Source organism: Variovorax atrisoli (assembly GCF_014195185.1).
Taxonomy (GTDB): Bacteria; Pseudomonadota; Gammaproteobacteria; order Burkholderiales; family Burkholderiaceae_C; genus Variovorax; species Variovorax atrisoli.
This window is the reverse complement of the sequence record NZ_JACIBG010000003.1, coordinates 55,327-111,220: the sequence shown is the minus strand read 5'-3', so window position 1 is coordinate 111,220 and position 55,894 is coordinate 55,327. Positions and strand designations below refer to the sequence as shown.

Below are 55,894 nucleotides of genomic sequence, written 5' to 3'. Positions count from 1 at the left end.
CGTCGGAGCCCTTGAGCTCGCGCTTGAGCTCGAGGTCGAGCTCGCTGCCTTCGGCCACGAAATGGCCGCGGACGTAATAGCCTTTTTTGGGTTTGCGGGACATGGGATGGATTCTGGGCCGCGCCGTGCGGCGTTGCAACGCGCGGCGGGAATCTGCTGAAAACGGGAAATGGGGGGCGCAAGTATCATAGCCACCACATGACGACATCCTCCTCGCGCGCCGATTCCGGCTTCGCCTACAGCCGTTCCTTCTTCGAAAACCTGGTCGACACCGCATTGGCGCACGCCAAGAAGCTCGGTGCCACCGACGCCGGGGCCGAGGCCTCCGAGGGCTGCGGCCTGAGCGTCTCGGTGCGCAAGGGCGAGCTCGAGAACGTCGAGCGCAACCGCGACAAGTCGCTGGGCGTCACCGTCTACGTGGGCCACCGCCGCGGCAACGCCAGCACCTCCGACTTCTCCGAGGCGGCCATCGCCCAGACTGTCCAGGCAGCCTACGACATCGCCCGTTTCACGGCCGAAGACCCCGTCAGCGGCCTGCCGGACGAGGAGGACATCGCCAAGGAACACCCCGAGCTCGACCTGTTCCACCCCTGGGACGTGACCAGCGAGCAGGCCGCGAAGCTGGCCCTGGAATGCGAAGAGGCGGCGTTGTCGACCGACAAGCGCATCACCAACAGCGAGGGCGCGGGCGTCTCGGCCCAGCAGAGCCACTTCTTCAGCGCCCACACGCACGGCTTCCGCGGCGGCTATGCCAGCTCGCGACACTCCATCTCGGTGGCGCCGATCGCCGGCAAGGGCGACGACATGCAGCGCGACGCCTGGTACAGCTCCATGCGCTCGGCCGATGAACTGGCCAGTCCGCAGGCCGTGGGCCGCTACGCCGCCGAGCGGGCGCTCAGCCGCCTGAAGGCGCGCAAGATCAAGACCGTCGAATGCCCGGTGCTGTTCGAGTCGCCGCTGGCCGTGGGCCTGCTGGGCTCGCTGGTGCAGGCCGTGAGCGGCGGTTCGCTCTACCGCAAGAGCAGCTTCCTGCTCGATTCGCTGGGCAAGCCCGTGCTGCCCGCGCACGTCGACGTGGCCGAAGACCCGCACCTGCTTCGCGGCAAGGGCAGCGCCCCCTTCGACGACGAGGGCGTGACCACCCGGGCGCGCAAGGTGGTCGACGCCGGCCGCCTCGAAGGCTATTTCCTCTCGACCTACTCGGCGCGCAAGCTGGGCATGAAGACCACCGGCAACGCCGGCGGCTCGCACAACCTGACCCTGAGCTCGCGCCTGACCAAGCACACCGACGACCTCGACGCCATGCTCGCGAAGCTGGGCACCGGCCTCTTCGTGATCGAGCTGATGGGGCAGGGCGTGAACTACGTGACCGGCGACTATTCGCGCGGCGCCAGCGGCTTCTGGGTCGAGAAGGGCAGGATCGCCTTCCCGGTGCAGGAGATCACCATCGCCGGCAACCTCAAGGACATGCTGCTGGGTATTGAAGCCATCGGGGCCGATGCCTACACTTTCGGCGCCAAGACCACGGGATCGGTCCTGGTGAACCGCATGAAGGTCGCCGGCGCCTGAAGGCTGCGCCGCACGGCCTGCGCGCGAAGGCTGGTCGAACATGAGGCACAACACGGCGCGAAAACCCGAACTCGAGCACGAACTGATGCGCGACCCGCGGCTGGGCTTCGAGCCGGCGGGCGGCAGTTCGGTACGGTGCCTGCAGCACGGCGTGCCGTGGCCCTTCGACTGCTGGCACTACCACGACGAATACGAGCTGCAGTGCATCAACCGCAGCAGCGGCGACGCCTTCGTCGGCGATCACATCGGCCGCTTCGAGCCCGGCTACGTCGCGCTCGTGGGAGCGCGGCTGCCCCACACATGGATCTCGCACGACGTGCCGCCGGAGGGCATCGCCGAGCGCAGCATGGTCATCCACTTCCGCGACGAGCCGCTGCGCAAGGGCGCTGACCTCTTCCCCGAGCTCGAGGCGGTGCTGCCGATGCTCGACCGGGCGAAGCTGGGCATCGAGTTCTTCGGCATCGGCGACCTCGTGCGTGATCGCTTCCAGCGGGTGCAGCAGCAGGAGGGCATGGCGCGGCTCTCGGCCTTCATCGGGTTGCTGCACGAACTGGCCCGCTGGCCGGACTGGCGCCAGATTTCGAGCACCGCCGACCCGGCCGGGGAAGACCCGAGCGCCAACACCCGCATGCGCCGCGTGCTCGACTACCTCGACCGGCACCTGACCGAGGAGCTCTCGCTGCCGGCCGTGTGCGCCGTGGCCAACATGGCCGAAAGCAGCTTCTCGCGCTGGTTCCACCGGCACATGGGCGCCACCTTCACCGACTTCGTCACGCGGCTGCGCGTGGCCAAGGCCTGCGAGATGCTGCAGGTGTCCGACCGGCTGGTGAGCGACATCTGCTACGAGGTGGGCTTCGCGAACCTCGCCAACTTCAACCGCCGCTTCCTGCAGCTCAAGAGCATGACGCCCTCGGCCTACCGCCAGCAGGCGCAGGACCGCTTCGGGCTGCGCACCGCGCGCAACACGCCGCTCGCCACCACCGACTGAGCCGTTCCGGCCTCAGGCAGCCGTGTCCCGCGGCGTCAGGTGCCGGGTCAGCGCCCAGAACAGCAGTGCCGTGCCGCTGACGAGTGCCCCGGCCAGGCAGACGCCGTTCCAGCCCGCATGGGCGTACACCATGGTCGAAGCCATCGATCCCGTGGCGGAGCCGATCGAATAGAAGATCATGTACCCGGCCGTCAGCCGGCTCTGCGCCTCGGGCCGCACGCGGTAGATCAGGCTCTGGTTGGCCACGTGCACCGACTGCAGCCCGAAGTCGATGACGATCACGCCCGCCACCATCGCCCAGATCGACCACGGCAGCATCGCGATGAGCCCCCACGACAGCAGCATCGCGCTCAGGCCGATGAAGGTGGTGTGCTGCGCGCGGCCACGATCCGCCTGCCGGCCGGCACGCGCGGCGCCCAGGGCTCCGGCCGCGCCCGCGAGGCCGAAGAGCCCCACCTGCGTGTGCGACAGCGAGAAGGGCGGTGCGGTCAGGGGCAGCACCATCGGCGTCAGCATCATGGTGATGGACATGAAGATCAGCATTGCGAGCACGGCCCGGATGCGCAGCACCGGCTCCTGCGCGAAAAGGGCGAAGACCGAGCGGATCAGCTGCGGGTACGCAATGCCCGGCACGGGCCGCGTGCTGGCCGGCAGCGCCGTCCACAGCAGGCCGGCGACCACCAGCGTGGCCGCCGACGATGCCAGGTAGACCGAGCGCCAGCCGAAGAGATCCGACAGCGTGCCCGACACCGCCCGTGCCAGCAGGATGCCGAGGATGATGCCGCTGGTGACGGTGCCCACCACGCGGCCGCGCTCGCCCGGCGCGGCCAGGCTCGCGGCGTAGGCGACCAGCACCTGCGTCACGACCGCCAGCACGCCCATGACGGCCATCGCCGGCAGCAGCACCGCAGCGCTCGGCGCCAGTGCCACGGCCAGCAGCGCGGCCACAGACAGCAGCGACTGCCCGACGATGAGCCTGCGCCGGTCGACGAGGTCGCCCAGCGGAACCACCAGCATCAGCCCCAGCCCGTAGCCGATCTGCGTGATGGTGATGACCACGCCGACCGTGGCGGGCCGGATGCCGAAGGTGTGGGCCAGCGTATCCAGCAGCGGCTGGGCGTAGTAGACGTTGGCTACCGCCAGGCCGCAGGCGACGGCGAACAGGAGCGCCAGCGCGTTCGATATCGACGGCGTGGGGCACGGGCGTGCCTTTGCCGCATCGGCGTTCAGTTCCACGGCGGCTCTCCTCAGGCGCTCGGCGCGATGACGTGGAAGCGATGCGCGAGCCGCTCGATCGACTCCCGGTACATGAAGGACGAGGCCGGAGCGCCGTGCAGCAGGGGCAGGCTGGGCAGTGCCGGGTCGCCTGCCTCGCGATGGAAGATCTTCAGGCGGTCGATGGCGAGGGTGCGGTAGTGGGGCATGGGGTGCGGCGGGATGCCGATTCTGGTTTCAAAAAAAGACCGAATTGATTCTATCGATCTGGTTTTATCTTGCAACCGACGTGGCGTGGCCGGCACCTTGTACGAATCTGCCTCCGGCAAAACCCCAGGCAGGCTGGTCATCAAAATACCAGTGCCCCGGCTCGCGTGTACGCGGCGCCGCGACGCCGCTGCCTACGCTTCGTCCCACCTGTTTGCGCCGTGATTCCCCGGCGATCCCCGACAGGCTCATAGGAGACAAAGCGATGGCTGTTCAAGAAAACCGGTGCCGGCTGAAGCGCTGCGCGATGCTGCTGGCGGCGCTGGCCGCATGGGCCGGCGCGGCCCAGGCCCAGCAGGTCTGCAAGGAGGATCTGCGCGTCCTGTCCCAGCCCCGCGACGGGCTGACCCTGCTCGAGAAGTACAAGGACGAGTTCAAGGCCCTCGGCGGCGCCTCGTTCAACATCGACAACCTCAACGAGAACGACCGCCGCACCAAGACCCGCGCGGACGCCTCCACGGTGGGCAAGTACCACGTGTACTACGTCGACGAGGCCAACGTGCCGCTGTTCGCCCAGTCGAAGTGGATCGTGCCGCTGGCCAAGTACTACCCCGCCGAGTACGACTACGCCGACTTCGACCCCGGCCGCCAGAAGGTCGCCACCTTCGACGGCCAGGTCTGGTTCGCGCCGCTCACCGGCGGCGGCGACCTGCTGGTCTACCGCAAGGACCTGCTCGAGAAGGCCGGCATCAAGCCGCCGACCACGCTCGACGAGTTCGTCGCCGCGGCGAAGAAGCTCAACGACCCGGCCAATGGCGTCTACGGCGTGGCGTTGCGCGGCCAGCGCGGCTCGGGCGCCAACGTGTGGCGCTGGATGCCGTTCTTCCGCGGCTACGGCGGCCAGTGGTTCGACGGCGACAAGCCCGTGTTCGATTCCGCCGCCGCGGTGAAGGCGACGCAGACCTATCTCGACCTGTTCAAGTACTCGGCCCCCGGCACAAAGACCGGCGGCTGGGACGAGTCCACCGGCGCCTTCCTTGCCGGCAAGGTGGCGATGCTGGTCGAATCGACCCCGCTGGCCGGCAACGCGCTCGACCCGAAGATGTCGACCGTGATCGGCAAGGTTGCCTACCTGCCGCCGCCCGCGCCTCTGACCGGCGGCGGCTACGGCCACGGCCTGGCCATCGGCGCCAAGGCCAACAAGACCGAGGAGGCGAAGAAGTGCGCCGGCCTGTTCATCGCATGGGCCACCTCGAAGCAGCAGGAGCAGCGCCGCCTCGCGGAAGGCCAGTTCGGCGAACTCAACCGCACCAGCGTGCTGTCGAGTCCCGAGTTCGCCAAGCGCTACGGCGCCGACCTCGGCAAGGCGCTCGCCGACGCCGGCAAGGTCACGGCCGTGAACTTCTGGCAGGACCCGGCCTGGCCCGACCTCGGTGACCGCTGGGGGATCATCCTCGAGGAGCTGATCACCGGATCGCGCACCGACATCAAGGCCGGCCTCGACGAACTCGACGGCTACGCGAAGCAACTGGTCGCGCGGCGCAAGAAGTAATGACGCTCAGGGAGAAGAGAAAGAAGACGACGAGACTCCCTCTCGTCTTCATCGGGCCCGGCCTGCTGGTGCTTGCAGTGCTGGCGCTGGTGCCCACCCTTTTCGCCATCGGCATCTCGCTGCAGGACCGCGAGCTGGGCCAGGCCGACACGGCCTGGGTCTGGCTGTCGAACTACGTCCAGCTCTTTTCCGACCGGCGCTTCCTCAACTCGGTGCGCGTGTCGCTGGTGTGGGAGGTGCTGACGGTCAGCGCCACCATGGGCCTCGCGGTGCTGCTGGGCGTGCTGATGTTCCAGTGCACCACCGCGCGCTGGCGCAATGTGCTGTCGATGCTGTTCATCGTGCCGGTGCTGCTGCCGCGCGTGTCGGCCGCCTTCGTGTGGAAGTTCGCCTTCCATCCGCTCTTCGGCCTGCTGACCTGGCCGTACAAGGCGATCACGGGCGAGCCGCTCGACCTGCTGGCCAGCCCGGTCACAGCGCTGCTCACCGTGGCCTTCGTCGACGTGTGGCAGTGGGGCCTGTTCTTCGCCGTCATCGTGCTCAAGCTGCTCGAGACCCTGCCGCCGCAGCCCTTCGAGGCCGCGCGCATGGACCACGCGAAGACCTGGGAGGTCTACGCCTACGTGGCGCTGCCCATGCTCAAGGCGCCGCTGGTCAGCCTGTGCTTCGTGAAGATGGTGGAGTCGCTGCGCGCCTTCGACCTCATCTACGTGATGACGCGCGGCGGACCCGGCATCTCGACCGAGACGCTGGACATGTATGCCTTCTCGCAGGGCTTCATCGAGTCGGGCCGCATCTCGTATGCATCGAGCATGGCGGTGCTGATGATGGTCGCCTCGACCGTGGCCTTCACCTACATCTGGAAATGGACGCGGCCCAAATGAGCGCTTCCCCGAAGAAGAACAGGCTCTCCATCGGCACGCTGCTCGCGCGGCTGGTGCTGATCGCGGCCGGGCTGTCGGCGCTGGTGCCGGTGCTGTGGACCTTTCTCAACTCGTTCAAGAACCGGGTCGACATCGTCTCGGCGGTGCCCAGGTTCTTCTTTACGCCCACGCTGGAGAACTACGTCTATGTGCTCAGCCGCGAGGCTGTGGCGCAGGGGCTCGTCAACTCCGTCGTGGTGGTGGGCTCGGCGGTGATCGCCGGCGCGGTGCTCGGGCTGCCCGCGGCCTATGCGCTCGCGCGCTATCCGCTGCGCCGGGCCGACGACATCCAGTTCTTCGTGCTCTCGATGCGCTTCCTGCCGCCGGTGGCAGTGGCCATTCCGCTGATGGTGATCTGGCTGCAGCTGGAGCTGTACGACACGCGCATCGCGCTGATCGTCACCTACACGCTGCTCACGCTGTCCACCGTGATCTGGCTCGCGATTCCTGCCTTCAAGGCGGTGCCCAGGGAAGTGGAGGAGGCCGGCCGCGTCGACGGCTACGGCCCTTACGCAATCTTCTTCAGGGTGTCGCTGCCGATCGCCGCGCGCTCGCTGATCGGTGCCATCGCCTTCGGCTTCGTGCTGGTGTGGAACGAGTTCCTCATCGCGCTGATGCTCACCACCTCGGACGCCAAGACGCTGCCCATCGTGGCCTCGGAGCTGAGCCAGCTCGGGCGCGACGTGCCCTGGGGCATCCTGAACGCGTCCGTCATCCTGCTGTCGCTGCCGCCGCTGCTCATGGTCGGCGTGCTCAGCGGCTTCCTCAACGCCGCGTTCAAGCGCAGGCGCGACGCGGCGTGAGCCCCAAGGCGATCCCTCTTTCCCGGAACAACGAAATGTCCGCAATCAGCTGCCACAAGATCATCAAGCGCTACGGCGACACGCAGGTCGTCCACCAGTTCGACCTCGACGTGTCCGACAACGAGTTCGTCGTGTTCCTCGGCCCCTCGGGCTGCGGCAAGTCGACCATCCTGCGCATGCTCGCAGGCCTGGAGGACATCTCCGACGGCGACCTCATGATCGGCGGCCAGCGCGTGAACGACCTGCCGCCGCAGGATCGCGGCATCGCCATGGTGTTCCAGAACTACGCGCTCTATCCGCACATGAGCGTGCGCGACAACATCGCATTCGGCCTCAAGCGGCTGAAGGTGCCCAAGGCCGAGATCGACGCACGCATCAAGGAGGTGTCGGACACGCTGGGGCTGGAACGCTACCTGCAGCGCAAGCCCGCCGAGCTGTCGGGCGGGCAGCAGCAGCGCGTGGCGATCGCGCGGGCGATGATCAAGACGCCGAAGGTGTTCCTCTTCGACGAGCCGCTGTCGAACCTCGACGCCAAGTTGCGCAACCACATGCGCATCGAGATCGCCCGACTGCACCAGGCGCTGAAGACCACCACCGTGTACGTGACCCACGACCAGCACGAAGCGATGACGCTGGCCGACCGCATCGTGCTGCTGCGCGACGGACGCATCGAACAGGTCGGTTCGCCGCGCGAGATCTTCGAGCGGCCGCGCTCGGCCTTCGTGGCCGGCTTCATCGGCACGCCGCCGATGAATCTGGTGGAGATGAGCGTGCGCGAAGCCGGCGGCCATTTCGAACTGACGGGCCGCGAGGGCACGGTGCGGGTGGACCCGCGGCGCTTCGCGCTGGAAGGCCGCGAGCGCGTGACGCTGGGCATCCGGCCGGCGCAACTGCAGGTCGATACGCAGGACGGGCGCGATGGCGGCTTCGTCGGCGAAGTGCAGCTCATCGAATATCTCGGCAACGAGGTGCTGGTGAGCTTCGGCCGGGGCGGCGGCGAGGTCGCCGCGCTCATGCCTGCCGCGCAACGCCCCGGTCTGCGCGAGTGCGTGCGCTTCGTGGCCGACCCGGCGCAGGTGCACCTGTTCGACATCGATTCGGGCGCCTCGCTGCTGCGCGCCGAAGCCTCGTTGCATTGACGACACATCGACCGCACAACGACAACACTTCTGCAAGGACTCGAAGACATGAAAGCACTGGTTCTGGAAAAGGCGCACGAGCTCAGGCTGCGCGAGCTCGACATTCCGCTTCACGTGGGGCCGCGCGACGTGAAGATCCGCATGCACACCGTGGGCGTGTGCGGCAGCGACGTTCACTACTACCAGCACGGCGGCATCGGCCCGTACGTGGTGCAGGAGCCGATGGTGCTGGGCCACGAGGCATCGGGCACGGTGGTGGAGGTGGGCGCGGAGGTCACGCACCTCAAGCCCGGCGACCGCGTGTGCATGGAGCCCGGCATTCCCGCAGCCGATTCGCGTGCCACGCTCGAAGGCATCTACAACCTGGACCCGGCCGTGCGCTTCTGGGCCACGCCGCCCATCCACGGCTGCCTCACGCCCTTCGTGGTGCACCCGGCGGCCTTCACCTTCCGCCTGCCCGACAACGTGAGCTTCGGCGAGGGCGCGATCGTCGAGCCGCTGTCGATCGGCCTTCAGGCCGCGAAGAAGGCTGCGCTGAAGCCCGGCGACGTGGCGGTGGTCGTCGGCGCCGGCACCATCGGCGCGATGACGGCGCTGGCTGCGCTCGCGGGCGGCGCGGCGCGCGTGATCCTCGCGGACCTCGTGCCCGAGAAGCTGGCGCTCTTCGACGGCAACCCTGCGGTGACGACCGTCGACGTACGCGGCACCAACCTGGTCGAGGCCGTGAAGTCGCTGACCGAGGGCTGGGGTGCCAACGTGGTCTTCGAGGCCAGCGGCAGCGCGCGCGCCTTCGAGGGCATCGTCGACCTGCTGTGCCCCGGCGGCTGCCTCGTGCTGGTGGGCATGCCCGGTGGCAAGGTGCCGATGGACATCGTCGCGATCCAGTCGAAGGAGGTGCGCATCGAGTCGGTGTTCCGCTACGCCAACATCTTCCCGCGCGCGCTGGCGCTGATCGCCTCGGGCCAGGTCGACGTGAAGCCCTTCATCTCGCGCACCTTCGCCTTCGCCGACGGCGTGCGGGCCTTCGAGGAAGCGGCTGCGGCCCGTGCGGGCGACGTGAAGATCCAGATCGAGTTTCCGCAGGGCGCCGAAGCCTGACGCATTCCTGAAGCTCCGTTTCGGCAGCCGCCTGAGCAAGGGGAAATGCCGGGGGGCGCGGCGCGCATGCGCGGCTACAGTGGCCGGGTTTTGCCACCCGGAGTCCGCGAGCCGATGCCCCTGGAGTTTCGCAACGTAGTCCTCACAGGCGCCTGCGGCGGCCTGGGCCAGGCGCTTGCACGCGAGCTGATCGAAGGCGGCGCGCAGGTCGCGCTGGCGGGGCTCGATGCCGGAAAGCTCGAGGCGCTTGCCGCGCTGGCGCCCGGGCGCTGCGCGGTCTATACCCCCGACGTGTCGAATGGGCCGCAGATGCAGGCGTTGGCCGCCGACTGGATGGCCAGGGCCGGCGTACCCGACCTGGTGGTCGCCAATGCCGGTGTCGCGGGCGGCTACGACACCGCGCAGGCCGACGACCTGGCCGTGTTCCGCCGCATGCTCGAAATCAACCTGCTGGGCGCGGCCACCACTTTCCAGCCCTTCGTGAGCGCGATGCGTGCGCAGCGCCGCGGCGCGCTGGTCGGCATAGCCAGCATCGCGGGCTGGCGTGGCATGCCGGGCAACGGCGCCTACTGCGCGAGCAAGGCCGGGCTGATCTGCTACCTCGAAAGCCTGCGCGCAGAGCTTCGCGAGACGGGGCTCACGGTTCACACGGTGAGCCCCGGCTACATCCGCACCGCGCTCACCGCCGGCAACCGCTTCGCGATGCCGGGGCTGCTCGAAGCCGACGATGCCGCGCACCGGTTGCTGGCGGCCGTGGCCGCGGGGCGCGAGAAGATCGTGCTGCCGCGCCGCATCGGCTGGCTCTCGAAGACGCTCGACCTCCTGCCGGAGAAGCTGCATGACCGCCTGCTGCGCGGCCAGCCGCGCAAGCCGCGCGTGGGCGAGGCGGGCGCCACGGCCATCCCCGGTCTTTCTTCCAGTCTTTCCTCCGATCTCCCCAAGGAGCCTCCGACCCGATGACGACGCCGAACGACGCCGTACCCACCCACGAACAGATCGCGCTCATCGGCGCGGGCCCCTCCGGCCTCGCCGGCGCGCGCAACCTGCAGAAGCACGGCGTGCCGTTCCAGGGCTTCGAGGCGCATGGCGACGTGGGCGGGCTTTGGGACATCTCCAACCCGCGCTCCACCGTCTACCACTCGGCGCACCTGATCTCGAGCAAACGCACCACCGAGTTCACCGAGTTCCCGATGGCCGACAGCGTGGCCGATTACCCGAGCCACCGCGAACTGCGCCGCTACTTCAGCGACTTCGCCGACAAGTTCGGCCTGCGCGAACACTTCCGCTTCAACACGCGCGTGCTGCGCGTCGAGCCCGTGAGCGATGCTCCCGGCACGCGCTGGCTCGTCACCACCGAGGACGGCGAGGGCACGATCGAGACGGCCGAATACAGGGGCGTGGTCATCGCCAACGGCACGCTCGCCGAGCCCAAGCGGCCGAGCTTCGACGGCAACTTCGACGGCGAACTGCTGCACACCAGCGACTACAAGCACCCGGAGCTCTTCAAGGACAAGCGCGTGCTGATCGTCGGCGCCGGCAATTCGGGCTGCGACATCGCGGTCGATGCGGTGCATTACGCGAGGAGCGTCGACATCTCGGTGCGGCGCGGCTACTACTTCGTGCCCAAGTACGTCTTCGGCAAGCCGGCCGATACGCTGGGCGGCAAGCGGCCGCTGCCGCCATGGCTCAAGCAGCGCATCGACTCGACGGTGCTCAAGTGGTTCACCGGCGATCCGGTGCGCTTCGGCTTCCCGAAGCCCGACTACCGGATGTACGAGTCGCACCCCGTCGTGAACTCGCTGGTGCTGCACCACGTGGGCCACGGCGACATCGGCGTGCGCGCCGACGTCGCGCGGCTCGATGCGCATACGGTGCATTTCAGGGACGGCAGCGCGCGCGAGTACGACCTGATCCTCGCGGCGACCGGCTACGCGCTGCACTACCCCTTCATCGACCGCCAACTGCTGAACTGGCAGGGCATGGCGCCGCGGCTGTACCTCAACATCTTCTCGCCGCGCTTCGAGAACATCGCGGTGCTCGGGATGATCGAGGCCAGCGGCATCGGCTGGCAGGGCCGCTACGAGCAGGCCGAGCTGGTGGCGCGCTACTTCCGCGCGCAGGGCAGCGGTTCGCCCAGGGCGGCTGCGCTACGAGTCGCCGCGCAGGGGCCGGCACCCGACCTGTCGGGCGGCTTCAAGTACCTGCAGCTGGAACGCATGGCGTACTACGTGCACAAGGACACCTACCGCGCGGCCGTGCGCAATGCCGCCGCGGCGCTGGCAGACCCTGCCTGAAGACGAAGAAAGAAGGAGGCCCCGCGCATGCTGCCCGTCGACGAGATACGCCTGCACTTCAACCCCGCCTCGCTGGTGTTGCTGAACGTGGTGCTGGGCTTCCTGATGTTCGGCATCGCGCTGGACACGCGCATCGAGGACTTCAGGCGCGTGGCGCGCATGCCCGGCGCGATGGCCGTGGGCATCGGCGCGCAGTTCATCGTGCTGCCGGCGGTGACCTACGCGCTCACGCTGATCCTCAAGCCCGGTCCGAGCATCGCGCTGGGCATGATCCTCGTCGCCTGCTGCCCGCCCGGAAACATCTCGCAGATCCTCACGCACCGCGCAGGCGGGAACGTGGCGCTGTCGGTGTCGATGACGGCGATCTCGAACGCGATCTCCATCGTGGTGATGCCGCTGAACTTCGCGTTCTGGGGCGGCCTGCATCCGACGGCCTCGGCGCTGCTGAAGACCATCGCACTCGATCCGCTGGACATGCTGGGGCACATCGTGGCGATCATCGGCATTCCCTTCGTGCTGGGCGTGGCCTGCGCGCACCGGTTTCCGGCGCTCACGGCGCGCATCAAGAAGCCGGTGGGCGTGCTGAGCTTCGTCGCGCTGATCGTGTTCATCGTCGGCGCCATCGCGGGCAACTGGCGCTTCTTCCTCGACTACGTGGGACTGGTGCTGATGGCGGTGGTGATCCACGACGCGCTGGCCTTCGGCACCGGCTACCTGTGCGCGCGGCTCTCGGGGCTGGGCGACTACGACCGGCGGGCGGTGTCCATCGAGGTGGGCATCCGCAATTCGGGGCTCGGGCTGGTGCTGATCTTCAGTTTCTTCGGCGGACTCGGCGGCATGGCCGTGGTGGCGGGCGTGTGGGGCTTCTGGGACATCATCGCCGGCCTCGCGCTGGCGAGCTGGTGGGGGCGCAAGCCCGCGCAGCCATGAGCGGCGAAGGATTCGTTGCGCGCCGCGTGCTGGTGACGGGGGCCGATGGCTTCCTGGGGCGAAGCCTGCTCGCCGCGCTGGCGGAGCAGGGCAGGCTGGAGGCGCTGGTCGCGGTCGACGTGCGCGAAGTTCCGCCGGACCGGCGGCTCATGGGCGTGACCTACCGGCAGCTTGACGTGCGCGACTCGCGCATTGCCGAAGCCATCGCCGACCATGCCATCGACACCGTGGTGCATCTCGCATCCATCGTCACGCCGGGCAAGGACTCGAACCGCGCCTTCGAGCATTCGGTGGACGTGGGCGGCACGCGCAACGTGCTCGAAGCCTGCGTGGCGAACGGCGTGCGGCACATGGTGGTGTCGTCCAGCGGCGCGGCCTACGGCTACCACGCCGACAACCCGGCGTGGATCACCGAGTCGCAGCCGTTGCGCGGCAACGTGGTGTTCGCCTACGCCGACCACAAGCGGCAGGTGGAGGAGATGCTCGCCGACTACCGCGAGCGGCATCCGTCGCTGGCGCAGACGGTGCTGCGCATCGGCACCATCCTGGGCGAGCGGGTGGACAACCAGATCACTGCGCTGTTCGAGAAGAAGCGGCTCATCGCGATCCGCGGCAGCGCGAGCCCCTTCGTGTTCGTGTGGGACGAGGACGTGACGGGCGCCATCGCCCATGCCCTCGGCGGCGCGCCGTCCGGTTGCTACAACCTCGCGGGCGATGGGGCTTTGACCATCCACGAGATCGCCTTGCGGCTCGGCAAGCGTGCGGTCGACTGGCCGGCCGGCGTTCTGAAGGCGGCGCTGGCGGCGGGCTCGGCGCTGGGCGTCAGCCGCTACGGGCCGGAGCAGCTCGACTTCCTGCGCTACCGGCCGGTGCTGCTCAACACCGCGCTGAAGGAGCGCTTCGGCTATGTGCCGCTAAAGACCAGCAGCGAGGCCTTCGATGCGTTCGTGGCGGCGCGGGCGCGGCTGGGGCGGCCGGTCACTGCTTCGTCCTGATCTCGCCGGGCGGCGGCGCGACCAGGTAATCGAGCATGCGACGAGCGTTGAGCGGCAGGTCTTCCGACGAGCGCACGCAGGCCATCAGCGTGCGCTCGGCCCATGCGTCGGCCAACGAGGCGCGTGCGATCTTCATCGAGCGGGCGCACCGCTCGGCGGCGGTCTGCGGAACGATGCCGACGCCGATGCCGTACTCGACCATGCGGCAGACCGCCTCGAAGTTGCGCACGCGCACGCGGTAGGCCAGGTGCTTGCCCAGGGCGCGCACGTGCTGCGTGATCAGCTGCTGCAGCGCGCTGTCGGCGGGCAGGCCGACGAATTCGCTGTCGACGACTTCGGCGAGCCGCAGGCGCCGGCGCGAGGCCAGCGCATGGCCGCGCGGCATGACGAGCACGAGGTCGTCGCGGCGGAAGGGGTGGCATTCGAGGCCCTCGCTGTCTATGGCGTCGGAGACGATGCCGATGTCGCACAGGCCGGCGCGCAGGGCTTCCACCGTGTCGGGGCTGGGCCGCTCTTCCAGATCGACCGAGATGCGCGGATGCTCCGCGAGGAAGCGGCTCAGCACCTCGGGCAGGTGCTCGGTCAGCGCCGAGGTGCCGCACATGAAGCGGACGTGGCCCTTGAGGCCCTGGCCGTACTCGCCGAGCTCGCCGCGCAGGCGCTCCATCTGCTGCAGCACGACGCGCGCATGGTGCAGCAGCGTGCGGCCGGCCTCGGTGGGGCGCACGCCCTGCGCATGGCGGGTGAGCAGGGGGCTGCCGAGGGCGTCTTCCATGCCGCGCACGCGCTGGCTGGCGGAGGCCAGCGTCATGTGCGAACGCCCCGCGCCGGCAGTGAGGCTGCCGGCCTCGACGACGTGGATGAAGAGCCGCAGGTCGGTGAGGTCGAATCGCATGATCCGGCGGAGTGTGCACCAGGAGCCTCAGCCGCAGACTGAGGCCCGCTTCGCGAATGCCGCATTTGCGGCGGCGGGCTTCATTGGCAGAGTCGGCGTTCGATGACGCATCCGATCGACGCAACCGCTTTCTGGGCCGCCGCCACGGCCGTGTACCTGCTCGCCGGGGTGATCAAGGGCGTGGTCGGCCTCGGGCTGCCAACGGTGTCGATGGCGCTGCTCGCGCTGTGGATGACGCCGGCCCAGGCGGCTGCGCTGTTGATCGTGCCCTCGCTGGCCACCAACATCTGGCAGACCGGGCCCCGCGCGACCTTCATGCCGGTGCTGCGCCGCATCGGCAGCATGCAGGTGGGCGTGGTGATCGGCACGCTGGCCGGGGCGCTGTGGCTGGGCGTGCCGGCCGGCGCCTGGGCCTCGTTCGCGCTCGGCGTGGCGTTGATCGTCTATGCGCTGTGGGGGCTGACCGGGCGGCAGCTGCATGTGAGCGATGCGCAGGCGCGCTGGGTGGGGCCGCTGGTGGGCATGAGCACCGGGCTGGTGACGGCCGTGACAGGCGTGTTCGCGGTGCCGGCGGTGCCTTACCTGCAGGCGCTGGGCTTCCAGCGCGATTCGCTGATCCAGGCGATGGGGATCTCGTTCACCACCTCGACGGTGGTGCTGGCCATCGGGCTGGCCATCGGGCTGGCCGTGAACGGGGGGTATCCGGTGTCGGCGATCGGAGGTTCGGTCGCCATGCTGGCGCCGGCCATCGGCGGCATGGTGCTCGGCACCTGGCTGCGCAAGCGGCTGTCGGTGGAGGTGTTCCGGCGCTGCTTTCTCGTCGGGCTGGCGCTGCTTGGCCTCTACATGGCCGTGCGGGCGGCCGGGGCGTGACGACGGCGCCTCAGGCCGCCAGCAGCAGGGCCGAACGCACGCGCTCGATGGTCTGGCGGTAGGGCAGTGCGAAGTCGTCGATCGGATCGCCGGCTCCGAGCCAGCTGAAGAGGAAAACCAGTCCTTCTTCCTCGGGGCTGCCCGTGGCCGTGTGCGTGAAGCTCTCGGGCAGGGGGCTCTCGGCGCGCATCAGGAACAGGTGCCACAGCTGCGGGTGGCGGTGCGTGTTGCCTTCGATGCCGGCTTCGCATTCGCGGTCCAGCGTGCCCAGCGACTGCAGCTCGCCGGCGTAGTCGATGCCCGATTCCTCGAGCAGCTCGCGGCGCACCGCCGCTTCGGGCGACTCGCCGGGCTCGATGGTGCCCTTGGGCAGCTGCATGTTGCCGTCCTCGGGATGGCGGAACACCAGCAACCGGCCCCGTGCGTCGACCAGGCAGGCACAGGCCTTGGGAATGGCGACGCTTGGGCTGCCGGCGTTCATGCTCAGGCGCCCGTCAGTGCGGCCTTGACCGCTGCGCTGACCTGGCCCATGTCGGCCTTGCCGGCCAGGCGGGTCTTGACCACGCCCATGACCTTGCCCATGTCGCCCGGGCCCTTGGCGCCCAGCTCTGCCACGATGGCCTTCACCTCGGCGGCGACCTCGTCGGCGCCCATGCGCTGGGGCAGGTAGACCTCCAGCACCTTGATCTCGGCGGCTTCCTTGTCGGCGAGGTCGGTGCGGCCGCCGGTGGTGAAGGCGGCGATCGAGTCCTTGCGCTGCTTGACCATCTTGTCGACGATGGCCACGACCATGGCGTCGTCGAGCTCCACGCGTTCGTCGACTTCCTTCTGCTTCATCGCGGCCAGCAGCAGGCGGATGGTGGCCAGGCGCTCGGAGTCCTTGGCGCGCATCGCCGTCTTCATGTCTTCGTTGATCTGTGCTTTGAGAGTCATTCGGCAACCTTTCGGAAAAAACAAAGCCGCGGCAGGTTTCCCTGGCGCGGCTGAGGCAACGAGGCGACCGGGCCGACTTTCGTCTGGGGCCCGCCGCCCGGGTGTCGCTTAGTACAGCTTCTTGGGCAGCTGCATGCTGCGCACGCGCTTGTAGTGGCGCTTGACCGCGGCTGCCTTCTTGCGCTTGCGCTCGGCGGTCGGCTTTTCGTAGAACTCGCGGGCACGCAGGTCGGTCAGCAGGCCGAGCTTTTCGATGGTGCGCTTGAAACGGCGCAGGGCGACGTCGAAGGGCTCGTTTTCTTTAACGCGGATGGTGGTCATTGATGAATCGTTGAAATGGATTTGGCCTGGGGAAGATCGGGCCCCGGGCCGGGGTTCCTCAACTGAAAATTTTTGCGGCCGTTGAGGTAAGGCCAAAAGTTAGCCCGAGAGTATAGCACGCCCCCAGGCTTCGCGCACTTCGTGTCGCTTCGCCAACCCCCCTCGCCGGGGGGCGGCACCTGAAGCCCGGCAGAGCCGGTTCTTCGGTGCCCTGGAACAAGGGCCTGTCATTGCCTCAGAGGGCTTGGGCGCATGCATGCGCGCTGGCCCAGGCCCACTGGAAGTTGTATCCGCCCAGCCAGCCGGTCACGTCGACCACTTCACCGATGAAGTACAGGCCCGGCTGCTTCGATTCCATGGTCTGGGAGGACAGGTCGCGGGTGTCGACGCCGCCGGCCGTGACTTCGGCTTTTTTGTAACCCTCGGTGCCGCTGGGGACGATCTGCCAGCGCGAGATGCGCTCCGACAGGGCCGCCAGGGCTTTGTCGGCGGCCTCGTTGACCGGGCGCTGCAGGGCTGGGTCCTGCCCGACCCAGGCGTCCGCCAGCCGGGAGGGGACCAGCGCGGCCAGTTCGTTGGCGATGCGTTTCTTCGATCGCAGCTTGGCTTCGCCCAGTGCCTCGGCCACGTTCACGCCCGGGGCGAAGTCGAGCGTCAGCGGGGCGCCGGGCTTCCAGTAGCTCGAGATCTGCAGCACTGCCGGACCCGAAAGGCCCCGGTGGGTGAAGAGCAGGTCTTCGAGGAAGGCCATCTTTTCCTTCTTGGCGCCGGTCTCGATGCGCACCGGCAGCGCCAGCCCGGCGAGTTCGGCGTAGGGCGCCCACGCCTCGCCGCCGAAGGTCAGGGGCACCAGCGCAGGCCGCGGAGCGACCATCCGCAGGCCGAACTGCTCGGCGATGCGGTAGCCGAAATCGCTGGCGCCGATCTGCGGGATCGACAGGCCGCCGGTGGCGACCACGATCTTCTGCGTCTCGATGGCGCCTCGGCTGCTCTCGATTCGATAGCTGCCTGCGTTGCTACCGTCTGCATTGCCGGCGGAAAACCTGATCTCGCCGATGCTGCACGGCTGCCAGCGCTCGACGCCGCCGGCCTGGCATTCGGCCAGCAGCATGTCGACGATCTGCTGCGAGGAGCCGTCGCAGAAGAGCTGCCCCTTGTGCTTTTCGTGGAAGGCGATGCCGTGCTTCTGCACCAGCTCGATGAACTGCTGCGGCGCATAGCGCGACAGCGCCGAGCGGCAGAAGTTCGGGTTGTCGCTGATGAAGTGCCGCTGCGGCGCGCGCACGTCGAGGTCGCGGTTGGTGAAGTTGGCGCGGCCGCCGCCCGAGATGCGGATCTTCTCGCCCACCTTCTCGCTGTGGTCCACCACCAGCACCTTCAGCCCGCGCTGGCCCGCCACGCCGGCGCAGAAGAGCCCGGCGGCGCCGGCGCCGATCACGACGGCGTCGAACTTCGCCGCGCTCAAGGTCCGTCGGCCGCCAGGATCGGCGGCGGGTTGTATTTGAGGTGGCCGACGTAGCGCAGCGGCTGCGTGGCGGCGATGGAGGGCACGTCGCCCTCGCGCATGTGCAGCAGGTCGGCCGGGCTCACCCAGCGCGGGTCGGCGTTGGTGATCGGCATGCCTGCCTGGCGGTAGGCCTCCAGAACGAACTGCGAGCAGAAGAACTGGTCGTCGCGGCTCGCGCCCAGCTGCACCATGGCCATGCCGCTCATGCAGTAGTGGCTCACGGCTGAGGGCACCAGCGGCAGCTCGCACAGGCGCCGGTTCAGCACGAAGGGCGCGTTCAGCAGCACGCCCACGGTGTTGTAGCTGGTGCCGACCTGCGACAGGGCCCATTCGCGCATGCGCGCAGCGCTCGCGTCGTCCACGCCGGGCACCCGGAAGGCCACGACCATCTGTTCCTCGTCGACCACCTCCGAAAGCGGCCGTGCGCGCACGCCGGTTCCCACGGCCTCGGCGATCTGGCCGTCGCCCAGGTACAGCACGGCGTGGCTCACCGGCGAGAAGGTGCCCAGCCGGATGCCGAAGGAATTCACCGTGGCGATGGAGGTAAGCAGGATGTCTCCCGGCGCCAGCGCGTCGGCGGCGATGAGTTCGCCGCCGTTGCCCGGCGCGATGACCGAGCTCTGCACGCGCAGGCGCAGGCCGTTGTCCTTGGTCGGCAGGTCGAGCCGCGTGGCGCAGGCCGACAGCAGCAGGGCGGCGCCCGCCGCGACGAGGGCCGCGGCGGTGCGGAAAGCGATGCGCATCAGCCCTTCCAGACGAACGGGAACTTCAGCTGCTTGAAGAAGCCGTTGGGCACGTAGTCGCCCAGCACGCCGTACTTCTCGGGCCAGAGCTTGGTGCTCTTCACGGCGGTGCCGAAGATGTAGTCGAGGAAGGCGTAGTGCGCCGCGTAGTTCTTGTCGAGCGCTTCCTGGTCCTGGCTGTGGTGCCAGTGGTGGAAGTTGGGCGTGACGATCAGGTAGCGCAGCGGGCCGAGCCGAACGCTCACGTTGCAGTGGTTGAACACCGCCTGGAAGCCCACCACGACGATGTAGGCGTCGATCACGTCCTTGCTGAAGCCCAGCACGTAGATGGGCGCCAGCACCAGGGTGCGCGTGATCAGCAGCTCCAGGATGTGCTGGCGCGAGCCGGCCATCCAGTCCATGCTCTTCACGCTGTGGTGCACCGCGTGCAGGCGCCACAGCACCGGCACTTCGTGGTACGCGCGATGCGTCCAGTACTGCACCAGGTCGGCCACCAGGATGATCAGCAGCAGCCCCGCCCAGAAGGGCAGGTTGCTCACCCAGCCCCGGATGCCGTCGTTGGCCGCCCAGCCGAAGAGCTTGTGCACCATCAGGTTGGTGGCCAGCAGCACGAAGCCCACGATCATGTGGTTCACCACGAAGTGGTGGAAGTCGGTCTGCCACTCCTCCCGGAACACCGGCTGGTCCTTGCGCAGGGCGAACAGCTTCTCGATGAAGATGAAGATCAGCGAGGAGCCCAGCAGGTCGAGGATGAACCAGTCCAGCCCGATGTAGGGCGTGTTGTCCGCGAAGTCGTGAACAGGCACCTTGTGCCCGCCCAGCAGGGCCGAGGCCGCCACCAGCAGGAACGCGGCCGAGGACAGCCAGCGCGAGCGGTTGAAGATGATGTTGACCAGCGAGAGCCCGCCCGAGATGACCAGCGCAGCCAGCAGGATCATGCGCATCATGTCCACGTTGTAGCTCTTGCGCAGCTCGGGCGTGGTGAGGTACTGCGGGAAGTGGAAGGCCAGCACGCCCAGGAAGCACAGGATGGCCAGGCTCAGCGCGATGGTGCCGGTGACCAGGCCCTGTCCGCGGCGCAGTTCGCCGTGGTTCTGGGTGAATTCGTTGAGTTTGTCGATGTCCAGCATGCCCCGCCTCTCCTTCTTCTTCGGCTCCTGTATGGGTGCGCGATTTTAGAGGGGCGACGGAAAAATGCTCAGCGCCTGCGTGCCGAGCGCCGCCGCAGCAGGGCCGCCGCGCCCAAGGCCACCGCCATCACCAGCAGCGACACCACGGTGGTCACCGTCCCCAGCGCGTAGATCGAAGGCGTCGTCACCGTCGAGGTGAGCCCCTGCAGCTCGAGCGGCAGCGTGTTCACGTCGCCGATGGCCTGCGAGGTGCGGGCGATCTCGTCCCACGACAGCGTGAAGCCGAACATGCCGATGCCCACGATCGACGGGCCGATCAGCGGCAGCACCACGAAGCGGAAGGTCTGCCAGGGGGTGGCGCCCAGGTCGCGCGCGGCTTCCTCGTAAGCAGGGTTGAAGCGGTTGAACACCGCGAACATGATGAGCAGCCCGAAGGGCAGCGTCCACGTCAGGTGCGCGCCCAGCGCGGAGCTGAAGAGGCCGAGCGCGGTGCCGTAGCCTTCGAGCAGCGAGGTGGCGTCCATCGCCGTCAGCACGCTCTTGATGCCGGTGTCGATGAGCCGGAACTGCAGGCCGATGCCCAGCGAGATGATGATCGACGGCATGATCAGGCTGGCGACCGTCACGAAGAAGAGGGCGTTGCTGCCCGCGAGCTTCTTTCGGAACGCGAGCCCGGCAAGCACCGACAGCACCACGGTGAACGCCATCACCACCGCGCCCAGCGCCAGCGAGCGCCTGAAGGCCGCACCGATGTCGACCGTGCCCAGGCCCTCGGCCAGCTTGTGGAACCAGTGCAGCGACACCCCGCGCAGCGGAAACGTCAGTCCGCCTTCGGGGCCCTGGAAGCTCAGCACGAAGATCGTGATCATCGGGCCGTAGAGGAAGAGCACGAAGAGCCCGAACACGGTGGCCAGCGGCCAGAAGCCGGGGGCGCGCTGGGCGCCGATGGGTGTCTGCATCTCAGAGCTCCTTGCGGATGTCGACCATCCGGGTCAGGCCCCAGATGATCATCAGAACCACCGCCAGCAGGATCATGGCGTTGGCCGCCGCCAGCGGGAACTGCAGGTACGAGGTCTGCACCTGGATGATCTTGCCGATGGACGCGATCTGCTGTCCGCCCATCACGCCGATGGTGACGAAGTCGCCCATCACGATGGTGATGACGAAGATCGAGCCGATGAGGATGCCGGTGCGCGACAGCGGCACCACCACGTTCCACAGCGTCTGCCAGCCCGAGGCGCCTGCGTCGCTGGCCGCTTCGAGCAGCGAGCGGTCGATGCGCATCATGCTGTTGAAGATCGGCACGATCATGAACATCGTGTACAGGTGCACGAAGGCCAGCACCACCGAGAAGTCGGAAAAGAGCAGCCACTCCAGCGGCCGGTCGACCAGGCCCACGCCCATGAGCGCCTGGTTGACCAGCCCGTTGCGTCCCAGCAGCGGCACCCACGAGATCATGCGGATCACGTTGGAGGTCCAGAAGGGCACCGTGCACAGCACGAACAGCACCGTCTGCATGGTCGAGGAGCGCACGTGGAAGGCCAGGAAGTACGCCACCGAGAAGCCGATCACCAGCGTGATGCCCCACACCAGCAGGCAGAACTTGAAGGTGCTCAGGTAGGTGTTCAGCGTGACGCAGAGGTCGCCGTTGTCGGTGAGCCGCGAGCAGCCCTCGAAGAGGCTGAGGTAGTTGCGCAGCGTGACCGCCGGTATCAGCTCGTACTCGTTGAAATTCCACAGGCTGACCATCGCGACCAGCGCCAGCGGAATCAGGAAGAACAGCAGGAACACCAGCGCGAACGGCGCCGCCTGCCACCAGGCCTTCATGGCGTGAACGGGAGCGGTGGCAGCATGGCTGGACGCGATGGGAGTACTCATGGATGGGAGCGAAAGACTGTGTCCAAGGGCGAGCAAGGCGATGCCCGTTCGTGGGACACCGCGGAACCGGCTTTGCCGGGCCGCAGGTGTCGCCCCCGGTCAGGGGGGAGGCGAAGCGACACGCAGTGCGCGAAGCCTGGGGGCGAGCCCTTTTACGCAGCCACGAACTCGTTCCACTTCCGGACCATGTATTCGTTCTCGTCCATGACGGCGTTCCAGCAGGCGATGCCGCCCATACGCTGTTCGTAGCTGCCACCGTCGCGCACCGAGCCGGCCTTGGCGATCACGTCGCCCTGCGGGCTCTTGATGTCCTGGGCGGCGGGCTTGCCTTCCATCCAGTAGGCCCACTCGTAGGCTTCCATCTTGGTCTTGGCGGTGTCGAGCACGGCGCTGTAGTAGCCTTGGCGGTTGAGGTAGGCGCCGGCCCAGCCGTCGAGGAACCAGTTGATGAACTCGTAGGCGCCGTCGAGCTTCTTGCCCGAGAGCGTGGCCGGCAGGCCGAAGCCCGAGGCCCAGGCGCGATAGCCTTCCTTGAGCGGCTGGAAGGTGCAGTCGATGCCCTTGCTGCGCACGGCGGTGACCGCGGGCGACCACATCGACTGGATCACCACCTCGCCCGAGGACATCAGGTTCACCGATTCGTTGAAGTCCTTCCACAGCGCGCGGAACTGGCCGGCCTTCTTGGCCTCGATCAGGGTCTTGATCGTCAGGTCGATCTCGGCCTTGGTCATGTTGCCCTTGTCCGCGTACTTGTGCAGGCCCTTGGCCTCCACCACCATCGCGGCGTCCATGATGCCGATCGAGGGAATGTTCAGGATCGCGGCCTTGCCCTTGAACTCAGGGTTCAGCAGCTCGGCCCACGAGCCGATGGGGCGCTTGATCAGGTCGGGTCGGATGCCCAGCGTGTCGGCGTTGTAGGTGGTCGGGATCAGCGACATGTATTGCGTGGCCGACTTGGCGAAGGCCTTGCTCTTCTCGCCTTCGAGGTAGATCACCTTCACCGGCGCCGTGCCCTGGTCGCCCACCTTCTTGCCGGCCACTTCGCCCTTGGTGAAGAGCGAGGTGATCTTGTCTGCGTTCTTCACGCGCTTGGTGTCGATGCCCTTGAGGTTGCCCGTGGGCACGATCTTCTTGAGCGAGAAGAACTCGGTGTCGATCAGGTCGAAGCTGTTGGGCGCGGTGACGGCGCGCTTGGTCACGTCGTCGGTGGTCACTGCCACGTACTGGATCTCGATGCCGGTGTCGGCCTTGAACTTCTCGGCGATCGCCTTGTCCTGGTTCACCGCCGTGCCGAGGTAGCGCAGCACGATCTTCTCCTGCGCATGCACGAAGGGTGCGATGCTCGTGGCCAGGATGCCGGCGGTGCCTTGCAGCAGGGTGCGGCGCTTCAGGCCGTTGTTGTCGATGGAATCGGTCATGGGCTGGGTCTCCATTGAAGAAAAAGGAAAGGTGAAGGAAACGAACGCGGAGAAAAGCGGGAGGCGAAGGCGCTCAGAAGGGAACGGCGAGCACGGCTGCGTCGTCCTTCCGGGCGGCTTCGGCGCCGGTGGGCGCCGGTGCTCGCTCGCCCGGCGGCTTGACGCCGGGGCCGAGCACGCGCGCGTCGGCTTCGGCCCACGAGAGGTGCACAGCCTCGCCGTGCGCATAGGGCCGCGCGAGGAAGGCGGCTTCGCTCAGCAGCACCGAGACGCCCTGGGGCGCGGCTGCGTCGGCGGTTGCACCCCCGAGCGCCAGCCCGAGCAGGACGTAGGTGCCCTGGTACTCGACGTCGGTGACGGTGGCTGCCAGGGCGCCATCCGCCGCTGCCTGCGTGGCTGCTGCGATCCGCATGCGGTCGTTGCGCACCGCGATCGGCCCGGCGGGCGTATGGAACACGTTGTGGCCGCCCATGAAGCGCGCCACGAACTCGCTCGCCGGGTGGTTGTAGACCGCGTGCGGCGAGCCGACCTGCTCGATCACGCCATGGTTCATGACCACCATGGTGTCTGCCAGCGCCATCGCCTCTTCCTGCGAGTGCGTGACGTGGATGAAGGTCAGGCCCAGCTCCTTCTGCCAGCGCCGCAGTTCGGCGCGCATCTGGATGCGCAGGAAGGGGTCGAGGGCGGAAAGCGGTTCGTCGAGCAGCAGCACGCGCGGCTCGGTGATGAGCGCACGCGCCAGCGCCACGCGCTGCTGCTGGCCGCCGGAAAGCTCACCGGGCTTGCGCGCGGCGAGGTGGCCCATCGCGACGCGCTCGAGCAGGTCGTTGGCACGCTTGTGGCGCTCGGCCTTGCCCACGCCTTTCATCTTGAGGCTGAAGGCCACGTTGTCGGTGGCCGAAAGATGGGGGAAGAGCGCGAAGCTCTGGAACATCATCGCTGTGCCGCGGGCGGCGGCGGGCAGGTTCGTGATGTTGCGGTTGTCCAGCAGGATGTCGCCGCTGCTGACCGATTCGTGCCCCGCGATCATGCGCAGGGTCGTGCTCTTGCCGCAGCCCGAGGGCCCCAGCAGGCAGCAGTAGCTGCCGCTGGCGATGCGCAGGTCGATCCGGTCGACGGCGGCCGGCGTACCCGGGGCGTAGCGCTTGGTGAGGGCGACGATCTCGACGGCGGCGGATTCAGGCGTGGCGACGGCATTCATTGCCCATCGCTGAGCACGATCCATGCCACGTTGTGGTGCGCGGCGCCCGCGCTGCCTGCACCTCGGTCGCCCAGGTCAGGTGCGATTCAGGTGCCGAACTTGGTCTCGCCCACGGCTGCCTCGGCGGCGGCCAGCCCGCGCAGCACGTCGCCCACCACGATCACCGCCGGGCTCGCGATGCCCGCTTCGGCGATGCCGTGTTGCAGCCTGCCCAGCGTGGTCGCGACGTGCTTCTGTTGCGGCAGGCTCGCATGCTGGATGACGGCGACTGGCGTGTCGGCCGGCAGGCCTTGCAGCAGCTCGCGCTCGATGTACGCCGCGCCCGACACGCCCATGTAGATCACCAGCGTGAGCCGGGCGTTGTACGCGGTCGCGGCCAGCGCGCGCCAGTCGGTCGGGTCTTCGGCCGCGCCGGCGCCGGTCTTGGCGTGGCCGGTGACGAACACCACGCCCTGCGCATGGTCGCGGTGCGTGAGCGGCACGCCCAGCGTCGTCACGGCGGCGAGGCCGGCGGTGATGCCGTTGACCACCACGCATTCGATGCCTGCCTCGCGCAGGTGCTCCACTTCCTCGCCGCCGCGGCCGAAGATGAACGGGTCGCCGCCCTTGAGGCGCACCACCGTCTCGCCCTCGCGCACGGCAGTGATCATCAGCCGCTCGATGAAGGCCTGCGGCGTGCTCTTGCAGCCGCCGCGCTTGCCCACGTGCACGATGCGTGCGCCAGGGCGGGCGTAGGCCTGCACGATCTGGTCGTTCACAAGGTCGTCGACCAGCAGCACAGTCGCGGCCTGGATCGCCTTCACGGCCTTGATGGTCAGCAGCTCCGGGTCGCCGGGTCCTGCGCCCACCAGCGTGCAGCGGCCGGCGATGAGGGAGGTGGGGTTGTCGTTGTTCATGCGTGGGATGCCAATGCCAGTTGCGTGATGTGCCTGACCTGCGTCGCGATCGCCTCCGGCACGGGAAGCTCGCCGTCCAGAACGCGGCGCGTGTAGCCGGCGGTGGTGGCGACGTCGATTTCCTTCGGCAGCCCCGGCACCTCGGAGGCGGTGCCGGCCTGCTGAGACTGCAGCTCGGTGCGCACGCCGCGCACGAAGCCGTCGATCTGCGCGGTGCGCCTCGGGTCGGACACCACTTCGCCTTCGAGGCCGCGCGAGAGCAGGGCGGTCATGCCCGTCAGTTCGAAGGTCTCGGCCATGACGCGCGCGTATTCGGGATGGGTGTAGCTGGCGACCACCACGCTCGGGCCGGCGGTGGGCTGCATCAGCTTCACCACGCTGTGGCCGGGGTTGCGCAGGCCGACCACGCGGCGCACGTCGAGCAGGCGCTTGAGCGCGGGGTTCAGCAGCTCGGTGGGAGCGAAGGCGGCCTCGCCATTGGCGACGGCGCGGATGGCCGTTATCGGCGCATGGCCCAGCGCGGCGAGCACGTTCGACGCCAGAACGCGCGATGTTTCGCTCGCGCTTCCGTGCACCAGCACCGGCAGGCCTTCGCGAGCCAGCAGCAGCGCCAGCAGCGGCGTGAGCACCGGCAGCTTGCGCGCACCGTTGTAGCTGGGCAGCACGATCAGCGGGCGGTCGCCGGCAGGGATCATCTGCAGCCGCGCATGGGTGGCATCGAGGAAGCCGGCCATCTCCTCGGGCGTCTCGCCCTTGATGCGCATGGCCAGGCAGAAGCCGCCGATCTCGAGGTCGGTCACGGTGCCGTCCAGCACCTGGCCGAACAGGTCGGTGGCCTGCTCGCGCGTGAGCGGCCTGGCGCCTCGCGCACCGCGGCCGATTTCCTTGATGTATTGGCTGATTCCCATGGGTAGGGGGATTGTCCTGCAACGCTTATGCCGGAATGTGAGTCGGCTTATGCATGGTTTTGGCCCCTTCCGCTGGGGGAAGGTTGGGATGGGGGCAAGCGGCGCTGGCATGGTGGCGCTGTCGTGCCCCCACCCCAACCCTCCCCCAGAGGGGGAGGGAGCTGATTGCGGGCGCATCACGACAGCGCCTCCGCCTTCTCTTGTCCCCTCTCCCGCTTGCGGGAGAGGGTCAGGGTGAGGGCTGCGGCGTTGCAGCATGGCGCGGACGTCATTGCGGCTCTCCCTCACCCCAACCCTCTCCCCGAGGGGAGAGGGAGCAATGCAGACGGCGCATCACGACAGCGCCTCCGCCTCGACCGGCGTCGCCCGCACCATCCGCTTGAGCTCCGGAACGCACGAGCCGCAGTTGGTGCCGCATTTCAGCGCTTCCTGCAGCCTGGCCAGCCGTTCGTCCGGCGTGCCGGCGCAGCGCGACAGTTCGGCCTGGATCGCCCCGTCCGCCACGTTGAAGCAGGTGCACACCGTCTTGCCTCGCGACTGCACAGCCACCGGTGCCTTCGAGCCCGGCGACAGCAGCAGGCGGCCGTAGGTCTGGGCCGGCAGTTCCTCGCGCAGCAGGGTGGCGATCCATGCCTCGGCGCTGGTGTCGCCGCCCAGCAGGAAGGCTTCGAGGCCCGCGCTGCCGTCCGCGCGGCGCACCAGCCTCGCCGAGCGGCGCTGGCCGCGGCGGCGGTCTGCATAGCGCAGGGTGTCGGGCGTCTGCAGGCCGAGCAGGGCTTCGATCCTTTCGATCAGCGCATCGTCGGGCGCGTCGTGCGCGGCGGCACGAAAGAGGATGCCGCTGCGTTCGGCTCCCTGCGTGCTGCCGGAAAACGGCACGCAGGTCGCGAAAGGAAGGAGCCCCATCATCGGCTGCAGCGCGCGATGCGCCGACAGGGCCTCGTCGCCGGGCAGCCAGGCCATGGCCAGCAGCGACCAGGGCAGCTCGGCCTTGAGGATCTTCACCGCCGCGTGCTTCAGCTCCGGCTGCTTCGAGCTCGGGCAGAAAGCCGACGTGGTCAGTGCATTGATGCCCGCCAGCCGCGTGCCGCTCGACGAGCAGCCGCTCAGGTACTCCTCGCCCCAGTGCATGGCGACGAAGGCCTGGCTCAGCCCCACCTCGGCGCTGGCGCGCGCCGGCAGCATGATCGAGCCTCGCTTCGAGGTCAGCTGCACCAGGTCGCCTTCGCCGATCTGTCGGCGCGCCATGTCCTGCGCGTTCATCTGCACCACGGGTTCGGGCATGTGGCCGAACAGTCGGCCCGCCGTGCCGGTGCGGCTCATGCCATGCCACTGGTCGCGCAGGCGGCCGGTGTTCAGCGAGAAGGGGTAGCGTGCCTCCCGCGCCTCGGCCACGGGCTTGTAGACGGTGTCGACGAAGCGGGCGCGGCCATCGGGCGTGGGGAAGACGCCGTCCTCGTAGAGGCGCGCGCGGCCGGTGCTTTCGCCTTCCCTCAGCGGCCATTGCTGCGGGCCGGCGCTCTCCAGCATCGCGTAGCTCAGGCCGGTGATGTCGAGGTCGCGCCCGCGCGTGGACTCGCGGTGCTCGTTCCAGACCGATTCGGCCGTCTCGTAGGGGAACAGCGTGGAGGTGCGGTCCAGCTGCTGCTCGAGCCGGCGCGCGAAGGCGACGGCGATCGACCAGTCGTTGCGCGCCTCGCCCGGCGCCGGCACCGCCGTGCGAACGCGCGAGATGCGGCGCTCGCTGTTGGTGACGGTGCCTTCCTTCTCGCCCCAGGTGGTGGCGGGCAGCAGCAGGTCGGCGAAGGCGCAGGTGGCGGTGGTTGCGAAGGCTTCCTGCACCACCACGAACTCGGCACGCTCCAGGGCGCGGCGCACGGTGGCCTGATCCGGCATCGACTGCGCCGGATTGGTGCATGCGATCCACAGCGCGCGGATCTCGCCGTCGGCCGCCGCCTGGAACATCTCCACCGCCGTCTTGCCCGGCTTCTCAGGCACCGAGGGCACGCCCCAGAGCGCGGCGACCTCGGCGCGGTGGTCGGCGTTGGCCAGGTCGCGGTGAGCGCTCAGCAGGTTGGCGAGGCCACCCACCTCGCGACCGCCCATCGCATTGGGCTGGCCGGTCAGTGAGAAGGGGCTGGCGCCGGCGCGGCCGATCTGACCGGTCGCCAGGTGCAGGTTGATGAGCGCGGCGTTCTTCGCCGTGCCGCTTGACGACTGGTTCAGGCCCTGGCAGTACAGGCTCAGCGTGGCCGGCGAGGTGGCGAAGAGCCGCGCGGCCTCGAGCAGGTCGTCCCTGGCGATGCCGCAGACCTGCGCCACCTTGTCGGGCGTGCATTCGCGCACCGTGGCCTTCAGCGCGTCGAAGCCGCTGGTGTGCGCGGCGATGTACTTCGCGTCGGTCCAGCCCTCCCACAGCATCAGGTGCAGCATGCCGTTGAAGAGCATCACGTCGGTGCCGGGCTGGATCGGCAGGAACAGGTCGGCGATCTCCACCGTGTCGGTGCGGCGCGGGTCGGCCACCACGATCTTCATCGCCGGGTTGGCCGCCTTCGCGTCCTCGATGCGGCGGAACAGGATCGGGTGCGCCCAGGCCGTGTTGCTGCCTACGATGAAGAGGCATTGCGCGTGCTTCAGGTCGTCGTAGCAGGCCGGCGGCGCGTCGGCGCCCAGCGTCTGCTTGTAGCCGGCCACCGCGCTGCTCATGCACAGGCGCGAGTTGGTGTCGATGTTGTTGGTGCCGACCAGGCCCTTGGCGAGCTTGTTGAAGACGTAGTAGTCCTCGGTCAGCAGCTGGCCCGACACGTAGAAGCCGACCGCGTCGGGGCCGTGGTCGCGGATCACCTGTGCGAACTTGCCGGCGGCGTTGTCCAGCGCGGTGTCCCAGGCGACGACCGAGGGCGCCTCGCCGCGCGCGAGTCGCTGCATGGGCTGCAGCAGCCGCGTCTGGCGCGTGACCGTGGCGCTGGCCGTGAGATGCAGCGTTGAGCCCTTGGTGCACAGCCGCCCGAAGTTGGCCGGGTGCTCCGGGTCGCCGCGCACGCCGGTGATCTCGTCGCCGCTCGACTCGATGATCACCCCGCAGCCGACGCCGCAGTACGGGCAGGTGGACCGGGTCTCCCGCGTCATGGGTTATTCCAGCGGAAGAACGGACAACACCGCGAAAGGCTTCGGCCCGGCCGCCGGGCGCTCCAGGTCGATGGCGTGCGCCGCCAGTTCGGCCGCGTCGAGGTGCACCACGCCTTCTTCCACCTTCACCGCGAACCTGGGTGTGCAGCCCTCGTCGGGCGCCTTGGCGCAGCCGTCGTCCAGCCCGATGGCCCAGTTATGCAGCGGGCAGGCCACGCTGGTGCCGAACACGATGCCCTGGCTCAGCGGGCCGCCCTTGTGCGGGCAGCGGTCGAGCAGCGCGAACACCTGGTCCTCGGCGTTGCGGAACACGGCCACGTCCAGCCCGGCCGGCCGCGCCACGCGGCGCGCGCCGAGCACGGGGATGTCGTCGATGCGGCAGATGACTTTCCAGTCGCTCATGGTGGGCTCTTCCTTCTCAATGTTCGGTTTCAGGCGGCCGCAGTCAGCGGCGTGAACTGCCGCACGTCCACCGAGGCCTGCGCCGACTCGAACCACGGATCGGGCTCGCCGTCGAGCGCGAACTGCAGCCGCTCCCACAGCGCCTTGCGGCCCTCGGCGTCTTCGAGGATCTTCTTCTTCACGTAGTCGAGGCCCACGCGGCCGATGTAGTGCACCGTGCGCTCCAGGTACCAGCCTTCCTCGCGATAGAGCTGCAGGAAGGCGCCCGAGTACTCCATCACCTCGGCGGCCGTCTTCACCTTCACCAGAAACTGGGCGACCTCGGTCTTGATGCCGCCGTTGCCGCCCACGTAGAGTTCCCAGCCGGAGTCGACGCCGATCACGCCCACGTCCTTGATGCCGGCCTCGGCGCAGTTGCGCGGGCAGCCCGAGACGGCCAGCTTGACCTTGTGCGGCGAGTACATGGCCCACAGCGCGCGTTCCAGGTCCTTGCCCATCTGCGTGCTGTCCTGGGTGCCGAAGCGGCACCACTCGCTGCCCACGCAGGTCTTCACCGTGCGCAGCGACTTGGCATACGCGAAGCCGCTGGGCATGCCGATGTCCTTCCACACGCCTTCCAGGTCTTCCTTCTTCACGCCCAGCAGGTCGATGCGCTGGCCGCCCGTGACCTTGACGGTCGGGATCTTGTACTTGTCGGCCGCGTCCGCGATGCGGCGCAGCTCGTCGGGCGTGGTGTGGCCGCCCCACATGCGCGGGATGACGGAGTAGGTGCCGTCCTTCTGGATGTTGGCGTGGCTGCGCTCGTTGATGAAGCGGCTCTGCGGATCGTCCTTGGCCTCCTTGGGCCAGGTGCTGATCAGGTAGTAGTTGATGGCCGGGCGGCAGGTGGCGCAGCCGTTGGGCGTGCGCCAGCCGAGGTTGCGGTAGACCTCGTCGTGCGTCAGGTAGTGCTCCTTGCGGATCGCGTCGCGCACGTCCTGGTGGTTCGCGTCGGTGCAGCCGCACACGGCCTTCTTCTTGGGCGTGGCGGAGTAGTCGCCGCCCGCGGTGAACATCAGGATCTGCTCGACCAGCCCGGTGCACGAGCCGCAGCTCGCGCTGGCCTTGGTGTGCTTCTTCACCTCGTCGAGCGTGAACAGGCCCTTCTCCTTGATGGCCTTGCAGATGGTGCCCTTGTTCACGCCGTTGCAGCCGCAGACCTCGGCGTCGTCGGGCATGCTCGCGGCCTTGTTGTGGCCCTCGTGGCCTGTGTCGCCGATGTTCGATTCGCCGAACATCAGCTTGTCGCGGATGTCGTGCACGCTGCGGCCGTCGCGCAGCAGCTTGAAGTACCAGCTGCCGTCCACCGTGTCGCCGTAGAGGCAGGCGCCCACGAGCTTGTCGTCCTTGATCACCAGCTTCTTGTAGACGCCGCCGAAGGGGTCGCTCATGACGATCTCTTCGGTGCCTTCGCCGCCCATGAACTCGCCGGCCGAGAACAGGTCGATGCCCGTCACCTTCAGCTTGGTGGAGGTGAGCGACCCCAGGTAGCGGCCGATGCCGAACTGCGCCAGGTGGTTGGCCGCCACCTTGGCCTGCTCGAACAGCGGTGCGACCAGGCCATAGGCAATGCCACGGTGCGCGGCGCACTCGCCCACCGAGTAGATGCGCGCGTCGGTCACGGTCTGCATGGTGTCGGTGACGACGATGCCCCGGTTGCAGTGCAGGCGCATCTTCTCGGCCAGCTCCACGTTCGGGCGGATGCCCACGGCCATCACCACCAGGTCGGCCGCCGCCTCGGTGCCGTCCTTGAAGCGGATGGCCTTGACGCGGCCATCCTCACCGCCCACCAGGTCCTGCGTCTGCGCGCCCATCAGGAACTTCAGGCCGCGGTCTTCCAGCGACTTCTGCAGCAGCTTGCCTGCCACGTCGTCCAATTGGCGTTCCATCAGCCAGGGCATGACGTGCACCACCGTCACCTTCATGCCGCGCAGCATCAGGCCGTTGGCGGCTTCCAGGCCCAGCAGGCCACCGCCGATGACCACCGCATTCCTGTGCGTGCGCGCGGCCTCGATCATGTAGTCGGTGTCGGCGATGTCGCGGTAGGCGATCACGCCCTTCAGGTCCTTGCCGGGTACCGGCAGCATGAAGGGGTTGGAGCCGGTGCACATCAGCAGGCGGTCGTAGGCGGCCTCGGTGCCATCCTCGGCGCGTACGATGCGCCGGACGCGGTCGACCTCCACCACCTTCTTGCCGGCGTGCAGGGTGATGTTGTTCTCGGCATACCACTCCCAGCTGTTGAGCACGATCTCGTCGATCGTCTGCTCGCCCGCGAGCACCGGCGACAGCAGGATGCGGTTGTAGTTGGGGTGCGGCTCCGCGCCGAAGACGGTGATGTCGTACAGGTCGGGCGCGATCTTCAGCAGCTCTTCGAGCGTGCGCACGCCGGCCATGCCGTTGCCGACCATCACGAGTTTCATTTTCTTGTCCATGGGAGCCGTCCTTTCCTGGAATCGGGCGTGGGGAGGCGCGCGGCGCATCAGGACTGCGCCACGGGCTTGTCGAACAACGAAACAACCGGCCGCCCGCGCGCTTCGCAGTGCGGCCGCCAAAACCTCAGGCCGCGACCTTCTCCACGTGCGCCTGGCGCGTGTAGAGGAAGTCGATCACCGCCTTGCGCGCATGCACGTAGACCGGGTCTTCCGCCAGCTCCACGCGGTTGCGCGGGCGCGGGATGTCCACCGAAAGCACCTCGCCGATGGTCGCGGCCGGGCCGTTGGTGAGCATCACGATGCGGTCGCTCAGCAGCACGGCCTCGTCCACGTCGTGCGTGACCATCACGACGGTGCTCTGCGTCTTCTGAACGATGGCCAGCAACTCGTCCTGCAGCTTGGCGCGGGTGAGGGCGTCGAGCGCGCCGAAGGGCTCGTCCATCAGCAGCACCTTGGGCTCCATCGACAGCGCGCGTGCAATGCCCACGCGCTGCTTCATGCCGCCGGAGATCTCGCCGGGGCGCTTCTGCGCAGCGTGCGACAGGCCGACCAGCGCCAGCGCCGCGTCGGTGCGCGCCCGAAGCTGGGTCTTGTTCTCCGTTGCCGCGAACACGCGCTCGACCGCGAGGTACACGTTCTCGAAGCAGGTGAGCCAGGGCAGCAGCGAGTGGTTCTGGAACACCACCGCGCGCTCGGGCCCCGGACCCTTGATCTCCTTGTTGGCGCACAGCAGCGAACCCTGCGTGGGCGTTGTGAGCCCCGCGATCAGGTTCAGCAGCGTCGACTTGCCGCAGCCCGAATGGCCGATGAGCGTGATGAACTCGCCCTTGGCCACGTTCAGGTTCACGTCGCGCAGCGCGACGAAGCGGCCCTTCGGCGTCTTGAACGCCTGCTCGACGCCGTGGATCTCGATGTACTTGGAGTCGTTCATGGTGTGTTCTCGCAGAAAAGGATTCGGGGCAGGACGCAGAAGAATCGAAGGACTCGCGAAGGTCGCGAAAGAACAGCCGGGAAAGTCTTTCTCGAATTTCCTTTGGCGAATTTCGCGAATCCTTCGCGCCCTTCGCGTACGGCTGCACGATCCCGATTTCAGTGCTTGACCTCTTCGAAAGTGAAGGCCGTCGCCAGCTTGATGAGCGCGAACTCCAGCACCAGGCCCACGATGCCGATCACGAAGATCGCGATGATGATGTTGGCGACGTTGAGGTTGTTCCACTCGTCCCACACCCAGAAGCCGATGCCGACGCCACCGGTGAGCATCTCCGCCGCCACGATCACCAGCCAGGCGGTGCCCACGGCCAGCCGCACGCCGGTCAGCATGTAGGGCAGCACGGCCGGGAAGAGGATCTTGGTAAGGATCTTCCACTCGCTGAGGTTCAGCACCTTGGCCACGTTCATGTAGTCGGTGGGCACGCGCTGCACGCCCACTGCGGTGTTGATGATCATCGGCCAGATCGAGCAGATGAAGATGGTCCAGATCGCCGCCGGGTTGGCGCCCTTGAACACCAGCAGGCCGATGGGCAGCCAGGCCAGCGGCGAGACTGGGCGCAGCAGGCTGATCAGCGGGTTGAACATGCGCGAGAGGAACTCGAAGCGCCCGATGGCGAAGCCGGCCGGAATGCCGACCAGCGCCGCGAGGCCGAAGCCCAATGCCACGCGCTGCAGCGAGGAGAGCACGTTCCAGCCCACGCCCTGGTCGTTGGGGCCCTTGCTGTAGAACGGGTCGCTGAACACCGTCACCGCCTGCTGCCAGGTGGCCATCGGCGTGGGGAAGCCCGTTGTGCTCTTCATGGCCACCACCTCCCAGATCAGCAGCAGCAGGCCGAAGCCTGCCAGCGGCGGCAGCACGCGCATCCAGAAGGCGCGCAGGTCGATGGGCGTGCGCTGCCTTTGCTCCTTCTCCTGCTTTTCCGTCGCGGGAAGAAGGCTGGGGTGAGGGGCCGCCTGGGCGCGGCTCTCTCCCGCGCGCGGGGCGGGGAGCGATGTATCCAGCGGCGAATGGAAGACTGCGCTGACCATGTCGTTCTCCTTATGCATGGAGCTTGAAGGAGTCGGCGTACTTCTTCGGGTCCTTGCCGTCCCAGACGGAGCCGTCGAAGAGCTTGCTGCTGCGCATCGGGTCCTTGGGCACCGGCGTCTGCGTGGCGGCGGCGGCCTGCTTGTAGATGTCGATGCGGTTGATCTCGGTGGCCACCTTCAGGTAGTCGGGGTGCTCCTTCAGCAGGCCCCAGCGCTTGTGCTGCGTGAGGAACCACATGCCGTCGGAGAGGTAGGGGAAGTTCACGGCGCCGCCGTTGTAGAACTTCATGTGGTTGGGGTCGTCCCAGCTCTTGCCCAGGCCGTTGGTGTAGCGGCCCAGGATGCGCTGGTTGATGGCGTCCACGCTGGTGTTGACGTAGCTCTTGTCGGCGATGGTCTCGGCCATCTTGTTCTTGTTCTGCAGGCCGGTGTCGATCCACTTGCCGGCTTCGAGGATGGCCGCCGTCACCGCGCGCGCCGTGTTGGGGTACTTCTTCGCGAAGTCGGCCGTGGTGCCCAGCACCTTCTCGGGGTGGTCCTTCCAGATGTCCTGCGTGGTGATGGCGGTGATGCCGATGCCGTCCATGATCGCGCGCTGGCCCCAGGGTTCGCCCACGCAGTAGCCGTCCATGTTGCCCACGCGCATGTTGGCGACCATCTGCGGAGGCGGCACGGTGATGTTCTTCACGTCCTTGAACGGATCGATGCCGGCCGATGCGAGCCAGTAGTAGAGCCACATGGCGTGCGTGCCGGTGGGGAAGGTCTGCGCGAAGGTGTATTCGCGCTTCTCGCTGGCGATGAGCTTGGCGAGCGATGCGGCGTCGACCGCGCCCTTGTCGGCCAGCTTCTTCGACAGCGTGATGGCCTGGCCGTTGTTGTTGAGCGTCATGAGCACGGCCATGTCCTTCTTCGGGCCGCTCAGGCCCAGGTGCATGCCGTAGATCAGGCCATAGAGCACGTGGGCGAAGTCGAGCTCGCCGTTGGCCAGCTTGTCGCGCACGCTGGCCCAGCTGGCTTCCTTGCTGGGCACGATCTTCACGCCGTACTTCTTGTCGATCCCCAGCACCGAGGCCATCACCACGCTGGCGCAGTCGGTGAGCGGGATGAAGCCGATCTTCACTTCTTCCTTCTCGGGCTTGTCGGAGCCCTGGGCCCAGACGGCCGCGCGCAGGGCGGGGTCGATGCCGACGGCACCGACGGCGGCGGCTTGCAGGACGCGGCGTCGGCTGAGGCGGGTTTTGAGCAGGTCGGTCATGGCGCGGGGCTCCGGTTGAGGACGAACAACAAAGAAAACGACAAAAACGAAAAGGCGTCCGCACCGCGCAGGGGCTGCTCGAAAACGAGCCCTTGCGGGATGGGGACGCCTTTGTCCGGTTCGGTGGGAAGCACCCGCCGTTGGGTGCCGCCTGCCTGAAGGTCCATCGAGGACCTGTGCGCTCAGTGCTTGCAAGCGGTGTGCCAGCTTCGAGATTCGCCGGCCGCTATCAAGAAGGTAGCTGTATGTCGAATGAATCCGCGGCCGAACGCGGGTGAGGGGCGATTCGGGGTGACGATGGGCGATGGCACGATTGTTGTGCGGTGCACCAACTTGAACGCCCCGTGGGCGCCTGCTTCAGCGCGACGGTGCGCGGTCGAGCATCGGCAGGTAGTCGGCCATCGCGAGCATCGACTCGGCCACGTCCACCAGCCTGCGCTTCTGGTTCATGGCGGTCTGGCGCAGCATCTTGTGCGCCTCTTCCTCGCTGAGGCGGCGGTGCGCCATCAGCAGGCCCTTGGCGCGCTCGACGAGCTTGCGCTCGTTGAGCGAGGCGCGCACGGTCTCGAGTTCGTCGCTCATGGCCTGCAGGCGCTGCGACTGCTCGCGGACCATGTCGAGCACCGAGCGCTCCAGATGGCGGCCGAGCTGTGCGGGAGCCGCCGCCTGCGCGTCGGCATCGTCGAAGAAGAGGGCGCCGGCCTGGGGTGCGAGCGTGTCCAGCAGCTGGCGGTATTCGCGCAGCTCGCTGCGTGCCTGCGCTGTCTTGTGCTCGCACAGCGCGCGCAGGTCGCTGGCGAGGCGTTCCTCGACGGTCTTCATGGCGTCGATGCGGCGGGTGCAGCAGTCGAACCAGGCCTCGCTGAGCGCCACGTCGGCCGGCCCGGAAGCCGCACCGCGCCGGCGGATGCGCTCGAGCTCGGCCACTTCCGAGTCGGGCTGGCTCGCGCGCCAGAGGGCGAGCACCGCCTCGCCCGAGAACTCGGTGAATACCTGGAAGCAGCGCTCCTGCGATTCGATCAGGTGCAGCCACTGCAGGCGCTGTGCCTCGTCGCTGCGGCCCAGCGCGAGCGCGGCGGCGCCGAAGGCGCGCTCCTGGCCCGCGAATTCCTTGCCCTGCATGAAGTTGAACATCGCGACCAGCAGGCGCGAGATCTCGGGGTCGGTGGCACCGTCGGCCGCCTCGAACACCACCGAGAGCAGGCCCGCGATCAGCTTGGCGAAGGCGGCGGTGGACTGGGCCGGCTTGAGCGCCAGCGCGTCGACGCGGCGGCGCAGGGCGGGCAGGGCATCCAGGCCCGGCAGCACCCAGGCGATGCGGCTGAACAGGCGCGCGTTGTTGCTCGCGTCGGCGCCGCGGTGGTAGTTGTCGGCTTCGAGCTGGTCGAAACCCGCACGCACCTCCTGCTCCAGCGCGAGGCACTCGGCGATCTGCGGGCCGCGCTGCTCGCCGAAGCGGCTGCCACGCGAGGTGAGGAACATGTTCGACATGCCGCGCTCGCGCTGCAGCGCATGGACCAGGCGGCCGATCACGCCCACCAGCTCGCTGGTTCGGGCGAGCCGATCCAGCTCGTCGATTTCGCAACGGCGGGCGGCGATGAGGAAGCTCAATCCGGATTTCATGGTGGGGCGCGGTCTCTGCGCAGTGTCGCTGCAACATCCGTGCCTCGCGGGTCGAGGCCAGGGCGCGGAAAGGCCGCCGCTTGCCCCTTCGCAGGCGCCGGGCGGGGGCCGCCGCCTACACTCGCGGCATGCTCTTGTTGGGAATCGAATCATCCTGCGACGAGACCGGCGTGGCGCTGGTCGAGTCGCAAGGCAACGCGCTGCCGGTGCTGCGTTCGCATGCGCTGCACAGCCAGATCGCCATGCACCAGGCCTACGGCGGCGTGGTGCCCGAGCTGGCCAGCCGCGACCACATCCGGCGCGTGCTGCCGCTGACCGAGACGGTCATGGCCGAAGCCGGCCGCTCGCTCGAAGAGATCGACGTGGTGGCATACACGCGCGGGCCTGGCCTCGCGGGCGCATTGCTGGTGGGGGCGGGCGTGGCCTGCGCACTGGGCGTGGCGCTGGGCAAGCCGGTGCTCGGGGTGCATCACCTCGAAGGACATCTGCTGTCGCCGTTCCTGAGTGCCGATCCGCCGGAATTTCCGTTCGTCGCGCTGCTGGTGTCCGGCGGCCACACGCAGCTGATGCGGGTGGACGGCGTGGGACGCTACGAGCTGCTGGGCGAAACCATCGACGACGCGGCCGGCGAGGCCTTCGACAAGAGTGCCAAGCTCATGGGCTTGCCGTACCCCGGCGGTCCTTGGCTCGCGAAGCTGGCCGAAGGCGGCGATGCAGCGGCCTTCAAGCTTCCACGGCCGCTGCTGCACAGCGGCGATCTCGACTTTTCCTTCGCCGGCCTGAAGACGGCGGTGCTCACGCAGGCAAAGAAGCTGGGCGAAGAACTCGAGCCGCGAAAGGCCGACCTGGCGGCGTCGACGCAGGCGGCCATCGTCGAAGTGCTTCTGAAGAAGTCGCTCGCGGCGCTGGAGCAGACCGGCCTCAAGCGGCTGGTGGTGGCCGGCGGCGTGGGCGCCAACAGGAGCCTGCGCGAGCAGCTGAATGCGGCTTGCGCGAAGCGCAAGGTGCGGGTGCACTACCCCGAGCTGCACCTGTGCACCGACAACGGCGCCATGATCGCGATGGCCGCCGCGATGCGACTGCAGTCGGGGCTGTCGCAGGCGAGCGAGCGCTATGCCTTCGACGTCAGACCGCGATGGCCCATGGCGTCGCTTTCGGTGCCTGATCAGCCGCTACCGGAGACTGCGTAATCGTTTGCTTCGGCGCCCTGCCGAGTGCGGGCAGCGGCAGAACTTCCAGCACGTTGCGCCAGAGCTGGCGCCATTGCGGCCAGTCGTGGCCGCCCTCGGTCGTGAAGACCTGCTCGGGCGGCAGGGCATCGGCCAGCAGCTTGTGGTTGCTAGCGAAACGGTCTTCCAGCCCGAAGCCGAGGTAGAGCCGCGGCAGGTTCTTCGACGACTTGGCCGACAGGTACTGCTGGAAGAAGGGCCACAGCTTGCGGTCCGGCTCCTCGTCGGGCTGCGGCCCGGTGGGCGCCTGCCAGGCGCGCAGGCCGCCGGCCTTTTTGATCTCCGCGCCGAGCACGCGCCGGCCCAGGTAGGGCGCGAGCGCCACGATGCCGTCCACCGAGCCCGGGCGCGCCAGTTCGTGGATCAGCGCGCCGAAGCCGCCGATCGAAATGCCCACGAGCCAGATCGACTTGTAGCCCTTGGCGCGCTGCGGTTCGATGACATCGGTGTGCAGGCTGTCGCACAGCGTCTGCTCGTAGTAGTAGGACACGTCCGCGTCCACCAGCAGCGCATCGGCTGCAAGGTGGCGTTCGCGCACGGCGGCAATGAAGCCTTCGCGCTCGAATTCGTCGGGTTTGAGGTACGCACCCGGCAGGAAAACCAGGAGCGTGTCGGACCGTTCGTCGGGATTGGCGGGCTGGAGATGAGTTTTCATGGTGCCTTGAAGGGGCACCCGAACCGCACCGTCGGGAACTCAGTGCGTTTACAAGACGCCCACGAAGAAGAAAGTTCTAAAAAAACGTCACATCATGTGACGTTAATCCAGCGCTATTGTGAATAAGGTGCTCGTTTAATGTCAAAAAACGAGCCTTACTAACATTTTCCTCTTGTGGGCTTAAGCCTGATTAGTTGATTTGCAACTGAGTCGCCTGGCTCACTGGCACCAGCTTGCCGAGCTTCAGCGTGAGCACGCCGTTCTCGAGCTTCGCTTCGCTGGCGGCCACGTCGATGTCCTGCGGCAGCTCGTAGGCAGCCTTGAACTGGCGCTTGGCTTCGGCCTTGCTCTCGATGCGCAGCACGGCGCCTTCGATGCTGATGGCGAGGTCTTCGCGCGCGAATCCCGGCACGTCGAGCGAGAGCGTCCAGCTCTTGTCGTCCTGCTCCACGAGCGGCGAACGGCGTGCACCGGCGAAGGCTTCGTTCACGAAGCGTTCGAACGAACGGTCATAGGCGCGGGGTGCGAAGCGGGCGGTGCGAAGGGTGGGGGCGAAAAACATGTGAGAACTCCTGAGTGAACACAATGGGGACAAGGAATGTGTGTCCCTTACACTGCGCGGCCGTTCCATCGTGAGTGCCGCTTGAGACCTCATCTAGGCGCAGCGGCACGCGTTTCAAGACAATGCATCCCCCCTTTAATTTGCGCCGCGAGACCTTGAAATTCGCGGCGCTGGCGCTATGCGCGAAGCCTTTCGCGGCGCTTGCGCAGGCCGTGGCTTCTGCGCCTGTCGCGCCCATCCGGCTCGCACTCATCGAAAGCATGAGCGGGCCCTTCGCCAACACCGGTGAGGCCGTCTTCCGCAACTTGCTGTGGGCCGTGGAGCGCGTGAATGCGCGCGGCGGCATCAGGCTGCCGGGCGTCGCTGGAGGCGCGCGGCCGCTGCAGCTCGACCGCTACGACAGCAAGGGACAGAACGAGGAAGCACTCTCCGCGCTGCGCGCCGCGCTCGACGACGGCGCGCGCATCGTGCTGCAGGGCAATTCGTCGGCCACTGCTGCGGCGCTGATCGATGCCATCGACAAGCACAACGATCGCGATCCTTCGCGGCGCGCGATCTTCCTCAACTATGCGGCGGTCGACCCGGCGCTCACCAACGAGCGCTGCAGCTTCTGGCACTTCCGCTTCGACGCGCATGCCGACATGCGCATGGCCGCGCTGATGGACGTGATGAAGGACGACGCGTCGCTCAAGCGCGTCTACCTGATCGGACAGGACTACAGCTTCGGCCAGGCCGTGCTGCGCGAGGCGCGCCGCCAGCTCGGCGCGCAGCGGCCCGACGTGGAGATCGTCGGCGACGAACTGCACCCCATGGGCAAGGTGAAGGACTTCTCGCCCTATGCCACGAAGATCATCGCCAGCGGCGCTCAGGCGGTGGTCACCGGCAACTGGGGCAACGACCTCACGCTGCTGGTGAAGGCCGCGCGCGAAGCGGGCTTCGGCGGCAGCTTCTACACCTTCTACGGCAATGCGCTGGGCGCGCCGGCCGCCATCGGCGATGCGGGCATCGGGCGCGTTGTGGCGGTGGCCGACTGGCTGCCCAACGTGCAGACGGCGCAGTCGGAGGCCTTCTACCGGGCCTTCCGCGCGCGTTTCCCGAAGCCCGCCGACGACTACGTGCACATGCGGCTGCAGCTCATGGTCGAGGCGCTCGTGCAGGCCATCGAACGCGCGGGCAGTGCCGATGCCTTGCCCGTGGCGCGCGCCCTCGAGCAGGCCGACGTCGGCATGTACGGCCAGCGCGGGCGCATGCGCGCGGCGGACCACCAGTTCCAGCAACAGCTGGTGGTGGGCGTGATGGACAGGCAGGGCAGGCCCGGCGTGCAGTTCGACGTGGAAGGCTCGGGCTATGGCTTTCGCGTCGTCAAGACCATCGCCCCCGAGCGCGCCGAGCTGCCGACCTCGTGCAAGATGAAGAGACCTTGAATCCGATGAAGAACAACAGGAACTGTCGACATGCGTGAAGCCATCCACAACCTCGAAGCATCGAAGATCCGCGAAGTCGCCAATGCCGGCATGGGCCGCAGCGACGTGCTGGCCTTCTGGTTCGGCGAGAGCGACGAAGTCACCCCCGAGGTGGTCCGCCAGGCGGCCATCGAATCGCTGCAGCGCGGCGAGACCTTCTATGCCCACAACCTCGGCCTGCCCGAGCTGCGCGAAGCCATCGCGCGCTATGCCAGCGGGCTGCACCCCAAGGTCGATGCCTCGCGCATCGCCGTCACCTCGGGCGGCGTGAGTGCGCTGATGCTGGCGGTGCAGGCGCTTGTCGATGCGGGCGACGAAGTGGTCGCCGTCACGCCGGTGTGGCCCAACCTGACGGCGCAGCCCGCGATCATGGGCGCGCATGTGCGCACGCTGCCGCTTGTGCCGGTGAACGGGCAGTGGACGCTCGACCTGCAGGCGCTGCGCGAAGCGGTCACGTCGAAGACGAAGCTGCTGATCGTCAACGCACCGAACAATCCCACGGGCTGGACCATGAGCCGCGACGAGCAGCAGGCCGTGCTCGACCACTGCCGCCAGACCGGCACCTGGATCCTGGCTGACGAGGTGTACGAACGGCTCTACTTCGAGCCCACCCCCAACGCCTGCGCCCCCAGCTTCCTCGACATCTCGAAGCCGGACGACCGGCTCGTGGTCACCCACAGCTTCTCCAAGAGCTTCCTCATGACCGGATGGCGCCTGGGCTGGCTGGTGCTGCCGCCGTCGATGGTGGATGGCATCGGCAAGCTGATCGAGTTCAACACCTCCTGCGCCAGCGTGTTCACGCAGCGCGCCGCCATTGCCGCCATCGAGCACACGGCGGAGATCACGCCACGCGTGGTGGCCCACCTGAAGCAGTGCCGCGACACGCTGGTGCCATTGCTGGCCGCGCTGCCGGGCGTGCAGGTGGCGCCGGCCAAGGGCGGCATGTATGCCTTCTTCCGCCTCGAAGGCTTCGGCGATTCGCTCGAGGTGGCCAAGCGGCTGGTGGCCGAGGCCGGCCTGGGGCTCGCGCCGGGCAACGCCTTCGCGCCCGAGGCGCAGGGCTGGCTGCGCTGGTGCTTCGCCTCGAAGGACCCGCAGCGGCTGGTGAAGGGCGTGGAGCGGCTGCGCGACTGGCTGGCGCGGCAGAAGTAGGAAACAGAAGAAGCAGGCAGGGCAGGACGGCACTCCGGCGCTGCGATTGGGTTCCCTCGACGGGGGGCTCCCGGCCGCGCGAAGGGGCACAAAAGCCCCGACGGGACGGTCGGGCTATAATTCCAAGGCTTTGCATGCCGCAAGGCGCACGGCGAGGGCAGTTCCAGCCCTTGCCGCAAGTCAAACACCCAGGAACAAGGAAATCAACATGATCGCAGCCTCCATCAAGGCCGAAGTTGTCAAGGACAACGCCCGTGCCGCCAACGACACCGGCAGCCCCGAAGTGCAAGTCGCACTGCTGACCGCCCGCATCAACGAGCTCACCCCCCACTTCAAGACGCACGCCAAGGACCACCACGGTCGCCGCGGCCTGCTGCGCATGGTGAGCCGCCGCCGCAAGCTCCTCGACTACCTGAAGTCCAAGGACGCCGACCGTTACACCGCGCTGATCGCCAAGCTGGGTCTGCGCAAGTAATCCAAATCGCATGAAGAAACGCCTGGGTTAGTCCGCTAGCTCAGGCGTTTTTTACTTCGCGATCCATTTTCGGAGTGCCCAAACAGAGCGAAGCTGTGTCATTCCAATGAAGTTCCCGCCGAGCTTCGCTGGAATGGCATCGTGTTCTGAGAAGCCTCCGTCACCTGCGGACTCCGTGTAGTTCGCTATCAAAACAGGAGCAAACATGAGCCTCTTCAACAAAGTCACCAAGTCGTTCCAATGGGGCGGCAAAACCGTCGTCATGGAAACGGGCGAAATCGCCCGCCAGGCCAGCGGCGCCGTGCTCGTCGACATCGAGGGCACCGTCATCCTCGCGACCGTTGTCGCCTCCAAGTCGGCCAAGCCCGGCCAGGACTTCTTCCCCCTGACCGTCGACTACATCGAGAAGACCTATGCCGCCGGCAAGATCCCCGGCAGCTTCTTCAAGCGCGAAGCCAAGCCCAGCGAGCACGAAACGCTGACCAGCCGCCTGATCGACCGCCCGATCCGCCCGCTGTTCCCCGAAGGCTTCCTGAACGAAGTGCACGTGGTCGTGCACACGATCTCGCTGAACCCCGAAGTCGACGCCGACATCGCCGCCATGATCGGCGTGAGCGCCGCGCTGTCGATCTCCGGCGTGCCGTTCAACGGCCCGATCGGCGCTGCGCGCGTGGGCTACATCAACGGCCAGTACGTGCTGAACCCGGGCCAGACCGCCCGCAAGGATTCGCAGATGGACCTGGTGGTGGCCGGCACGCAAGCCGCCGTGCTGATGGTCGAATCCGAAGCCCTGCAGCTGAGCGAAGAAGTGATGCTCGGTGGCGTGGTGTTCGGCCACGAGCAGGCCAACATCGCGATCGACGCGATCCATGAACTCGTGCGCGACGCCGGCAAGCCCGTGTGGGACTGGCAGCCGCCCGCCGAAGACGAAGCCTTCGTCGCCAAGGTCAAGGGCCTGGCCGAGGACAAGCTGCGCGCCGTCTATCAAATCCGCAGCAAGCAGGCCCGTACGCAGGCCCTGCGCGAAGCCAACGCCAGCGTGCTCGAGGCCCTGAAGGCCGAAGGCGTCGAATTCGACTCCGGCAAGGTCTCCGACCTGCTGTTCGCCATCGAATCGAAGATCGTGCGCAGCCAGATCCTGTCGGGCGAGCCGCGCATCGACGGCCGCGACACCCGCACCGTGCGCCCCATCGAGATCCGCAACTCGGTGCTGCCCCGCACCCACGGTTCGGCCCTGTTCACGCGTGGCGAGACGCAGGCGCTGGTCGTGACCACGCTGGGCACCGAACGCGACGCGCAGCGCATCGATGCGCTGGCCGGCGAGTACGAAGACCGCTTCCTGTTCCACTACAACATGCCTCCCTTCGCCACCGGTGAAGTGGGCCGCATGGGCTCCACCAAGCGCCGCGAAGTGGGCCACGGCCGCCTGGCCAAGCGCGCGCTGGTCGCAGTGCTGCCGAACAAGGAAGAGTTCCCCTACACGGTCCGCGTGGTGTCGGAGATCACCGAGTCGAACGGCTCGTCGTCGATGGCATCGGTGTGCGGCGGTTGCCTCTCGATGATGGACGCCGGCGTGCCCATGAAGGCGCACGTGGCGGGCATCGCCATGGGCCTGATCAAGGAAGACAACCGCTTCGCGGTGCTGACCGACATCCTGGGCGACGAAGATCACCTGGGCGACATGGACTTCAAGGTGGCCGGCACGACCAACGGCATCACCGCCTTGCAGATGGACATCAAGATCCAGGGCATCACCAAGGAAATCATGCAGGTCGCGCTGGCGCAGGCCAAGGAAGCGCGCATGCACATCCTCGGCAAGATGCAGGAAGCGATGGGCGAGGCCAAGGCCGACGTGTCGCAGTTCGCACCGCGCCTGACCACGCTGAAGATCAACCCCGAGAAGATCCGCGACGTGATCGGCAAGGGCGGGGCGGTCATCCGCGGCCTGCAGGAAGAGACCGGCACGACGATCAACATCGACGAGGACGGCACCATCACCATCGCCTCGACCGATCCGGAAAAGGCCGAGATGGCCAAGAAGCGCATCGAGCAGATCACGGCCGAGGTCGAGATCGGCAAGGTGTACGAAGGCCCGGTCACGAAGATCCTGGACTTCGGTGCGCTCGTGAACCTGCTGCCCGGCAAGGACGGCCTGCTGCACATCAGCCAGATCGCGCACGAGCGCGTCGAGAAAGTGACCGACTACCTGAGCGAAGGCCAGATCGTGAAGGTCAAGGTTCTCGAAACCGACGACAAGGGCCGCGTGAAGCTGTCCATGAAGGCCCTGACCGAGCGTCCGGCCGGCATGGAGTTCAGCGAGCGTCCCCCGCGCGAAGAGCGCGGCGAGCGTCGTGAGCGTGGCGACCGCGGAGACCGTGGTGATCGCGGCGAGCGTGGTGGTGACCGCGGCGGCGATCGCGGCGAACGCGCGCCTCGCTTCAACGAACAGCAGCAACAGCCGCGCAGCGAAGCGCCGGCCGGCGAGCAGCCGCAGCAGCAAGCTCCGCGCGAGCCTCAGGAGTAAGAAGGGTGCGAGCGTGGCGGCTGTGCATGCAGCCGCCATTGCCGCCTCTTCATCTTTTGAACGTCAAGCTGCGCCCCATCTGCGGGCGCTGGAGGCCGAAAGACCATGAAAGCCATTGAAATCACTTCGTACGGCGCCCCCGAGGTGCTGCGCGTCGCCGAGCGCCCCGACCCCGTCGCGGGCGCCGGCGAACTGCTGATCCGCGTCGCTGCGAGTGGCGTCAATCGCCCCGACGTGCTGCAGCGCAAGGGGCACTACCCGGTGCCGCCGGGCGCCTCCGATCTGCCGGGCCTCGAAGTGGCTGGCGAGATCGTGTCGGGTGATGCCGCGGCGCTGGCCGAGGCCGGCTTCAAGGTCGGCGACCGCGTCTGCGCGCTGATCGCGGGTGGCGGCTATGCCGAGCTGTGCGTGGCGCCCGTGGCCCAGTGCCTGCCGGTGCCCAAGGGCTGGAGCGACATCGAGGCTGCTTCGCTGCCCGAGACCTTCTTCACCGTCTGGAGCAACGTGTTCGAACGCGGTCGCCTCCAGAAGGGTGAGACGCTGCTGATCCAGGGTGGCTCCAGCGGCATCGGCGTCACGGCGATCCAGATCGCCAAGGCGCTCGGTGCGACGGTGATCGTCACCGCCGGCAGCGACGACAAGTGCGATGCCTGCAGGAAGCTCGGCGCCGACCACGCCATCAACTACCGCACCAGCGACTTCGTCGAAGAGGCGAAGAAGCTGACCGGCGGCAAGGGTGTGGACGTGGTGCTCGACATGGTCGCCGGCGACTACGTGGCACGCGAGATCGAATGCCTGGCCGAGGACGGCCGGCTGGTGATCATCGCGGTGCAGGGCGGTGTGAAGAGCGAGATCAATGCGGGCCTCGTGCTGCGCAGGCGTCTCACGATCACCGGCTCGACGCTGCGTCCGCGGCCCGTTGCGTTCAAGGGCGCCATTGCCAAGGCGCTGCGCGAGAAGGTGTGGCCGCTGCTGGAGAGCGGTGCGATCAAGCCCGTGATCCACAGCACCTTTGCTGCAGCGGGCGAGCCCAGCGGCGCGGCCCAGGCTCATGCGCTGATGGAATCGAACCAGCACATCGGCAAGATCGTGCTGACGTGGTGAGCAATGACAAGAAGAATGCGATGACGACCAAGAAGAAATTGATCGCCGGCAACTGGAAGATGAACGGCAGCCTGGCTGCCAACGAGGCGCTGGTGAAGGCCCTCCAGCAGGGCCTGGCCGCGAATCCGGCCGTTTGCGACGTGGCGCTTTGCGCGCCCGCTCCGTATTTCGCGCAGCTGCAGTCGCTGCTGGCCGGCTCGCCGGCCATCGCGCTCGGTGCACAGGACGTCTCTGCGCACCCGCAAGGTGCGTTCACGGGCGAGCAGTCGGCGGCGATGCTGAAGGATTTCGGCGTGCGCTATGCGATCGTCGGCCACTCCGAGCGTCGCCAGTACCACGGCGAGACCGACGAGGTGGTTGCCGCCAAGACCGCAGCGGCGCTGGCCAACGGCATCACGCCGATCGTCTGCGTCGGCGAGACGCTGGCTCAGCGCGAAGCAGAGCAGACCGAAGAGGTGGTGAAGCGTCAGCTGGCTGCCGTCATTCACGTGAACGGCCATTGCATCAGCGAGATCGTGGTGGCCTATGAGCCCGTCTGGGCCATCGGCACCGGCAAGACTGCCACGCCCGAGCAGGCGCAGGCGGTGCACGCGGTGCTGCGTGCGCAGCTGCATCATGCGGCCAGCGAACACGCGGCCGGCATCCGCATTCTCTATGGCGGCAGCATGAACGCGGCGAACGCGGCCCAGTTGCTGGCGCAGGCCGACATCGATGGCGGCCTCATCGGCGGCGCATCGCTCAAGGCGCCCGATTTTCTGCAGATCATTTCCGCCGCTGCGCACTGAGCGCGCAACGGTTGCATCAAGTTAGGAGTAAGAACGAATGAACGTGGTCCTCAACCTTCTGGTCGGCGTGCAGATGCTTGCAGCACTCGCGATGATCGGCCTCATCCTCATCCAGCACGGCAAGGGCGCCGACATGGGCGCGGCCTTCGGCAGCGGCAGTGCGGGCAGCCTTTTCGGTGCCAGCGGCAGTGCCAACTTCCTGTCGCGCACCACCGCAGTGCTTGCGGCCGTGTTCTTCGCGTGCACGCTGCTGCTGGCCTACTTCAGCCATGCGCGTCCTGCTGGCGGTGGCAGTCTTCTGGAGCGCGCAGCAGTGGGTGCGCCCGCTGCTCCTGCCTCTGGTGCGGCCAACGAGATCCCCGGTGCGGCAGCTCCGAATGCTCCTGCTTCGGCTCCTGCAGCCCCTGTTTCGGGTGCGGGGCAGATTCCGAGCAAGTAATCAACTCGTTTTCATGAGTTGCCCGTGAGAAATGGCTCCATTTCAGGGTAAACTCTAAATCTGTTCGGAAAGCCAAATTCCTCTTGCAGGTACCTCATGCCATCCGAACAGCAAAAACCGCGGTCGTGGTGAAATTGGTAGACACGCTATCTTGAGGGGGTAGTGGCGAAAGCTGTGCGAGTTCGAGTCTCGCCGACCGCACCAAATCTCATCGGCGGAAAACCTCATTCAGAGGTTCTTCCTGCCGGTGGCAAGCGGTGAAAAACTCTCGATGAATCTCGACTCCTACCTCCCCGTCCTTTTGTTCATTCTGGTCGGAGTCGGCGTAGGCGTCGCCCCTCAGGTCATCGGATACATTCTCGGCCCCAATCGGCCCGACACCGCGAAGAACTCCCCCTACGAGTGTGGCTTTGAGGCCTTCGAGGATGCGCGCATGAAGTTCGACGTGCGCTACTACCTCGTTGCGATTCTCTTCATCCTGTTCGACCTCGAAATCGCATTTCTCTTCCCGTGGGCTATTGCGCTCAAGGAGATCGGTGTCGTCGGCTTCTGGGCCATGATGATCTTTCTCGCCATCCTCGTCGTGGGCTTCGCCTACGAGTGGAAAAAGGGCGCGCTCGACTGGGAATGACAAGGAAGAAACACGATGGCCATTGAAGGCGTTCTCAAAGAAGGTTTCGTCACCACGACCTACGACTCGGTCGTCAACTGGGCGAAAACCGGTTCTCTCTGGCCGATGACTTTCGGTCTCGCATGCTGTGCGGTGGAGATGATGCACGCGGGTGCCGCGCGCTACGACATCGACCGCTTCGGCATGCTGTTCCGGCCGAGCCCGCGCCAGTCCGACCTGATGATCGTGGCGGGCACGCTGTGCAACAAGATGGCGCCGGCGCTGCGCAAGGTCTATGACCAGATGCCCGAGCCGCGATGGGTTCTCTCGATGGGTTCGTGCGCGAATGGCGGTGGCTACTACCACTACAGCTATTCCGTCGTGCGCGGTTGCGACCGCATCGTGCCGGTCGACGTCTACGTGCCGGGTTGCCCGCCCACCGCCGAGGCCTTGCTCTACGGCGTGATCCAGCTGCAGCAGAAGATTCGCCGCACCAACACCATTGCCCGCGCCTGAGGGATTGCCGACGATGACTGACTTTGCAATTTCGCCGGAGGTGCTGCGCGCCACCGTCGCCGAGACGCTCGGCGCCAAGGCCAAGAGCGTGACCGTCGCACTCGACGAGGTGAATGTGGTGGTCGGCGCTGCCGACTACCTCGAAGCTGCATTGCTGCTGCGCGATGCGCCCGGCTGCCGCTTCGAGCAGCTGATCGACCTGTGCGGCATGGATTATTCCGACTACCGTGAAGGCGAATGGCAGGGCGAGCGCTACGGCGTGGTCTCCCATCTGCTGTCGGTGAGCCTCAACCAGCGCGTGCGCCTGACGGTGTTTGCGCCGAGCGACGATTTCCCGGTTGTCGATTCGCTGCAATCGGTGTGGAACTCCGCCACCTGGTTCGAGCGCGAAGCATTCGACCTCTACGGCATCGTTTTCGAAGGCCACGACGACCTGCGTCGCCTGCTGACCGACTACGGCTTCATCGGCCACCCGTTCCGCAAGGATTTCCCGGTGTCGGGTCACGTCGAGATGCGCTACGACGAAGAGCAGAAGCGCGTGGTCTACCAGCCGGTTTCCATCGAGCCGCGTGAAATCACCCCGCGCGTGATCCGCGAAGACAACTACGGCAGCGGCTTGCACTGACTGATATGGCCGAAATCAAGAACTACACACTCAACTTCGGTCCCCAGCATCCGGCGGCGCACGGCGTGCTGCGCCTGGTGCTCGAGCTGGACGGCGAAGTCATCCAGCGCGCCGACCCGCACATCGGCCTGCTGCATCGCGCGACCGAGAAGCTCGCCGAGACGCGGACCTTCATTCAGTCGCTGCCGTACATGGACCGTCTCGACTACGTGTCGATGATGAGCAACGAGCACGCCTACTGCCTCGCCATCGAGCGCATGCTGGGTCTGGAAGTGCCCGAGCGCGCGCAGTACATCCGCGTGATGTTCGCCGAGATCACCCGCCTGCTCAACCACCTGCTGTGGCTCGGCGCGCACGGTCTGGACTGCGGTGCGATGAACATGCTCATCTACTGCTTCCGCGAGCGCGAAGACCTGTTCGACATGTACGAAGCCGTCTCCGGTGCGCGCATGCACGCGGCGTACTTCCGTCCGGGCGGCGTCTATCGCGATCTGCCCGACGCGATGCCGCGCTACAAGGCCAGCAAGATCAAGAATGCGAAGGCGATCGAGAAGCTCAACGAGAACCGCCAGGGCTCGCTGCTCGACTTCGTCGACGACTTCTGCAAGCGCTTCCCGAAGATGGTTGACGAGTACGAGACGCTGCTCACCGACAACCGCATCTGGAAGCAGCGCACCGTGGGCATCGGCGTGGTTTCGCCGGAGCGCGCGCTGAACCTCGGCTTCACCGGCCCCATGCTGCGCGGCTCGGGCATCGAATGGGACCTGCGCAAGAAGCAGCCCTACGACGTCTACGACCGCATGCAGTTCGACGTGCCCGTGGGCAAGACCGGCGACTGCTATGACCGCTATCTGGTCCGCGTCGAGGAGATGCGCCAGGCCAACCGGATCATCCAGCAGTGCGCGGCCTGGCTGCGCGCCAACCCCGGTCCTGTCATCACCGACAACCACAAGGTCGCCGCGCCTGCGCGCGAATCGATGAAGGCGAACATGGAGGAGCTGATCCACCATTTCAAGCTCTTCACCGAAGGCTTTCACGTGCCCGAAGGCCAGGCCTATGCCGCCGTCGAGCATCCGAAGGGCGAGTTCGGCATCTATCTGGTGAGCGACGGCGCCAACAAGCCGTACCGCCTGAAGATCCGCGCCCCTGGTTTTCCGCACCTCGCCGCCCTCGACGAAATGTCGCGCGGTCACATGATCGCCGACGCTGTCGCGGTGATCGGCACGATGGACATCGTGTTCGGCGAGATCGACAGGTGAGAAAGAGCGAATGACGACTTCCTCGACCCACCATGACACGGCGCCCTCGGCGCCGTTGAAGCCTGAGATCCTCGAACGCTTTGCGCGCGAGGTGGCGAAATACCCCGAAGCGGGCAAGCAGTCGGCCGTGATGGCCTGCCTGTCCATCGTCCAGCAGGACGAGGGCTACGTCAGCCTGCAGCGCGAGCGCGAGATCGCCGAGTACCTCGGCATGGCGCCCATCGCCGTGCACGAGGTGACGACCTTCTACAACATGTACAACCAGCATCCGGTGGGCAAGTTCAAGCTCAACGTGTGCACCAACCTGCCTTGCCAGCTGCGCGACGGCGTCACGGCCCTCGTGCACCTCGAGAAGAAGCTCGGCATCAAGATGGGCGAGACCACGCCCGACGGCCTGTTCACCCTGCAGCAGAGCGAATGCCTGGGCGCCTGCGCCGATTCGCCCGTGATGCTGGTCAACGACCGCACGATGTGCAGCTTCATGAGCAACGAGAAGCTCGACCAGCTGGTCGACGGCCTGCGCAACGCCGCGCCGGCCACCAAGGGGGAGGCTTCCTGATGTCACCCGAACAAGTGCTCCAGCAGTTCCAGGCGACGGGCGTCCAGACCTGTTTCCATGACCGCCACATCGAGCCGCAGATCTATGCCGGCCTCGACGGCACCAACTGGCGCCTGGCCGACTACGAGGCGCGCGGCGGCTACCAGGCCCTGCGCAAGATCCTGACCGAGGGCCTCACGCCCGACCAGGTGATCGCCGAGGTCAAGGCCTCCGGCCTGCGCGGCCGCGGCGGTGCGGGTTTCCCGACCGGCCTGAAGTGGAGCTTCATGCCCCGCCAGTTCCCGGGCCAGAAGTACCTCGTCTGCAATTCCGACGAAGGCGAGCCGGGTACGTGCAAGGACCGCGACATCCTGCAGTTCAACCCGCACATCGTGATCGAGGGCATGGCCATCGCCGCGTATGCGATGGGCATCAGCGTGGGCTACAACTACATCCACGGCGAGATCTTCCAGACCTACGACCGCTTCGAGGAAGCCCTCGAAGAGGCGCGCGCCGCGGGCTACCTCGGCGACAAGATCATGGGCAGCACGTACAACTTCCAGTTGCACGCGGCCCATGGCTTCGGTGCCTACATCTGCGGCGAGGAAACCGCGCTGCTCGAATCGCTGGAAGGCAAGAAGGGCCAGCCGCGCTTCAAGCCGCCGTTCCCCGCGAGCTTCGGCCTGTACGGCAAGCCGACTACCATCAACAATACCGAGACCTTCGCTGCGGTGCCCTGGATCATCCGCAACGGCGGCCAGGCCTACCTCGAATGCGGCAAGCCGAACAACGGCGGCACCAAGATCTACTCGGTGAGCGGTGACGTCGAGCTGCCCGGCAACTACGAAGTCCCGATGGGCACGCCGTTCTCCAAGCTCCTGGAGCTGGCCGGCGGCGTTCGCAAGGGCCGCACGCTGAAGGCGGTGATTCCCGGCGGTTCGTCCGCTCCGGTTCTGCCTGCGTCGATCATGATGGAATGCACGATGGACTACGACTCCATCTCCAAGGCCGGCTCCATGCTGGGCTCGGGCGCGGTCATCGTCATGGACGACAGCCGCTCGATGGTCGAGTCGCTGCGCCGCCTGTCGTACTTCTACATGCACGAGTCCTGCGGCCAGTGCACGCCCTGCCGCGAAGGCACGGGCTGGCTCTACCGCGTGGTGGACCGCATCCACAACGGGCAGGGCAGGGCGTCCGACATGGACCTGCTGAACTCGGTGGCCGACAACATCCAGGGCCGCACGATCTGCGCTCTCGGCGACGCGGCGGCGATGCCGGTGCGCGCCATGATCAAGCATTTCCGTCACGAGTTCGAGGCCCTGATCCCGGGCTACGTACCGAAAGCGCCCGTCAAGGCCTGAGCGCGAGAAACACACATATGGTTGAAATCGAACTCGACGGCAAGAAGGTCGAAGTCGCCGAAGGCAGCATGGTCATGCATGCGGCCGACAAGGCCGGCACGTACATTCCGCACTTCTGCTATCACAAGAAACTGAGCATCGCGGCCAACTGCCGCATGTGCCTCGTGGACGTGGAGAAGGCGCCCAAGCCGATGCCGGCCTGCGCCACGCCCGTCACGCAGGGCATGATCGTCCGCACCAAGAGCGAGAAGGCCATCAAGGCGCAGCAGTCGGTCATGGAGTTCCTCCTGATCAACCACCCGCTGGATTGCCCCATCTGCGACCAGGGCGGTGAATGCCAGCTGCAGGATCTGGCCGTCGGCTACGGCGGCTCCTCTTCGCGCTACGAAGAGGAAAAGCGCGTCGTCTTCCACAAGGACGTCGGCCCGCTGATCAGCATGGAAGAGATGAGCCGCTGCATCCACTGCACGCGCTGCGTCCGTTTCGGCCAGGAAGTGGCCGGCGTGATGGAGCTCGGCATGTCGAACCGCGGCGAGCACTCCGAAATCGAAACCTTCGTGGGCGAATCGGTCGACTCCGAGCTCTCGGGCAACATGATCGACATCTGCCCGGTCGGCGCGCTCACGAGCAAGCCCTTCCGCTACAGCGCTCGCACCTGGGAACTCTCGCGCCGCAAGTCGGTGAGCCCGCACGACTCCACCGGCGCCAACCTGATCGTCCAGGTCAAGAACAACCGCGTGATGCGCGTGGTGCCGCTCGAGAACGAAGACGTCAACGAATGCTGGATCGCCGACCGCGACCGCTTCTCGTACGAAGCGCTCAACGGCCCCGAGCGCCTGACGCAGCCCATGCTGAAGCAGGGCGGCCAATGGCAGCAGGTGGACTGGCAGACGGCACTCGAGTACGTCGCCAACGGCCTCAAGCAGATCAAGGCCGACCACGGCGCGCAGAGCATCGGCACGCTGGTCAGCCCGCACAGCACCCTCGAGGAGCTGCAGCTCGCGACCATGCTCACGCGTGAGCTCGGCAGCGACAACATCGACTACCGCCTGCGCAACGCCGAATTCGCGGCCTTCGAAGGCGTGCGCTGGCTCGGCACCTCGATCGCTTCGCTGACGCAAGTGCAGCGCGCGCTGGTCGTGGGCTCGAACCTGCGCAAGGAACACCCGCTGTTCGCGCAGCGCATCCGCCAGGCCGTGCGCAAGGGCGCCGCGCTGTCGGTGATCACCTCGGCCAGCCTGATGGCCGACCGCGACGCCTGGGCCATCAACGTGGCGCAGTCGAGCATCGTCGATGCCGGCCAGTGGGTCGAGGCGCTTGCCGCAGTGGCAGCCGCCATCGGCGAAACCAACGGCGCAGCCTCTCCGCTGGCGCCGAAGAATGCCCCCGACGCAGCCGCCAAGGCGATCGCTGCCTCGCTGCTGAGCGGCGAGCGCAAGGCGATCCTGCTCGGCAATGCCGCCGCGCACCATGCCCAGGCCAGCAGCCTGCTGGCACTGGCGAACTGGATCGGCGCGCAGACCGGCGCGACCGTCGGCTACCTGACCGAAGCCGCCAACACCGTGGGCGCGCAGGTCGTCGGCGCATTCCCGAAGAACGGCGGCCTCGATGCCGGCCGCATGCTCGCCGCCGGTTCCGGACTGAAGGCCGTGATGCTGCTGAACACCGAACCCGTGTTCGACTCGGCAGCCGGCGCCGCTGCTGCCGATGTCATCGGCAATGCGCAGATGGTCGTCACGCTGAGCCCCTTCAAGGCCAACCTCGAGTTCAGCGACGTGCTGCTTCCGATCGCCCCGTTCACCGAAACGCCCGGCACCTTCATCAATGCCGAGGGCCGCGTCCAGAGTTTCCACGCCGTGGTGAAGCCCCTGGGCGAGACCCGCCCGGCCTGGAAGGTGCTGCGCGTGCTTGCCAACCTGCTGGGCCTGCCTGGCTTCGCGTTCGAATCGACCGCTGAAGTGCTGGCCGCCGTCGGCGAAAACGGCGCGGTGCCCGCGAATGCGCTGAGCAACGCCACGTCCGCGAACGCGGTGGCTTCCGAAGGTGCAGCCGCTGCCCCGGTGGTCGCGAGCATCTACCAGCTGGATTCGATCGTGCGCCGTGCACCGTCGCTCCAACTGACTGCCGACGCGCGCAATGCGCTGGCCGGCTCGAACGTGTCGGCTGGTGCCGAGGAGGCACTGGCATGATCGTCGACACCATTCACGGCTTCGGCCAGGGCCTGGTGGCCGCGGGCTGGTGGACCGGCGTGGTCTGGCCCGTGGTCTGGACGCTGATCAAGATCATCGTCGTGGTCATTCCGCTGATGCTGGCCGTGGCCTATCTCACGCTGTGGGAGCGCAAGGCCATCGGCTTCACGCAGATCCGCATCGGCCCGAACCGCATCGGCCCGCTGGGCCTGCTCCAGCCGATCGCCGACGCGCTCAAGCTGATGACCAAGGAAATCATCCTTCCGACGGTCGCCAACAAGGGCCTGTTCCTGCTCGGCCCGATCATGACCATCATGCCGGCGCTCGCCGCATGGGCGGTGATTCCCTTCGGCCCCGACGTGGCGCTGGCCAACATCAACGCCGGCCTGCTGTTCGTGATGGCCATCACCTCGCTCGAGGTGTACGGCGTGATCATCGCCGGCTGGGCATCGAACTCGAAGTACGCCTTCCTGGGCGCGCTGCGTGCCTCGGCACAGATGGTGAGCTACGAAATCGCGATGGGCTTCTGCTTCGTCGTGGTGCTGATGGTCACCGGCAGCCTGAACATGACCGAGATCGTCAACGTTCAGGGCAAGGGCATGTTCGCCAACACGGGCGTCGGCTTCCTGTCGTGGAACTGGCTGCCGCTGCTGCCGATCTTCGTCGTCTACTTCATCTCGGGCCTCGCCGAAACCAACCGCCACCCCTTCGACGTGGTGGAAGGCGAATCCGAAATCGTGGCCGGCCACATGATCGAGTACTCGGGAATGAGCTTCGCGATGTTCTTCCTGGCCGAGTACGCCAACATGTGGCTCGTCTCGATCCTGACCGTGGTGCTGTTCCTCGGCGGGTGGCTGCCGCCGTTCGAGTTCCTGAGCTTCATCCCGGGCTGGATCTGGCTGGGCCTCAAGACCTTCTGCGTGGTCACCATGTTCCTGTGGGTGCGTTCGACGTTCCCGCGCTTCCGCTATGACCAGATCATGCGTCTGGGCTGGAAGATCTTCATTCCCGTCACGCTCGTGTGGCTGGTCGTGGTCGGTGGCTGGATGCAGACGCCGTTCAACATCTGGAAATAACAGGGAGCGCCAACATC

Annotated in this window: 53 protein-coding genes and 1 tRNA gene (1 of these 54 cut by a window edge); 29 read left to right on the top strand and 25 right to left on the bottom strand. The window is 67.2% G+C overall.

What is annotated here, in order from left to right; genetic code table 11:
• Nucleotides 1–103, bottom strand: the beginning of a protein-coding gene (gene yjgA, locus FHY06_RS11650) for a ribosome biogenesis factor YjgA (RefSeq protein ID WP_019653435.1). It extends 554 nt beyond the left edge of the window; the window shows 103 of its 657 coding nt (coding positions 1–103); the start codon lies at nt 101–103; its stop codon lies off the left edge, out of view.
• 95 nt (nt 104–198) lie between these two features.
• Here yjgA and pmbA point away from each other — a divergent pair, with 95 nt between their 5' ends.
• Nucleotides 199–1,569, top strand: a complete 1,371-nt coding sequence (gene pmbA / locus FHY06_RS11645) for a metalloprotease PmbA (RefSeq protein WP_132750582.1) — start codon at nt 199–201, stop codon at nt 1,567–1,569.
• Between the two features lie 40 nt (nt 1,570–1,609).
• Nucleotides 1,610–2,557, top strand: a complete 948-nt coding sequence (locus FHY06_RS11640) for a helix-turn-helix domain-containing protein (protein ID WP_184605173.1) — start codon at nt 1,610–1,612, stop codon at nt 2,555–2,557.
• Nucleotides 2,558–2,569: 12 nt separating this feature from the next.
• Here the strand turns inward: FHY06_RS11640 and FHY06_RS11635 are convergent, their stop codons facing one another.
• Both FHY06_RS11635 and FHY06_RS11630 read right to left on the bottom strand, forming a co-directional pair.
• Nucleotides 2,570–3,793: an MFS transporter gene (locus FHY06_RS11635; protein WP_184605171.1), complete on the bottom strand. Its 1,224-nt coding sequence runs from the start codon at nt 3,791–3,793 to the stop codon at nt 2,570–2,572.
• 11 nt (nt 3,794–3,804) lie between these two features.
• A complete protein-coding gene (locus FHY06_RS11630) occupies nt 3,805–3,981 on the bottom strand; it encodes an alpha/beta fold hydrolase (RefSeq protein ID WP_184605169.1) in 177 nt (58 codons plus the stop codon).
• Nucleotides 3,982–4,244: 263 nt separating this feature from the next.
• Between FHY06_RS11630 and FHY06_RS11625 the strand changes: the two genes are divergently transcribed.
• The 9 genes from FHY06_RS11625 (at nt 4,245) to FHY06_RS11585 (ending at nt 13,713) form a co-directional block, all read left to right on the top strand.
• Nucleotides 4,245–5,531: an ABC transporter substrate-binding protein gene (locus FHY06_RS11625; RefSeq protein ID WP_409327450.1), complete on the top strand. Its 1,287-nt coding sequence runs from the start codon at nt 4,245–4,247 to the stop codon at nt 5,529–5,531.
• On the top strand, nt 5,531–6,415 hold the full coding sequence (locus FHY06_RS11620) for a carbohydrate ABC transporter permease (RefSeq protein ID WP_184605167.1): 885 nt from the start codon (nt 5,531–5,533) through the stop codon (nt 6,413–6,415). Before FHY06_RS11625 ends, FHY06_RS11620 begins: the two co-directional genes overlap by 1 nt.
• Nucleotides 6,416–6,444: 29 nt before the next feature.
• On the top strand, nt 6,445–7,257 hold the full coding sequence (locus tag FHY06_RS11615; protein WP_026346263.1) for a carbohydrate ABC transporter permease: 813 nt from the start codon (nt 6,445–6,447) through the stop codon (nt 7,255–7,257).
• 35 nt (nt 7,258–7,292) lie between these two features.
• A complete protein-coding gene (locus tag FHY06_RS11610) occupies nt 7,293–8,396 on the top strand; it encodes an ABC transporter ATP-binding protein (RefSeq protein ID WP_184605165.1) in 1,104 nt (367 codons plus the stop codon).
• Nucleotides 8,397–8,444: 48 nt separating this feature from the next.
• Entirely contained in the window at nt 8,445–9,494 is a 1,050-nt protein-coding gene (locus tag FHY06_RS11605) for an NAD(P)-dependent alcohol dehydrogenase (protein WP_184605163.1), read from the top strand.
• Nucleotides 9,495–9,608: 114 nt separating this feature from the next.
• The gene (locus tag FHY06_RS11600) at nt 9,609–10,454 is read left to right on the top strand and encodes an SDR family oxidoreductase (RefSeq protein ID WP_184605161.1); all 846 of its coding nucleotides are present in this window, start codon (nt 9,609–9,611) and stop codon (nt 10,452–10,454) included.
• Nucleotides 10,451–11,788: a flavin-containing monooxygenase gene (locus tag FHY06_RS11595; RefSeq protein WP_184605159.1), complete on the top strand. Its 1,338-nt coding sequence runs from the start codon at nt 10,451–10,453 to the stop codon at nt 11,786–11,788. The genes FHY06_RS11600 and FHY06_RS11595 overlap by 4 nt, the downstream gene beginning before the upstream one ends.
• Nucleotides 11,789–11,815: 27 nt before the next feature.
• Nucleotides 11,816–12,718 carry a bile acid:sodium symporter family protein gene (locus FHY06_RS11590; protein ID WP_184605157.1) on the top strand — a complete coding sequence of 301 codons (903 nt, stop codon included), beginning with the start codon at nt 11,816–11,818 and terminating at the stop codon, nt 12,716–12,718.
• Nucleotides 12,715–13,713, top strand: coding sequence for an SDR family oxidoreductase (locus FHY06_RS11585; RefSeq protein ID WP_184605155.1), 999 nt, complete (start codon nt 12,715–12,717; stop codon nt 13,711–13,713). Before FHY06_RS11590 ends, FHY06_RS11585 begins: the two co-directional genes overlap by 4 nt.
• Here the strand turns inward: FHY06_RS11585 and FHY06_RS11580 are convergent.
• Nucleotides 13,697–14,608, bottom strand: a complete 912-nt coding sequence (locus FHY06_RS11580; protein ID WP_184605152.1) for a LysR family transcriptional regulator — start codon at nt 14,606–14,608, stop codon at nt 13,697–13,699. The two genes, FHY06_RS11585 and FHY06_RS11580, sit on opposite strands and share 17 nt — an antisense overlap.
• Before the next feature lie 102 nt (nt 14,609–14,710).
• Between FHY06_RS11580 and FHY06_RS11575 the strand changes: the two genes are divergently transcribed.
• Nucleotides 14,711–15,481, top strand: a complete 771-nt coding sequence (locus tag FHY06_RS11575) for a sulfite exporter TauE/SafE family protein (RefSeq protein WP_184605149.1) — start codon at nt 14,711–14,713, stop codon at nt 15,479–15,481.
• 10 nt (nt 15,482–15,491) lie between these two features.
• Here the strand turns inward: FHY06_RS11575 and FHY06_RS11570 are convergent, their stop codons facing one another.
• The 19 genes from FHY06_RS11570 to FHY06_RS11480 all read right to left on the bottom strand — a co-directional run bounded on the left by FHY06_RS11570 (nt 15,492) and on the right by FHY06_RS11480 (nt 37,315).
• On the bottom strand, nt 15,492–15,962 hold the full coding sequence (locus tag FHY06_RS11570) for an NUDIX domain-containing protein (protein ID WP_019653419.1): 471 nt from the start codon (nt 15,960–15,962) through the stop codon (nt 15,492–15,494).
• A 2-nt stretch (nt 15,963–15,964) separates the two neighbouring features.
• Nucleotides 15,965–16,414: a GatB/YqeY domain-containing protein gene (locus tag FHY06_RS11565; protein ID WP_019653418.1), complete on the bottom strand. Its 450-nt coding sequence runs from the start codon at nt 16,412–16,414 to the stop codon at nt 15,965–15,967.
• Between the two features lie 108 nt (nt 16,415–16,522).
• The gene (rpsU, locus tag FHY06_RS11560) at nt 16,523–16,735 is read right to left on the bottom strand and encodes a 30S ribosomal protein S21 (protein WP_007833691.1); all 213 of its coding nucleotides are present in this window, start codon (nt 16,733–16,735) and stop codon (nt 16,523–16,525) included.
• 235 nt (nt 16,736–16,970) lie between these two features.
• Nucleotides 16,971–18,200 carry a BaiN/RdsA family NAD(P)/FAD-dependent oxidoreductase gene (locus tag FHY06_RS11555; RefSeq protein ID WP_184605146.1) on the bottom strand — a complete coding sequence of 410 codons (1,230 nt, stop codon included), beginning with the start codon at nt 18,198–18,200 and terminating at the stop codon, nt 16,971–16,973.
• Nucleotides 18,197–18,985, bottom strand: coding sequence for a YaeF family permuted papain-like enzyme (locus tag FHY06_RS11550; RefSeq protein WP_019653416.1), 789 nt, complete (start codon nt 18,983–18,985; stop codon nt 18,197–18,199). Before FHY06_RS11550 ends, FHY06_RS11555 begins: the two co-directional genes overlap by 4 nt.
• Entirely contained in the window at nt 18,985–20,115 is a 1,131-nt protein-coding gene (locus tag FHY06_RS11545) for a sterol desaturase family protein (RefSeq protein ID WP_019653415.1), read from the bottom strand. The genes FHY06_RS11550 and FHY06_RS11545 overlap by 1 nt, the downstream gene beginning before the upstream one ends.
• 68 nt (nt 20,116–20,183) lie before the next feature.
• Nucleotides 20,184–21,074, bottom strand: a complete 891-nt coding sequence (locus FHY06_RS11540) for an ABC transporter permease (protein WP_126184502.1) — start codon at nt 21,072–21,074, stop codon at nt 20,184–20,186.
• Nucleotide 21,075: 1 nt separating this feature from the next.
• A complete protein-coding gene (locus FHY06_RS11535) occupies nt 21,076–21,993 on the bottom strand; it encodes an ABC transporter permease (protein ID WP_184605143.1) in 918 nt (305 codons plus the stop codon).
• A 152-nt stretch (nt 21,994–22,145) separates the two neighbouring features.
• Nucleotides 22,146–23,411, bottom strand: coding sequence for an ABC transporter substrate-binding protein (locus tag FHY06_RS11530; RefSeq protein ID WP_184605141.1), 1,266 nt, complete (start codon nt 23,409–23,411; stop codon nt 22,146–22,148).
• A gap of 73 nt (nt 23,412–23,484) precedes the next feature.
• Nucleotides 23,485–24,612, bottom strand: a complete 1,128-nt coding sequence (locus FHY06_RS11525; protein WP_019653411.1) for an ABC transporter ATP-binding protein — start codon at nt 24,610–24,612, stop codon at nt 23,485–23,487.
• An 86-nt stretch (nt 24,613–24,698) separates the two neighbouring features.
• Nucleotides 24,699–25,508, bottom strand: coding sequence for a uroporphyrinogen-III C-methyltransferase (cobA, locus tag FHY06_RS11520; RefSeq protein WP_184605138.1), 810 nt, complete (start codon nt 25,506–25,508; stop codon nt 24,699–24,701).
• Complete coding sequence (ybiB, locus tag FHY06_RS11515; protein WP_184605136.1) at nt 25,505–26,416, bottom strand: DNA-binding protein YbiB; 912 nt, start codon at nt 26,414–26,416, stop codon at nt 25,505–25,507. Before ybiB ends, cobA begins: the two co-directional genes overlap by 4 nt.
• Before the next feature lie 333 nt (nt 26,417–26,749).
• Nucleotides 26,750–29,545 carry a nitrate reductase gene (locus FHY06_RS11510; protein WP_184605133.1) on the bottom strand — a complete coding sequence of 932 codons (2,796 nt, stop codon included), beginning with the start codon at nt 29,543–29,545 and terminating at the stop codon, nt 26,750–26,752.
• Nucleotides 29,546–29,548: 3 nt separating this feature from the next.
• Nucleotides 29,549–29,947: a nitrite reductase small subunit NirD gene (gene nirD, locus FHY06_RS11505; protein ID WP_019653407.1), complete on the bottom strand. Its 399-nt coding sequence runs from the start codon at nt 29,945–29,947 to the stop codon at nt 29,549–29,551.
• Nucleotides 29,948–29,976: 29 nt separating this feature from the next.
• Nucleotides 29,977–32,418 (bottom strand): nitrite reductase large subunit NirB, encoded by a 2,442-nt coding sequence (gene nirB, locus FHY06_RS11500; protein WP_184605131.1) that lies wholly within the window; start codon nt 32,416–32,418, stop codon nt 29,977–29,979.
• Between the two features lie 124 nt (nt 32,419–32,542).
• Nucleotides 32,543–33,349 carry an ABC transporter ATP-binding protein gene (locus FHY06_RS11495; RefSeq protein ID WP_184605128.1) on the bottom strand — a complete coding sequence of 269 codons (807 nt, stop codon included), beginning with the start codon at nt 33,347–33,349 and terminating at the stop codon, nt 32,543–32,545.
• A gap of 158 nt (nt 33,350–33,507) precedes the next feature.
• On the bottom strand, nt 33,508–34,437 hold the full coding sequence (ntrB, locus tag FHY06_RS11490; RefSeq protein ID WP_184605126.1) for a nitrate ABC transporter permease: 930 nt from the start codon (nt 34,435–34,437) through the stop codon (nt 33,508–33,510).
• Between the two features lie 10 nt (nt 34,438–34,447).
• Nucleotides 34,448–35,692 carry a CmpA/NrtA family ABC transporter substrate-binding protein gene (locus FHY06_RS11485; RefSeq protein WP_184605124.1) on the bottom strand — a complete coding sequence of 415 codons (1,245 nt, stop codon included), beginning with the start codon at nt 35,690–35,692 and terminating at the stop codon, nt 34,448–34,450.
• Nucleotides 35,693–36,049: 357 nt separating this feature from the next.
• Entirely contained in the window at nt 36,050–37,315 is a 1,266-nt protein-coding gene (locus FHY06_RS11480) for a nitrate regulatory protein (protein WP_184605122.1), read from the bottom strand.
• Nucleotides 37,316–37,443: 128 nt separating this feature from the next.
• Here FHY06_RS11480 and tsaD point away from each other — a divergent pair, with 128 nt between their 5' ends.
• On the top strand, nt 37,444–38,505 hold the full coding sequence (gene tsaD / locus FHY06_RS11475; protein ID WP_019653401.1) for a tRNA (adenosine(37)-N6)-threonylcarbamoyltransferase complex transferase subunit TsaD: 1,062 nt from the start codon (nt 37,444–37,446) through the stop codon (nt 38,503–38,505).
• Here tsaD and FHY06_RS11470 read toward each other — a convergent pair.
• Together FHY06_RS11470 and FHY06_RS11465 are read right to left on the bottom strand one after the other, a co-directional pair.
• A complete protein-coding gene (locus FHY06_RS11470) occupies nt 38,441–39,199 on the bottom strand; it encodes an alpha/beta fold hydrolase (protein WP_132750604.1) in 759 nt (252 codons plus the stop codon). The two genes, tsaD and FHY06_RS11470, sit on opposite strands and share 65 nt — an antisense overlap.
• A 190-nt stretch (nt 39,200–39,389) precedes the next feature.
• The gene (locus FHY06_RS11465; RefSeq protein WP_019653399.1) at nt 39,390–39,761 is read right to left on the bottom strand and encodes an Hsp20/alpha crystallin family protein; all 372 of its coding nucleotides are present in this window, start codon (nt 39,759–39,761) and stop codon (nt 39,390–39,392) included.
• A 122-nt stretch (nt 39,762–39,883) separates the two neighbouring features.
• On the opposite strand from FHY06_RS11465, the gene FHY06_RS11460 reads away from it, so the two are divergent.
• The 16 genes from FHY06_RS11460 to nuoH all read left to right on the top strand — a co-directional run bounded on the left by FHY06_RS11460 (nt 39,884) and on the right by nuoH (nt 55,877).
• Entirely contained in the window at nt 39,884–41,185 is a 1,302-nt protein-coding gene (locus FHY06_RS11460) for a branched-chain amino acid ABC transporter substrate-binding protein (RefSeq protein ID WP_184605120.1), read from the top strand.
• A 30-nt stretch (nt 41,186–41,215) separates the two neighbouring features.
• A complete protein-coding gene (locus tag FHY06_RS11455) occupies nt 41,216–42,376 on the top strand; it encodes a pyridoxal phosphate-dependent aminotransferase (RefSeq protein WP_019653397.1) in 1,161 nt (386 codons plus the stop codon).
• A 208-nt stretch (nt 42,377–42,584) separates the two neighbouring features.
• Nucleotides 42,585–42,851, top strand: a complete 267-nt coding sequence (rpsO, locus tag FHY06_RS11450; RefSeq protein ID WP_007837783.1) for a 30S ribosomal protein S15 — start codon at nt 42,585–42,587, stop codon at nt 42,849–42,851.
• A gap of 205 nt (nt 42,852–43,056) precedes the next feature.
• Nucleotides 43,057–45,375 carry a polyribonucleotide nucleotidyltransferase gene (gene pnp / locus FHY06_RS11445; protein ID WP_019653396.1) on the top strand — a complete coding sequence of 773 codons (2,319 nt, stop codon included), beginning with the start codon at nt 43,057–43,059 and terminating at the stop codon, nt 45,373–45,375.
• A 105-nt stretch (nt 45,376–45,480) separates the two neighbouring features.
• Nucleotides 45,481–46,479: an NAD(P)H-quinone oxidoreductase gene (locus FHY06_RS11440; protein WP_019653395.1), complete on the top strand. Its 999-nt coding sequence runs from the start codon at nt 45,481–45,483 to the stop codon at nt 46,477–46,479.
• 20 nt (nt 46,480–46,499) lie between these two features.
• A complete protein-coding gene (tpiA, locus tag FHY06_RS11435) occupies nt 46,500–47,264 on the top strand; it encodes a triose-phosphate isomerase (protein ID WP_184605118.1) in 765 nt (254 codons plus the stop codon).
• A gap of 37 nt (nt 47,265–47,301) precedes the next feature.
• Nucleotides 47,302–47,703: a preprotein translocase subunit SecG gene (gene secG / locus FHY06_RS11430; protein WP_019653393.1), complete on the top strand. Its 402-nt coding sequence runs from the start codon at nt 47,302–47,304 to the stop codon at nt 47,701–47,703.
• A gap of 119 nt (nt 47,704–47,822) precedes the next feature.
• Nucleotides 47,823–47,907 (top strand) — tRNA-Leu (locus FHY06_RS11425).
• A 67-nt stretch (nt 47,908–47,974) separates the two neighbouring features.
• Nucleotides 47,975–48,334: an NADH-quinone oxidoreductase subunit A gene (locus FHY06_RS11420; protein ID WP_184605116.1), complete on the top strand. Its 360-nt coding sequence runs from the start codon at nt 47,975–47,977 to the stop codon at nt 48,332–48,334.
• Nucleotides 48,335–48,349: 15 nt separating this feature from the next.
• The gene (locus FHY06_RS11415) at nt 48,350–48,829 is read left to right on the top strand and encodes a NuoB/complex I 20 kDa subunit family protein (protein ID WP_007837763.1); all 480 of its coding nucleotides are present in this window, start codon (nt 48,350–48,352) and stop codon (nt 48,827–48,829) included.
• Nucleotides 48,830–48,842: 13 nt separating this feature from the next.
• Entirely contained in the window at nt 48,843–49,454 is a 612-nt protein-coding gene (locus FHY06_RS11410; RefSeq protein WP_019653391.1) for an NADH-quinone oxidoreductase subunit C, read from the top strand.
• Between the two features lie 5 nt (nt 49,455–49,459).
• The gene (locus FHY06_RS11405; protein WP_019653390.1) at nt 49,460–50,713 is read left to right on the top strand and encodes an NADH-quinone oxidoreductase subunit D; all 1,254 of its coding nucleotides are present in this window, start codon (nt 49,460–49,462) and stop codon (nt 50,711–50,713) included.
• A gap of 10 nt (nt 50,714–50,723) precedes the next feature.
• A complete protein-coding gene (locus FHY06_RS11400) occupies nt 50,724–51,272 on the top strand; it encodes an NADH-quinone oxidoreductase subunit NuoE family protein (RefSeq protein WP_019653389.1) in 549 nt (182 codons plus the stop codon).
• Entirely contained in the window at nt 51,272–52,612 is a 1,341-nt protein-coding gene (nuoF, locus tag FHY06_RS11395) for an NADH-quinone oxidoreductase subunit NuoF (RefSeq protein ID WP_019653388.1), read from the top strand. The genes FHY06_RS11400 and nuoF overlap by 1 nt, the downstream gene beginning before the upstream one ends.
• Before the next feature lie 17 nt (nt 52,613–52,629).
• Nucleotides 52,630–54,801, top strand: a complete 2,172-nt coding sequence (nuoG, locus tag FHY06_RS11390) for an NADH-quinone oxidoreductase subunit NuoG (RefSeq protein WP_019653387.1) — start codon at nt 52,630–52,632, stop codon at nt 54,799–54,801.
• Entirely contained in the window at nt 54,798–55,877 is a 1,080-nt protein-coding gene (nuoH, locus tag FHY06_RS11385) for an NADH-quinone oxidoreductase subunit NuoH (protein ID WP_221404234.1), read from the top strand. Before nuoG ends, nuoH begins: the two co-directional genes overlap by 4 nt.
• The last annotated feature ends 17 nt before the right edge of the window (nt 55,878–55,894 follow it).

Bases quoted from the DNA above. Each gene is read 5' to 3' on its own strand.
- pmbA (WP_132750582.1), top strand. From the start codon at position 199: ATGACGACATCCTCCTCGCGCGCCGATTCCGGCTTCGCCTACAGCCGT.
- FHY06_RS11640 (WP_184605173.1), top strand. From the start codon at position 1,610: ATGAGGCACAACACGGCGCGAAAACCCGAACTCGAGCACGAACTGATG.
- FHY06_RS11630 (WP_184605169.1), bottom strand. From the start codon at position 3,981: ATGCCCCACTACCGCACCCTCGCCATCGACCGCCTGAAGATCTTCCAT.
- FHY06_RS11625 (WP_409327450.1), top strand. From the start codon at position 4,245: ATGGCTGTTCAAGAAAACCGGTGCCGGCTGAAGCGCTGCGCGATGCTG.
- FHY06_RS11620 (WP_184605167.1), top strand. From the start codon at position 5,531: ATGACGCTCAGGGAGAAGAGAAAGAAGACGACGAGACTCCCTCTCGTC.
- FHY06_RS11610 (WP_184605165.1), top strand. From the start codon at position 7,293: ATGTCCGCAATCAGCTGCCACAAGATCATCAAGCGCTACGGCGACACG.
- FHY06_RS11605 (WP_184605163.1), top strand. From the start codon at position 8,445: ATGAAAGCACTGGTTCTGGAAAAGGCGCACGAGCTCAGGCTGCGCGAG.
- FHY06_RS11600 (WP_184605161.1), top strand. From the start codon at position 9,609: ATGCCCCTGGAGTTTCGCAACGTAGTCCTCACAGGCGCCTGCGGCGGC.
- FHY06_RS11595 (WP_184605159.1), top strand. From the start codon at position 10,451: ATGACGACGCCGAACGACGCCGTACCCACCCACGAACAGATCGCGCTC.
- FHY06_RS11590 (WP_184605157.1), top strand. From the start codon at position 11,816: ATGCTGCCCGTCGACGAGATACGCCTGCACTTCAACCCCGCCTCGCTG.
- FHY06_RS11585 (WP_184605155.1), top strand. From the start codon at position 12,715: ATGAGCGGCGAAGGATTCGTTGCGCGCCGCGTGCTGGTGACGGGGGCC.
- FHY06_RS11580 (WP_184605152.1), bottom strand. From the start codon at position 14,608: ATGCGATTCGACCTCACCGACCTGCGGCTCTTCATCCACGTCGTCGAG.
- FHY06_RS11575 (WP_184605149.1), top strand. From the start codon at position 14,711: ATGACGCATCCGATCGACGCAACCGCTTTCTGGGCCGCCGCCACGGCC.
- FHY06_RS11570 (WP_019653419.1), bottom strand. From the start codon at position 15,962: ATGAACGCCGGCAGCCCAAGCGTCGCCATTCCCAAGGCCTGTGCCTGC.
- FHY06_RS11565 (WP_019653418.1), bottom strand. From the start codon at position 16,414: ATGACTCTCAAAGCACAGATCAACGAAGACATGAAGACGGCGATGCGC.
- rpsU (WP_007833691.1), bottom strand. From the start codon at position 16,735: ATGACCACCATCCGCGTTAAAGAAAACGAGCCCTTCGACGTCGCCCTG.
- FHY06_RS11550 (WP_019653416.1), bottom strand. From the start codon at position 18,985: ATGCGCATCGCTTTCCGCACCGCCGCGGCCCTCGTCGCGGCGGGCGCC.
- FHY06_RS11545 (WP_019653415.1), bottom strand. From the start codon at position 20,115: ATGCTGGACATCGACAAACTCAACGAATTCACCCAGAACCACGGCGAA.
- FHY06_RS11540 (WP_126184502.1), bottom strand. From the start codon at position 21,074: ATGCAGACACCCATCGGCGCCCAGCGCGCCCCCGGCTTCTGGCCGCTG.
- FHY06_RS11535 (WP_184605143.1), bottom strand. From the start codon at position 21,993: ATGAGTACTCCCATCGCGTCCAGCCATGCTGCCACCGCTCCCGTTCAC.
- FHY06_RS11530 (WP_184605141.1), bottom strand. From the start codon at position 23,411: ATGACCGATTCCATCGACAACAACGGCCTGAAGCGCCGCACCCTGCTG.
- FHY06_RS11525 (WP_019653411.1), bottom strand. From the start codon at position 24,612: ATGAATGCCGTCGCCACGCCTGAATCCGCCGCCGTCGAGATCGTCGCC.
- cobA (WP_184605138.1), bottom strand. From the start codon at position 25,508: ATGAACAACGACAACCCCACCTCCCTCATCGCCGGCCGCTGCACGCTG.
- ybiB (WP_184605136.1), bottom strand. From the start codon at position 26,416: ATGGGAATCAGCCAATACATCAAGGAAATCGGCCGCGGTGCGCGAGGC.
- FHY06_RS11510 (WP_184605133.1), bottom strand. From the start codon at position 29,545: ATGACGCGGGAGACCCGGTCCACCTGCCCGTACTGCGGCGTCGGCTGC.
- nirD (WP_019653407.1), bottom strand. From the start codon at position 29,947: ATGAGCGACTGGAAAGTCATCTGCCGCATCGACGACATCCCCGTGCTC.
- nirB (WP_184605131.1), bottom strand. From the start codon at position 32,418: ATGGACAAGAAAATGAAACTCGTGATGGTCGGCAACGGCATGGCCGGC.
- FHY06_RS11495 (WP_184605128.1), bottom strand. From the start codon at position 33,349: ATGAACGACTCCAAGTACATCGAGATCCACGGCGTCGAGCAGGCGTTC.
- ntrB (WP_184605126.1), bottom strand. From the start codon at position 34,437: ATGGTCAGCGCAGTCTTCCATTCGCCGCTGGATACATCGCTCCCCGCC.
- FHY06_RS11485 (WP_184605124.1), bottom strand. From the start codon at position 35,692: ATGACCGACCTGCTCAAAACCCGCCTCAGCCGACGCCGCGTCCTGCAA.
- FHY06_RS11480 (WP_184605122.1), bottom strand. From the start codon at position 37,315: ATGAAATCCGGATTGAGCTTCCTCATCGCCGCCCGCCGTTGCGAAATC.
- tsaD (WP_019653401.1), top strand. From the start codon at position 37,444: ATGCTCTTGTTGGGAATCGAATCATCCTGCGACGAGACCGGCGTGGCG.
- FHY06_RS11470 (WP_132750604.1), bottom strand. From the start codon at position 39,199: ATGAAAACTCATCTCCAGCCCGCCAATCCCGACGAACGGTCCGACACG.
- FHY06_RS11465 (WP_019653399.1), bottom strand. From the start codon at position 39,761: ATGTTTTTCGCCCCCACCCTTCGCACCGCCCGCTTCGCACCCCGCGCC.
- FHY06_RS11460 (WP_184605120.1), top strand. From the start codon at position 39,884: ATGCATCCCCCCTTTAATTTGCGCCGCGAGACCTTGAAATTCGCGGCG.
- FHY06_RS11455 (WP_019653397.1), top strand. From the start codon at position 41,216: ATGCGTGAAGCCATCCACAACCTCGAAGCATCGAAGATCCGCGAAGTC.
- rpsO (WP_007837783.1), top strand. From the start codon at position 42,585: ATGATCGCAGCCTCCATCAAGGCCGAAGTTGTCAAGGACAACGCCCGT.
- pnp (WP_019653396.1), top strand. From the start codon at position 43,057: ATGAGCCTCTTCAACAAAGTCACCAAGTCGTTCCAATGGGGCGGCAAA.
- FHY06_RS11440 (WP_019653395.1), top strand. From the start codon at position 45,481: ATGAAAGCCATTGAAATCACTTCGTACGGCGCCCCCGAGGTGCTGCGC.
- tpiA (WP_184605118.1), top strand. From the start codon at position 46,500: ATGACGACCAAGAAGAAATTGATCGCCGGCAACTGGAAGATGAACGGC.
- secG (WP_019653393.1), top strand. From the start codon at position 47,302: ATGAACGTGGTCCTCAACCTTCTGGTCGGCGTGCAGATGCTTGCAGCA.
- FHY06_RS11420 (WP_184605116.1), top strand. From the start codon at position 47,975: ATGAATCTCGACTCCTACCTCCCCGTCCTTTTGTTCATTCTGGTCGGA.
- FHY06_RS11415 (WP_007837763.1), top strand. From the start codon at position 48,350: ATGGCCATTGAAGGCGTTCTCAAAGAAGGTTTCGTCACCACGACCTAC.
- FHY06_RS11410 (WP_019653391.1), top strand. From the start codon at position 48,843: ATGACTGACTTTGCAATTTCGCCGGAGGTGCTGCGCGCCACCGTCGCC.
- FHY06_RS11405 (WP_019653390.1), top strand. From the start codon at position 49,460: ATGGCCGAAATCAAGAACTACACACTCAACTTCGGTCCCCAGCATCCG.
- FHY06_RS11400 (WP_019653389.1), top strand. From the start codon at position 50,724: ATGACGACTTCCTCGACCCACCATGACACGGCGCCCTCGGCGCCGTTG.
- nuoF (WP_019653388.1), top strand. From the start codon at position 51,272: ATGTCACCCGAACAAGTGCTCCAGCAGTTCCAGGCGACGGGCGTCCAG.
- nuoG (WP_019653387.1), top strand. From the start codon at position 52,630: ATGGTTGAAATCGAACTCGACGGCAAGAAGGTCGAAGTCGCCGAAGGC.
- nuoH (WP_221404234.1), top strand. From the start codon at position 54,798: ATGATCGTCGACACCATTCACGGCTTCGGCCAGGGCCTGGTGGCCGCG.